At 62.6% G+C, this 57,671-nt stretch carries 47 protein-coding genes (2 of these 47 cut by a window edge); 32 read left to right on the top strand and 15 right to left on the bottom strand.

Annotated features, from left to right (window positions below):
- The 13 genes from O4H32_RS01360 to O4H32_RS01300 all read right to left on the bottom strand — a co-directional run.
- Positions 1-4,543 carry the 5' portion of a glutamate synthase-related protein gene (locus tag O4H32_RS01360; protein WP_269355987.1) on the bottom strand. It extends 191 nt beyond the left edge of the window, so only the first 4,543 of its 4,734 coding nucleotides appear in the window; its start codon is at positions 4,541-4,543; its stop codon lies off the left edge, out of view.
- A gap of 253 nt (positions 4,544-4,796) precedes the next feature.
- Positions 4,797-5,645 (bottom strand): 2,3-dihydro-2,3-dihydroxybenzoate dehydrogenase, encoded by an 849-nt coding sequence (locus tag O4H32_RS01355; protein ID WP_269355986.1) that lies wholly within the window; start codon positions 5,643-5,645, stop codon positions 4,797-4,799.
- A complete protein-coding gene (locus O4H32_RS01350) occupies positions 5,642-6,316 on the bottom strand; it encodes an isochorismatase family protein (protein WP_269355984.1) in 675 nt (224 codons plus the stop codon). Before O4H32_RS01350 ends, O4H32_RS01355 begins: the two co-directional genes overlap by 4 nt.
- Before the next feature lie 73 nt (positions 6,317-6,389).
- Complete coding sequence (locus O4H32_RS01345) at positions 6,390-7,592, bottom strand: isochorismate synthase (RefSeq protein WP_269355982.1); 1,203 nt, start codon at positions 7,590-7,592, stop codon at positions 6,390-6,392.
- A gap of 2 nt (positions 7,593-7,594) precedes the next feature.
- Positions 7,595-8,716, bottom strand: coding sequence for a YncE family protein (locus tag O4H32_RS01340; protein WP_269355980.1), 1,122 nt, complete (start codon positions 8,714-8,716; stop codon positions 7,595-7,597).
- Positions 8,713-12,699 carry an amino acid adenylation domain-containing protein gene (locus O4H32_RS01335; protein ID WP_269355978.1) on the bottom strand — a complete coding sequence of 1,329 codons (3,987 nt, stop codon included), beginning with the start codon at positions 12,697-12,699 and terminating at the stop codon, positions 8,713-8,715. Before O4H32_RS01335 ends, O4H32_RS01340 begins: the two co-directional genes overlap by 4 nt.
- Positions 12,696-12,938, bottom strand: a complete 243-nt coding sequence (locus O4H32_RS01330) for a phosphopantetheine-binding protein (RefSeq protein WP_269355976.1) — start codon at positions 12,936-12,938, stop codon at positions 12,696-12,698. The genes O4H32_RS01335 and O4H32_RS01330 overlap by 4 nt, the downstream gene beginning before the upstream one ends.
- Positions 12,939-12,976: 38 nt before the next feature.
- Positions 12,977-14,689: a (2,3-dihydroxybenzoyl)adenylate synthase gene (locus O4H32_RS01325; RefSeq protein ID WP_269355974.1), complete on the bottom strand. Its 1,713-nt coding sequence runs from the start codon at positions 14,687-14,689 to the stop codon at positions 12,977-12,979.
- Positions 14,690-14,777: 88 nt separating this feature from the next.
- Positions 14,778-15,548, bottom strand: a complete 771-nt coding sequence (locus O4H32_RS01320) for a 4'-phosphopantetheinyl transferase family protein (RefSeq protein ID WP_269355972.1) — start codon at positions 15,546-15,548, stop codon at positions 14,778-14,780.
- Positions 15,549-15,576: 28 nt separating this feature from the next.
- Positions 15,577-16,428 carry an alpha/beta hydrolase gene (locus O4H32_RS01315; RefSeq protein WP_269355971.1) on the bottom strand — a complete coding sequence of 284 codons (852 nt, stop codon included), beginning with the start codon at positions 16,426-16,428 and terminating at the stop codon, positions 15,577-15,579.
- Positions 16,425-17,585: an ABC transporter substrate-binding protein gene (locus O4H32_RS01310; protein WP_269355970.1), complete on the bottom strand. Its 1,161-nt coding sequence runs from the start codon at positions 17,583-17,585 to the stop codon at positions 16,425-16,427. Before O4H32_RS01310 ends, O4H32_RS01315 begins: the two co-directional genes overlap by 4 nt.
- A complete protein-coding gene (locus O4H32_RS01305; protein ID WP_269355968.1) occupies positions 17,582-18,379 on the bottom strand; it encodes an ABC transporter ATP-binding protein in 798 nt (265 codons plus the stop codon). The genes O4H32_RS01310 and O4H32_RS01305 overlap by 4 nt, the downstream gene beginning before the upstream one ends.
- 2 nt (positions 18,380-18,381) lie before the next feature.
- Positions 18,382-19,437, bottom strand: coding sequence for a FecCD family ABC transporter permease (locus O4H32_RS01300; protein WP_269355966.1), 1,056 nt, complete (start codon positions 19,435-19,437; stop codon positions 18,382-18,384).
- Between the two features lie 111 nt (positions 19,438-19,548).
- Here O4H32_RS01300 and O4H32_RS01295 point away from each other — a divergent pair, with 111 nt between their 5' ends.
- Both O4H32_RS01295 and O4H32_RS01290 read left to right on the top strand, forming a co-directional pair.
- Positions 19,549-20,424, top strand: a complete 876-nt coding sequence (locus O4H32_RS01295; RefSeq protein WP_269355965.1) for an alpha/beta hydrolase — start codon at positions 19,549-19,551, stop codon at positions 20,422-20,424.
- Between the two features lie 151 nt (positions 20,425-20,575).
- The gene (locus tag O4H32_RS01290) at positions 20,576-22,861 is read left to right on the top strand and encodes a TonB-dependent siderophore receptor (RefSeq protein WP_269355964.1); all 2,286 of its coding nucleotides are present in this window, start codon (positions 20,576-20,578) and stop codon (positions 22,859-22,861) included.
- Between the two features lie 20 nt (positions 22,862-22,881).
- On the opposite strand, the gene O4H32_RS01285 is transcribed toward O4H32_RS01290, so the two are convergent.
- Entirely contained in the window at positions 22,882-23,601 is a 720-nt protein-coding gene (locus tag O4H32_RS01285) for a hypothetical protein (RefSeq protein ID WP_269355962.1), read from the bottom strand.
- Positions 23,602-23,708: 107 nt separating this feature from the next.
- On the opposite strand from O4H32_RS01285, the gene O4H32_RS01280 reads away from it, so the two are divergent.
- From O4H32_RS01280 to nusG, 5 genes are all read left to right on the top strand, one after another.
- On the top strand, positions 23,709-26,132 hold the full coding sequence (locus O4H32_RS01280; RefSeq protein WP_269355960.1) for a 3-hydroxyacyl-CoA dehydrogenase/enoyl-CoA hydratase family protein: 2,424 nt from the start codon (positions 23,709-23,711) through the stop codon (positions 26,130-26,132).
- 11 nt (positions 26,133-26,143) lie between these two features.
- Positions 26,144-27,340 carry an acetyl-CoA C-acyltransferase gene (locus O4H32_RS01275; RefSeq protein WP_269355958.1) on the top strand — a complete coding sequence of 399 codons (1,197 nt, stop codon included), beginning with the start codon at positions 26,144-26,146 and terminating at the stop codon, positions 27,338-27,340.
- 119 nt (positions 27,341-27,459) lie between these two features.
- Positions 27,460-29,082, top strand: coding sequence for a glucose-6-phosphate isomerase (gene pgi, locus O4H32_RS01270; RefSeq protein WP_269355956.1), 1,623 nt, complete (start codon positions 27,460-27,462; stop codon positions 29,080-29,082).
- Between the two features lie 231 nt (positions 29,083-29,313).
- The gene (locus O4H32_RS01265) at positions 29,314-30,798 is read left to right on the top strand and encodes a nucleobase:cation symporter-2 family protein (RefSeq protein ID WP_269355954.1); all 1,485 of its coding nucleotides are present in this window, start codon (positions 29,314-29,316) and stop codon (positions 30,796-30,798) included.
- A gap of 142 nt (positions 30,799-30,940) precedes the next feature.
- Complete coding sequence (nusG, locus tag O4H32_RS01260) at positions 30,941-31,546, top strand: transcription termination/antitermination protein NusG (RefSeq protein ID WP_269355952.1); 606 nt, start codon at positions 30,941-30,943, stop codon at positions 31,544-31,546.
- Between the two features lie 19 nt (positions 31,547-31,565).
- Here the strand turns inward: nusG and O4H32_RS01255 are convergent, their stop codons facing one another.
- Positions 31,566-32,855: an O-antigen ligase family protein gene (locus O4H32_RS01255; protein ID WP_269355950.1), complete on the bottom strand. Its 1,290-nt coding sequence runs from the start codon at positions 32,853-32,855 to the stop codon at positions 31,566-31,568.
- 196 nt (positions 32,856-33,051) lie between these two features.
- Between O4H32_RS01255 and O4H32_RS01250 the strand changes: the two genes are divergently transcribed.
- The 25 genes from O4H32_RS01250 to asnB form a co-directional block, all read left to right on the top strand.
- The gene (locus O4H32_RS01250; RefSeq protein ID WP_269355948.1) at positions 33,052-35,163 is read left to right on the top strand and encodes an autotransporter outer membrane beta-barrel domain-containing protein; all 2,112 of its coding nucleotides are present in this window, start codon (positions 33,052-33,054) and stop codon (positions 35,161-35,163) included.
- A gap of 138 nt (positions 35,164-35,301) precedes the next feature.
- A complete protein-coding gene (gene wbpD / locus O4H32_RS01245) occupies positions 35,302-35,877 on the top strand; it encodes a UDP-2-acetamido-3-amino-2,3-dideoxy-D-glucuronate N-acetyltransferase (RefSeq protein WP_269355946.1) in 576 nt (191 codons plus the stop codon).
- A 25-nt stretch (positions 35,878-35,902) separates the two neighbouring features.
- The gene (locus tag O4H32_RS01240; RefSeq protein WP_269356939.1) at positions 35,903-36,994 is read left to right on the top strand and encodes a DegT/DnrJ/EryC1/StrS family aminotransferase; all 1,092 of its coding nucleotides are present in this window, start codon (positions 35,903-35,905) and stop codon (positions 36,992-36,994) included.
- A 37-nt stretch (positions 36,995-37,031) separates the two neighbouring features.
- Entirely contained in the window at positions 37,032-37,976 is a 945-nt protein-coding gene (locus tag O4H32_RS01235; RefSeq protein WP_269355944.1) for a Gfo/Idh/MocA family oxidoreductase, read from the top strand.
- Entirely contained in the window at positions 37,973-38,326 is a 354-nt protein-coding gene (locus O4H32_RS01230; protein WP_269355943.1) for a MarR family EPS-associated transcriptional regulator, read from the top strand. Before O4H32_RS01235 ends, O4H32_RS01230 begins: the two co-directional genes overlap by 4 nt.
- A gap of 198 nt (positions 38,327-38,524) precedes the next feature.
- A complete protein-coding gene (locus tag O4H32_RS01225; RefSeq protein WP_269355941.1) occupies positions 38,525-38,872 on the top strand; it encodes a hypothetical protein in 348 nt (115 codons plus the stop codon).
- 22 nt (positions 38,873-38,894) lie between these two features.
- Positions 38,895-39,527 carry an imidazole glycerol phosphate synthase subunit HisH gene (gene hisH, locus O4H32_RS01220; protein WP_269355939.1) on the top strand — a complete coding sequence of 211 codons (633 nt, stop codon included), beginning with the start codon at positions 38,895-38,897 and terminating at the stop codon, positions 39,525-39,527.
- Entirely contained in the window at positions 39,514-40,281 is a 768-nt protein-coding gene (locus O4H32_RS01215; protein ID WP_269355937.1) for an AglZ/HisF2 family acetamidino modification protein, read from the top strand. The genes hisH (O4H32_RS01220) and O4H32_RS01215 overlap by 14 nt, the downstream gene beginning before the upstream one ends.
- Positions 40,278-41,396 carry an N-acetyl sugar amidotransferase gene (locus tag O4H32_RS01210; protein WP_331284267.1) on the top strand — a complete coding sequence of 373 codons (1,119 nt, stop codon included), beginning with the start codon at positions 40,278-40,280 and terminating at the stop codon, positions 41,394-41,396. Before O4H32_RS01215 ends, O4H32_RS01210 begins: the two co-directional genes overlap by 4 nt.
- Positions 41,393-42,475: a non-hydrolyzing UDP-N-acetylglucosamine 2-epimerase gene (wecB, locus tag O4H32_RS01205; protein ID WP_269355935.1), complete on the top strand. Its 1,083-nt coding sequence runs from the start codon at positions 41,393-41,395 to the stop codon at positions 42,473-42,475. Before O4H32_RS01210 ends, wecB begins: the two co-directional genes overlap by 4 nt.
- 39 nt (positions 42,476-42,514) lie before the next feature.
- The gene (locus tag O4H32_RS01200; protein WP_269355933.1) at positions 42,515-43,777 is read left to right on the top strand and encodes a lipopolysaccharide biosynthesis protein; all 1,263 of its coding nucleotides are present in this window, start codon (positions 42,515-42,517) and stop codon (positions 43,775-43,777) included.
- The gene (locus O4H32_RS01195; protein WP_269355931.1) at positions 43,774-44,535 is read left to right on the top strand and encodes a hypothetical protein; all 762 of its coding nucleotides are present in this window, start codon (positions 43,774-43,776) and stop codon (positions 44,533-44,535) included. The genes O4H32_RS01200 and O4H32_RS01195 overlap by 4 nt, the downstream gene beginning before the upstream one ends.
- Before the next feature lie 21 nt (positions 44,536-44,556).
- On the top strand, positions 44,557-45,555 hold the full coding sequence (pseB, locus tag O4H32_RS01190) for a UDP-N-acetylglucosamine 4,6-dehydratase (inverting) (RefSeq protein WP_269355929.1): 999 nt from the start codon (positions 44,557-44,559) through the stop codon (positions 45,553-45,555).
- 6 nt (positions 45,556-45,561) lie between these two features.
- On the top strand, positions 45,562-46,719 hold the full coding sequence (pseC, locus tag O4H32_RS01185) for a UDP-4-amino-4,6-dideoxy-N-acetyl-beta-L-altrosamine transaminase (RefSeq protein WP_269355927.1): 1,158 nt from the start codon (positions 45,562-45,564) through the stop codon (positions 46,717-46,719).
- 54 nt (positions 46,720-46,773) lie between these two features.
- Positions 46,774-48,564, top strand: a complete 1,791-nt coding sequence (locus tag O4H32_RS01180) for a cytidylyltransferase domain-containing protein (RefSeq protein ID WP_269355925.1) — start codon at positions 46,774-46,776, stop codon at positions 48,562-48,564.
- Positions 48,565-48,629: 65 nt separating this feature from the next.
- Positions 48,630-49,256, top strand: a complete 627-nt coding sequence (locus O4H32_RS01175) for a pseudaminic acid biosynthesis-associated methylase (protein WP_269355924.1) — start codon at positions 48,630-48,632, stop codon at positions 49,254-49,256.
- Positions 49,257-49,269: 13 nt separating this feature from the next.
- Positions 49,270-50,427: an N-acetyl sugar amidotransferase gene (locus O4H32_RS01170; RefSeq protein ID WP_331284266.1), complete on the top strand. Its 1,158-nt coding sequence runs from the start codon at positions 49,270-49,272 to the stop codon at positions 50,425-50,427.
- A complete protein-coding gene (hisH, locus tag O4H32_RS01165) occupies positions 50,424-51,065 on the top strand; it encodes an imidazole glycerol phosphate synthase subunit HisH (RefSeq protein ID WP_269355922.1) in 642 nt (213 codons plus the stop codon). Before O4H32_RS01170 ends, hisH (O4H32_RS01165) begins: the two co-directional genes overlap by 4 nt.
- A complete protein-coding gene (gene hisF, locus O4H32_RS01160) occupies positions 51,059-51,844 on the top strand; it encodes an imidazole glycerol phosphate synthase subunit HisF (RefSeq protein ID WP_269355920.1) in 786 nt (261 codons plus the stop codon). The genes hisH (O4H32_RS01165) and hisF overlap by 7 nt, the downstream gene beginning before the upstream one ends.
- 3 nt (positions 51,845-51,847) lie before the next feature.
- Positions 51,848-52,960: a UDP-2,4-diacetamido-2,4,6-trideoxy-beta-L-altropyranose hydrolase gene (gene pseG, locus O4H32_RS01155; RefSeq protein WP_269355919.1), complete on the top strand. Its 1,113-nt coding sequence runs from the start codon at positions 51,848-51,850 to the stop codon at positions 52,958-52,960.
- Entirely contained in the window at positions 52,950-53,468 is a 519-nt protein-coding gene (gene pseH, locus O4H32_RS01150) for a UDP-4-amino-4,6-dideoxy-N-acetyl-beta-L-altrosamine N-acetyltransferase (RefSeq protein ID WP_269355917.1), read from the top strand. The genes pseG and pseH overlap by 11 nt, the downstream gene beginning before the upstream one ends.
- Positions 53,465-54,526, top strand: coding sequence for a pseudaminic acid synthase (gene pseI / locus O4H32_RS01145; protein WP_269355916.1), 1,062 nt, complete (start codon positions 53,465-53,467; stop codon positions 54,524-54,526). The genes pseH and pseI overlap by 4 nt, the downstream gene beginning before the upstream one ends.
- A complete protein-coding gene (locus O4H32_RS01140; RefSeq protein ID WP_269355915.1) occupies positions 54,523-55,764 on the top strand; it encodes a hypothetical protein in 1,242 nt (413 codons plus the stop codon). Before pseI ends, O4H32_RS01140 begins: the two co-directional genes overlap by 4 nt.
- Positions 55,765-55,970: 206 nt before the next feature.
- Positions 55,971-56,999, top strand: coding sequence for a glycosyltransferase family 4 protein (locus O4H32_RS01135; RefSeq protein WP_269355913.1), 1,029 nt, complete (start codon positions 55,971-55,973; stop codon positions 56,997-56,999).
- A gap of 19 nt (positions 57,000-57,018) precedes the next feature.
- A protein-coding gene (gene asnB, locus O4H32_RS01130; protein ID WP_269355911.1) for an asparagine synthase (glutamine-hydrolyzing) crosses the window boundary here: on the top strand, positions 57,019-57,671 show its 5' portion. 1,228 nt of this gene lie beyond the right edge of the window; the window shows 653 of its 1,881 coding nt (coding positions 1-653); the start codon lies at positions 57,019-57,021; its stop codon lies beyond the right edge, outside the window.

The raw sequence follows: 57,671 nt of genomic DNA, 5'->3' as shown, positions 1-57,671 counted from the left end.
CGCGCGGGCTGTTGCGGTCCAGGCTGTGCCAGAACTGCGGCTCGCCGGCCTGGCGCTGGACCTCGTCGGTCTCCATCGGATCCAGGCGCACCATGCCGGTATTGCAACGTCGCGCGAAGACCTGCTCCGGATCCCAGACGTAGGCGATGCCGCCGGACATGCCGGCTGCGAAATTGCGGCCCGTCTCGCCCAGCACCACCACGGTGCCGCCCGTCATGTATTCGCAGCCGTGGTCGCCCGTGCCTTCCACCACGGCGGCGGCGCCCGAGTTGCGCACCGCGAAACGTTCGCCGGCCACGCCGTTGAAGTAGGCTTCGCCGCCGGTGGCGCCGTACAGCACCGTGTTGCCGGCGATGATGTGGTCCGGGCCGAAGCCGCGGAAATCGTTGGGCGAGCGCAGGATCAGGCGGCCGCCCGACAGGCCCTTGCCGACGTAGTCGTTGCCCTCGCCCACCAGGTCCAGGGTCAGGCCGTGGGCCAGGAAGGCGCCGAAGCTCTGTCCCGCCGCGCCGTTGCACTGGATGTGGATGGTGTCGTCGGGCAGGCCCTCGTGGCCGTAGCGCCGCGCCACCTCGCCCGACAGCATCGCGCCGATGGTGCGGTTGCGGTTGCGCACCGGGGTGATGAAGGACACCTTCTCGCCGCGCTCCAGCGCGGACTTGCTGCGCTCGATCAACTGGTGGTCCAGTGCGTGCGACAGGCCGTGATCCTGCGCGTCGGTGTGATGCACGGGATCCTCGGTGGGCACCAGGTGGAAAATGCGGCTGAAGTCCAGCCCGCGCGCTTTCCAGTGATCGATGCCCTTGCGCATGTCGAGCAGGTCGGCGCGGCCGATCAGCTCGTCGAAAGTGCGGATGCCCAACTGCGCCATGATCTCGCGGACTTCCTCGGCGACGAAGAAGAAATAATTGACGACGTATTCGGGTTTGCCGCTGAATTTCTTGCGCAGCTCCGGATCCTGGGTGGCGACCCCCGTGGGGCAGGTGTTCAGGTGACACTTGCGCATCATGATGCAGCCTTCGACGATCAGCGGCGCCGTGGCGAAGCCGACCTCGTCGGCCCCCAGCATGGCGGCGATGGCCACGTCGCGGCCGGTCTTCATCTGGCCGTCGGCCTGCACGCGGATGCGGCTGCGCAGGCGGTTCAGCACCAGGGTCTGCTGCGTCTCGGCCAGGCCCAGTTCCCAGGGGATGCCCGCGTGCTTGATCGAGGACACGGGCGAGGCGCCCGTGCCGCCGTCATGGCCGGCGATGACCACGTGGTCGGCCTTGGCCTTGGCCACGCCGGTGGCCACTGTGCCCACACCGACCTCGGCCACCAGTTTCACCGAGATCGAGGCGCGCTCGTTGACGTTCTTCAGGTCGTGGATCAGTTGCGCCAGATCCTCGATCGAATAGATATCGTGGTGCGGCGGCGGCGAGATCAGGCCCACGCCCGGCACCGAGTAGCGCAGTTGCGCAATGTAGTCCGTGACCTTGTGGCCCGGCAGTTGACCGCCTTCGCCGGGTTTGGCGCCCTGGGCCATCTTGATCTGGATCTGGTCGGCGCTGCACAGGTATTCGGCGGTGACGCCGAAGCGCCCCGAGGCCACCTGCTTGATGCGCGAGCGCAGCGAATCGCCGGCCGCCAGCGGCACGTCGGCGGCGATGCGATCCGCACCCAGCACGGAGGCCAGGCTGTCGCCCTTGCGCACGGTGGGTTTGCCCGCGCGCATTTCCGCGCGGTAACGCAGCGCGTCTTCGCCGCCCTCGCCGGTGTTGGATTTGCCGCCGATGCGGTTCATGGCCACCGCCAGGGTCGCGTGCGCCTCGGTGGAGATCGAGCCCAGCGACATGGCGCCGGTGGCGAAGCGTTTGACGATTTCCTTGGCGGGCTCGACTTCCGACAGGGGGATGGCGCGGGCCGGATCGACGCGGAACTCGAACAGTCCGCGCAGCGTCATGTGGCGCCGCGACTGGTCGTTGATGAGCTGGGCGTATTCCTTGAAGGTCGAGTAATTGTTGGCGCGCGTGGCGTGCTGCAGCTTGGCGATCGAATCCGGGGTCCACAGGTGTTGTTCGCCGCGGATGCGGAAGGCGTAGTCGCCGCCCTCGTCCAGCGCGTTGGCCAGCACCGGGTCGGCGCTGAAGGCCGCCTGATGGGTGCGCAGGGCTTCTTCGGCCACCTGGAAGATGTCGATGCCCGAGATGTTGCTGGGCGTGCCGGTGAAGTATTTCTTCACCAGACTGTCGTGCAGGCCCACCGCTTCGAAGATCTGCGCGCCGGTGTAGGACATGTAGGTCGAGATGCCCATCTTGGACATGACCTTCTTCAGCCCCTTGCCGATCGCCTTGATGTAGTTCTCGGTGGCCTTGGCGGCATCGGTGAGCGCCGCCGGGGCGCCCGGCTCGGCGTGGGGGCCCACCCCGGCGGCCAGGGTTTCCAGCGCCAGCCAGGGATGTACGGCCTCGGCGCCGTAGCCGCCCAGCAGCGCGAAATGGTGGGTCTCGCGCGCCGAGCCGGTTTCCACGATCAGGCCGGTGCGGGTGCGCAGGCCCGCGCGGATCAGATGCTGGTGGATGGCCGAGGTCGCCAGCAGCGCGGGGATCGCGACGCGCTCCGCGTCCACGCGGCGGTCGCTGATCAGCAGGATGTTGTCGCCGCTCAGCACCGCGTCGGCCGCGGTCGCGCACAGCGACGCCAGGCAGGCCTCGATGCCTTCGCGTCCCCAGGACACCGGGTAGGTGATGTCCAGTTCGCAGCAGCGGAACTTGTCGTTGGTCTGGCGGCTGATGTGGCGCAGTTGCGCCATGGCCGCCCGGTCCAGCACCGGCTGGCTGATTTCCAGGCGCAGCGGCGGGTTGACGTTGTTGATGTCCAGCAGGTTGGGCTTGGGCCCGATGAAGGACACCAGCGACATGACCATCTGTTCGCGGATCGGATCGATCGGCGGGTTGGTCACCTGGGCGAACATCTGGCGGAAATAGTTGTAGAAGGGCTTGGGGCGGTCCGACAGCACGGTCAGCGGCGCGTCGTTGCCCATCGAGCCGATGGCCTCCTCGCCGTTTTTCGCCATGGGCTCCAGGATGAACTTGAAGTCCTCCTGGGTCCAGCCGAACGCCTGCTGGCGGTCCAGCAGACTGGCGGACGGCTCGGGCAGGTCGTCCGCCTTCAGGGCGGGCAGATCGTCCAGCTTCAGGCGCAGGCGCTCGATCCATTGCGGATAGGGATGCGCGTTGGCCAGCTGGGACTTGATTTCCTCGTCCTCGATGATGCGGCCCTGCTGCAGGTCGATCAGCAGCATGCGGCCGGGCTGCAGGCGCCATTTCTTGACGATGCGGTGTTCCGGGATCGGCAGCGTGCCGGCTTCGGAAGCCAGCATCACCATGTTGTCGTCGGTGATCAGGTAGCGTGCCGGACGCAGGCCGTTGCGATCCAGCGTGGCGCCGATCTGGCGGCCATCGGTGAAAGCCACGGCGGCCGGACCGTCCCAGGGCTCCATCAGGGCGGCGTGGTATTCATAGAAAGCGCGCCGCGACTCGTCCATGTCGGCATGTTGCTCCCAGGCCTCGGGGATCATGATCATCATGGCGTGGGCCAGGGAATAGCCCGACATGACCAGCAGTTCCAGGCAGTTGTCGAAGGTGGCGGTGTCGGACTGCCCTTCGTAGACGATGGGGTAGAGCTTGGCCAGGTCTTTGCCCAGCACGGCCGAGCTCATCGCGCCCTCGCGGGCGCGCAGCCAGTTGAAATTGCCCTTGACGGTGTTGATCTCGCCGTTGTGGGCGATCATGCGGTAGGGGTGCGCCAGCGGCCAGGCGGGGAAGGTGTTGGTGGAAAAGCGCTGGTGCACCAGCGCCAGGGCCGAGACGGCGCGGGTGTCGGCCAGGTCGCGATAGTAGAGTCCCACCTGATTGGCCAGCAGCAGGCCCTTGTAGACCACGGTGCGCACCGAGATCGAGGGCACGAAGTATTCCTGGCCGTGCGCGAGCTGCATGCGCTGGATGGCGTGGCTGGCGGTCTTGCGGATGACGTAGAGCTTGCGCTCCAGCGCGTCGGGCACCATGATGTCGTGTCCGCGGCCGATGAAGAGCTGGCGGATGACGGGTTCGCAGGCGCGCACGGCGGGCGACATTTTCATGTCGCGGTCGATGGGCACGTCGCGCCAGCCGAGCACGACCTGGCCTTCGTCGCGCACGGCGCGCTCCAGTTCGCGCTCACAGGCCAGGCGCGACGCGGTTTCCTTGGGCAGGAACACCATGGCCACGCCGTAGTCGTCCGGCTGCGGCAGGATGACGCCTTGAGCGGCCATTTCCTCGCGGTAGAGCTGATCGGGAATCTGGATGAGGATCCCCGCGCCGTCGCCCATCAGTTCATCGGCGCCGACGGCGCCCCGGTGATCCAGGTTTTCCAGGATCTTCAGGGCCTGCTGGATGACGGAATGGCTCTTGTGACCCTTGATGTGGGCGACGAAGCCGACGCCGCAGGCATCGTGTTCTTGTTCGGGGCGGTAGAGACCCTGGGCGGCCGGCAGGCCGGGAGGACAGGAGACAGGCTGGGTCATGATGGGACTCGCGAGGCGGGATACGGATGCCGTTTCGAACGGCAGAAGATGGAAATTACAGCCCCAAGTCCTTGCTGACAATAGGATTTTTGTTGATGTGTCCCCAATTATGAGTCTTTACTCATGCGGTTTATTTATATGGGGACGCATCGATACGGATGAAAACAATACATTGTTGCAGACGGTTTGTTTTCAGGATCCAGTGCGGGCCCAGGCGTAAGGGCGATGGGTTTTTGTCGCCGCCGCGCCCAGGTCATTGATCCAGCGTTGCGCCGCCGTCCACGCGCAGGTCGTGCAGGGTGATGTGACTGGCCTGGTCGGAAAGCAGGAACAGAACGGCCCGGGCGATTTCGTCGGGTGTGGCGATCTTGGCCAGCGGAATGCCCAGACGCCAGCGGGCGGGATCTCCTGCGATGACGGCCTCGCGCGAACTGCCGAGCGCCCACATGGCCCGCTGCATGGCGGTGTCGGTGGAGCCGGGCGAGACGATGTTCACGCGGATGCCGTGCGGTGCCAGTTCCAGTCCCAGGCAGCGGGTGAACTGGGTGGCGGCGGCTTTCGATGCGGCATAGGCGGCCATGCCGGCGCGTGGTGTGGTGGCGGCGTTGGAACTGACGACGGCGATGGCCCCGGCGCGGCGTTCGCGCAGGCGGCGGGCGACGGAACGGCAGATGTGAAAGACGCCGGAGGCGTTGATGTCAAAGCAGCGCGCCCATTGGGCGTCCTCCAGGTCGACGACGTCGCCCATTTCGAGAACACCGGCGACACTGGCCAGGCCGTGGAGCGGCCCCAGGGCGGCCTCGGCCCGGGCGACGACCTGTTCGACCCGGGCGGCGTCGCGCACGTCGAGGGGCGCGGTCCACAGGCGTGTGGACAGATCGGCGACGTGGGCGGCGGCGTCCGCCGCGAGCGCCCGCAGGCTCTGCAGGGCGGCTTCGTCGAGATCGACGGCGGATACGCGGGCGCCCCGGTCGAGCAGTTGGCGGACGACGGCGGCACCGATGCCGCTGGCGGCTCCGGTGACGAGGACATGACGGTCCGGGAAGTCGTCCGGGTGGTGCGCGGCGGGGCCGGCGCCGTGGGGGGCGGGCAGGGTGTTCATGCGCGGGTCTCCCGGGTGGCGGGGGCGGTGGCGTCCTGCGCCAGGGCCTCGAAGATTTCATCCAGGGTCAGGCTCACGCCGCAGCGGCGCGCGACATGGGTGATGGCCATCCGATGGTCTTCCAGGCTGAAGTCGGCGCAGGCGTCGATGGTCAGGAAAGGCTGGATGTCCTGCATGAAGGCTTCCAGCGCGGTCGCCAGGCAGCCGATGTGGGCGTAGACGCCGGTGATGATCAGTTGATCGCGGCCCTGCGCGCGCAGCCGCTCCCGCAGGTCGGATCGCTGGAAGGCGCTGTAGCGCCATTTGGTCAGCACGGTGTCCTCGGGACGCGGGCTCAGGGCCGCGACGATGCGCGCGCCGTCCCGGTGTTCCGGCGCGGTCAGGCCCGGGCCCCAGAAGTCGTTGAGCAGCGCCCGGTCGGCCTCGGGCTGCACGGGCGGCTGGGCGGTGTAGAACACGGGAATGCCCAGGTCGCGGCAGCGGTCGCGCAGGTGGGCGATGGCGCTGATCAGGTCGGGGATCGGTGCCCGCTTCACATCGAACTTGCCCACGAAATAGTCCTGCATGTCGTGGATCAGCAGGGCGGCGCGGTGCGCCTCGGGCCGCCAGCCCACGCGGTTGCGAACGGGATCGCGTGGCATGGTGTAGGACGGCAGGAAGGGAATGCTCATGATGCGGGGCTCCGGAATGGGGGACAACGCGGCGGACGGCTCGAGGCCGCGGATGCATGCGACGGCGGCGTACTCAGTGCAACCCCAGCGCATCCAGGATGGTGCGCAGCTTGTTGCCGGTTTCCTGGTACTCAAGCTCGGGGACCGAGCCGGGTACGATGCCCGCGCCGGCCGACAAGGTCAGCCGGCGGCCACTGGCATGGGCGCAACGGATGGCGACCGCCCAGGCGCCGTCGCCGGCGGCGTCGCACCAGCCCGCGGTGCCGGCGAAATAACCGCGTTCGAAGGGTTCGAGCGCCGCGATGGCGCGCCGGGCGTCCGCCGTGGGCAAGCCGCAGACGGCGGGGGTGGGGTGCAGGGCGATGGCCAGGTCCAGGGCGCTGATGGCGGCGTCGGCCAGTTCGCCTTCGATCAGGGTACCCAGGTGCCAGAGCCGGGCGGTCGAAGTCAGGCCGGGGCGGCTCGGGATGTCCAGCGTGCGGCACAGCGGCCGCAGCGCGGCCTCGATGGCTTCGACTACGACGGCGTGTTCCAGCAGATCCTTGGGCGAGTCCAGCAACGCCCGCGCGATGCGGGCGTCCTCGGTGGCGTCGGCGTGTCGCGCGGCCGTGCCGGCCAGGGGATGCACCCGTACGCGGCGGCCCTCCCGTCGCACCAGCAGTTCCGGGCTGGCGCCCAGGAAATAATCCGGGCCGTCTTCCGATACGGGCAGCGCGTAGGTGTGGCCGTGCGGGCTGGCCCGCCACAGCCGCGCCAGGACCTCGGGCAGGTCCAGCGGGTGCTCCAGTTCCAGTTCCAGGGTGCGGGACAGCACCAGCTTGCGCAGACCGTCGGCCCGGGCGATTCGTTCGAGCGCCGCGCTCACGCCGCGCTCGTAGCCGGCCTGGTCGGGGTGTTCCCGGCGCTGGCGGATGGCGCCGCCGCGCGCGGGCGGCAGGACGCGCGGCGCGTCGATGCGCCGCAGCGACCGGGGTACGCGCAGCAGGGCCGGCGCCGGGCCGGCGGGATCGTAGGGCAGCAGGCCCAGCAGCAGGGGGCGGGCGGCGCTCGCGTCGGCTGCGGCCGGCTCCGATGTGTCCGCTTCGGCGCGCAGTTCGTCCGCCTGCGCGAGCAGGCGGGCGGCGCAGGCCCCCACGTCCTCGCGGGGGGCGGCCCGCAGCAGGCAGCCCCTGCCATGGAACCCCAGGCCCTGCGCGGTGAACAGGCTGTCACCCGGCTGGAAACCGGCCAGGTCGCCGGCGCGCGGGTCCGGGTGCGTGCGGGCAAGCATGTCCATGATCAGCGGCGGGCCTCGATGCGCACCAGGCGGTCGCCACGCGGGTCGTCCTTGCTCTTCTTCACCATCACCCAGGCGTTGCCCCTTGGGTCCAGTGCGATGTGGTTCGGGGCGGATCCGGTGTCGACCTGGGCCTGGATCGTGCCGTGTTCGTCCACGACGGTGACGGTGCCCGCGCCTCGGTTGGCGACGTAGGCAAGGCGGTGGACCGGATCGAAGGCGACGTTCAGTGCGCCGGCCCCGGTCGCCAGGTGCCGCAGGACCTGGCCGTTCCGGGCGTCCAGCACCGTCAGATCGCCCGATTTCTGGGCCGCGACGTAGATCTGTTGCGTCTGGCTGTCGACGGCGATGCCGGAGGCGCCCTGGACACCAGGCACCGTGTGGCGCGCGACCTGGCGGCCGGTGGCCGTGTCGATCGCGAAGACTTCGGCCGTGTTCAGGCTGACGGTGTACAGACGCTGGTGGTCGGCGTCCAGCGCCAGGCTCATGGGCTTGGGCGCCTCGCCCGCGCCGGTCAGCGTGATGCCGGGCAGCGGCTGCAGCGTGGCACTGTCGAACACGTGGATGACGTTGGAGGCGGGCGAGGAGACATAGGCGCGGTGATGCGAGGCGTCGACCAGGACGTCGCGCGCGTGCGGCGTCACATTGTCGGGGAACTGCCTGACCAGGGACAGGTCGGCTTCCCGGTAGACGGCGACCGAGCCGCTGCGGGTGTTCGTGGTCCAGATCTGACTGCGCGCGTCGTCCACCGTCAAGCCGTAGACGGCCTGCACCTGGCCGTCCGCGCGGCTGGCCTGAGGGGCCGGAACGACGGAGGCGACGACGCGCAGGCTGGCCGGATCGATGGCGAGCAGGCGCGATGCCTTCACCGGCGGACGGCCGATGGCCGAGGTCGCATAGAGGCGCAGCGCTCGCTCGCTGTAGGCGCCCTGGTAGACGCCCGCGGGCAGGTCGACGGATTGCGCCGCGACGGACCAGACCGGCGCGGCGGCCACCGGAGACACGGATCGACGCGCGTCCGGACTTGTGGCCGCGCAGCCGGCGGCCAGGGCCAGGGCGGCGCCGGCCAGCAGCATGCGGGCGCCGCGCCGCAGCGCCGGTTGGGAGATGATGGGTGTGTTCATGCGGGTTCCTCGTATGACCGATAGGGTTGAAAGGGGGATTGGGCGGCTGCGCATGCCGCGCGGTCGGCCGCCCGCAAGCGGGCGTCCAGCACGGGGGCGATCCGGGCCGTCGCGGCGGCGCCCGGCAGGCCGGCGTGGGTGCTGTGCACGGTGTGACAGGCCAGCGTGCCGATGTGCGGTTGCCACAGGCTCGGGTCCAGTCCGGAATCGGCGTGCTCCAGGGCGGCCTGGAAATGCAGTGCCGGGCCGTCGTAGCGCGCATGCCGGTGGCCGCGCACCAGGCGGTTGGTGTGGCTGACGGTCTCGAAGACCGCGTCCAGCCGCGCGTCGGACAGTTCGCCCAGCGGGTGGCCCTGGGCGCGCAGGAATTCGATGACGCCGCCGCGGCTCAGGCGTTCCGGCGGCAGGGCGTCCGGGTCGGCGCCGGCGATGTGCAGCAGCGCTTTGTACAGATCTTCGGCGGCGGGTTCCGGGCGGTTGCGCCAGGCTTCGCAGGGATAGGCGTCCAGCAGGGCGACGACGCCCACGGCGCGGCCGCGCACCTGGAGTTCGGCGGCCACGGCCTGCGCCAGGATGCCGCCTACGGACCAACCCGCCAGATGGTAGGGGCCTTCGGCCTGGAGCGAAAGCACCCGATCGGCGTAGGCGCGTGCCAGGGCGTCCAGGCTGGTGGCGGGTGGCTGCCCGTCCAGGGCCAGGGCGGACGCCTGCAGGCCATGGACCGTGCGGGGCGTGGGCAGGGCGCGTGCCAGGGCGCCATAGCACCAGGAAAGGCCGCCGGCCGGGTGGATGCAAAACAGCGCCGGCCGGCCGGCGGCCTCGCGCAGGGTGACGACGGGGCCGAAACCGGCCTGTGCGGCGCCGGCCGTGCGCGCGCCCTCGTCTTCCAGGTGGGCGGCCAGGCGCGCCACGGTGGGGTATTGGAAGACCGTGCCCAGCGACACATCGCGTTTGTCGCGCAGCGCCAGGGCCAGGCGCGCCGCCAGCAGCGAATGCCCGCCCAGGGAGAAGAAATCGTCGTCCGCGCCCGGCAGGTCCGGCAGCCCCAGCACGGCGCGGAAGGCTTCGGCCACCCGGCGCTCGACGGCGCCGCGGGGGGGGCGGGACGCGTCCTGGCCGTGCAGGTCGGGGGCGGGCAGCGCCTTGCGGTCGAGCTTGCCGTTGACCGTGACGGGCAGTGTTGCCAACGATACCCAGGCGGTGGGCACCATGTAGTCCGGTAGCCGGTCGGCTGCATGGGCCGCCAGGGCGTCATGATCGAAGCGTCGGCCAGGCCCGGGCACCACGTAGGCCGCCAGCAGCGTCTGGCCGGGCCGGTCCTCGCGGGCCAGGACGGCCGCCTGGGCGACGTCCGGGTGGGCGGCCAGCACGGCTTCGATCTCGCCCAGTTCGATGCGCTGGCCGCGCAGCTTGACCTGATGGTCCAGCCGGCCCAGATAAACCACGGCGCCGTCCTCGCGGCGCGTGGCCAGGTCGCCGGTGGCGTACAGGCGGTCGTCCGGCAGGTCCGCCGGGGCCTGGACAAAGCGCTCGGCCGTCAGATCGGGCCGGCCCAGGTAGCCGCTCGCCAGTTGGCGACCGCCCAGGTACAGCTGGCCGGGCGTGCCGGGCGGGACGGGACGCAGCCGTTCATCCAGCACGTGCAGCCGGGTGTTCCAGACCGGCCGGCCGATGGGGACGGGCCGGCTGTGGTCATCCGCGCCGGCCGGCCAGTACGACACGTCCACGGCGGCCTCGGTCGGGCCGTACAGATTGTGCAGTTCCGCCCGGATCGTGCGGTGGAAGCGGTCGCGCAGGGCGGCGGGCAGGGCCTCGCCGCTGCAGAACACCAGTCGGGCCTCCAGGCCGCTCGCGGCGGGCTCGTCCAGCACGGCGGCCAGCATGGACGGCACGAAATGCAGCACGGTGATGCGACGTTCGCGCACCAGGCGGCACAGCCAGGCCGGGTCGCGGTGCGCGTCGGGCGGGGCGACCACCAGGCGGGCGCCGCTCAGGAAGGGCAGGAACAATTCCCAGACGGACACATCGAAGGTCGCCGGGGTTTTCTGCAGGATGCGGTCCGCCGGCCCGATGGCATAGTGCGCACGCATCCATTCCAGCCGGTTGACGATGGCCGCGTGGGGCACGATCACGCCCTTGGGCGCGCCGGTGGAGCCCGAGGTGTAGATCACGTAGGCGGGATCCTCGGGACTGGCGTCGGCGTGGGGCGTGTCATCCGCTTCGTCCGTCGCCGCCGGGCCGCCCAGCATGTCCGCCGCCAGCGCCCGTCCGCCCAGGCCTTCGCACAGATCGGCGGGGCCGATCAGGACGCGGGCGCGGGCATCGTCCAGGATGCCGCGCAGGCGCGCGGCCGGCTGGCGCGGATCCAGCGGCAGGTAGGCTGCGCCGCTGCGCAGGATCGCCAGCAGGCACAGCACGCGCCGCGCCGAGCGCGGCAGGGCCACGGCCACCAGGGCGCCGGGGCCCGCGCCCAGCGCGCGCAGGCGCCTGGCCGCTCGCGCCGTCCAGGCGTCGATGTCGGCATAGGTCCAGGCGCCGGCGTCGTCCTCCAGGCCGATATGGCCGGGCTCGGTGCGCAGCCGGTCGTGGATGCGCGCCCAGAGCGTACCGGCGGGTACGGGGTGTTCGGTGCGGTTGGGCGCCAGCGCCCAGCGTTCGTACTCGTCCGCCGTCAGGGTGGGGACGTCGGCCAGGCGGGGCGCGGCCAGGGCGGCCATCAGAAAGGCTTCCAGGCGCCGCAGGTGGGCCTGGGCCTGCGCCTCGGTGTACTGGGCGGGATTGGCCTCGATTTCGAGGCGCAGGCCGCCGCCGTCGGGCGCCGCCCGGAAACCGAGGGTCAGGTCCTCGACCGGTCCGGTGCACAGCACGGTCTGCGAGGCGTCCAGGCCGGCGGCCTCGTAGGGCGCGTCGAAGGGCAGGACGTTCAGGATCGGTCCGTGCAGCCGCGGCAGACCGCCCGGCAGCGCCAGGTCGCGGCGCAGGTGCTCGGCACGGTAGCGGCTGTGGCGTCTCAGGTCGCGCAGCGACCGGGCGGCGTTCCGCAGCGCGTCGGCCAGCGGGGCGTCCTCGTCCGGGGACCAGGCCCAGGGCAGCACGTTCATGATGGTCGCCACGGCCCGGGCGCTCCTGCTGCCCAGGCGGCCCATGACGGGCACGCCCGTCACGCATGCGGACGGTCCCAGGTGGCGCGCCACGTAGGCGGCGCCCAGGGCGGTGAGCATATCGGGCCAGCCGACCTCGGTGGCGGCTTCCAGGGCCCGCAGCGACTCGACCAGTGCGGCGGGCGCGTCGCGCTCCATGCGCAGGCAGTCGTGGGCGCTCAGGGCCGATCCGGCGGCCAGGCTGGCGGCGGGCACGTGGCCCGCGCATTGGGCCAGCCAGCGCTCGCGGGCCTGCGCGCGCTTCGGATCGGCGCGCCAGGCGCGATCTTCTTCCCAGACGGGCGCCAGCGGCGCCAGCGGCGGCTCCCGGTCGGCGGTGCCCTCTTTCAGCGCCCGGTACAGGCCGATGGCGCGGCTTTCGATCAAGGCCATGCCGTAGCCGTCGGCGGCCAGATGGTGCACGCGCTGGTACCAGAGCGCCAGGGCCGGGCCGCACAGGAACAGGACCTGGCGCGACAGGGGATCGCGCACGGGATCGACCGGGCGCCGCAGGTCTGCCCGGATCCAGTCGTTCGCCTGTCCGTGCGCTCGCGTTTCCGGCAGGTGGCGCAGGTCGCGGATGTCCAGGCGCGGCGCGCGCGCGGGATCGAGGCGCTGCGCCGGGCCGTCGGGGCGGTCCTCGAAGCGCAGGGACAGGGACTCGGCCTCGGACAGCGCCTGGTTCACGGCCCGCTCGAAGCGCGGCACATCCAGAGGCCCGCGCAGCGTGGTGCGGTGCGCCGGATTGAAGATCGGATTGGCCGGGTCCAGGCGCTGGGCATACCACAGGCCCTCCTGGGCCTCGGTCAGCGGCGCCCAGGCCGGATCAGCGAATCCGTTCACGCGGCGCCCGCCTGGCCACGCGTCGCGACCGCCCACCAGTGCGCCAGCGTGGCATCGGCGGCGAGATCGGAGAATTCCAGCCGCGCGCCGGCTTCGCGCCATTGCGCGGCGAGCTTCATCAGGCGCATGGAATCCAGGCCCAGGTCCATCAGGTTGTCGTCGTCCAGGATGTCTTCGGGCGATTCGTGCAGCATGCGCGCGATGTCGGCGCGCATGGATTCGAGGCTGAGGGTGCTCATGTCGGTGCTTCGTATCGATGAAGGGTCGTGCGCTGCGATCAATGCGTGGCGCCTGCCTGCGGTTCCTGTTCCAGCAGCCGGGCGCGCAACTGGGCGCGCAGGGTCTTGCGGCTGACCTTCAGGGCGGCGGTGGACGCGAATGCGTCCACGAACAGGATCTGGTCGGGGATCTTGAAGTCGGCGATGCCGCGCGCGCGGATCCAGCGTTTCAGTTCGGCCGGGCGCGGGCGCGCGCCCTTGGGGATGACGAAAGCGCAACTGCGCTCGCCCAGGAATTCGTCGGGCACCGACACCACGGCGGCGTCGAAGACCCGGGGATGCGACAGCAGGTGGTCCTCGATTTCCTCGGCCGAGATTTTTTCCCCGGCGCGGTTGATGTGGTCGCCCGCGCGGCCCTGGACCTCCAGGTAACCCTCGGGCGTCATGCGCACTACGTCGCCGGTGCGGTAGTAGCCGTCGTCGGTGAAGGCGCGCGCGTTGGCCGACGGATTGTCGTGATAGGCGCGGATCGTGTAAGGGCCGCGCGTCAGCAGGTGGCCCGCCTGGCCTGGTTCGACCGGCCGGCCCTCGTCGTCGAGGATCAGGATCTCGTCGTCCGGGCTGATGGGACGGCCCTGGGTGTGGATGATCAGTTCGTCAGGATCGTCCAGGCGGGTGTAGTTCACCAGCCCCTCGGCCATGCCGAAGACCTGCTGCAGCGTGGCGCCCAGCGTCGGGCGTACGCGGCGGGCGATCTCGGCCGAGAGCTTGGCGCCGCCTACCTGGATGGCGCGCAGGCTGCCCAGGTCGCGTCCCGAGGCGGGCGCGCGGTCCAGCCATTGCAGCAGCAACGGCGGCACCAGGCTGGTGACCGTGACGCGTTCGCGTTCGACCAGGGCGAAGCACGATTCCGGGTCGGGCGAGGGGGCGAGCACCACGCGGCCGCCCGCGTACAGCGTGCCCAGGAAGCCGGGAGAACTCATCGGGAAGTTGTGCGCGATCGGCAGCGCGCCCAGGAACACGGCGTCCGCATCCAGCCCGCAGATGCGGGCGGATTCGCGCAGGGTGTAGATGTAGTCGTCGTGCGTGCGCGGGATCAGTTTGGACAGCCCCGTGCTGCCGCCGGAAATCTGTAGAAAGGCCACATCCGAACCTCGCGAAACGCTGGCCGGGACGGCGGCGCCCATGTCGTAGAGCGCGGCCAGGCGCGGGAACGGATCGGCCGGCGCCGATCCGGCGGATGCGCCGGACGGGGCGTCGGGTTCGGCGATCCAGACATGTTCGACGCGCGGCTGGTGTTCCTGGAGTGCGCGCGCCAGCATCGTGTAATCGAAGCCGGCATGCGCGGCGGCGGCCACGTAGGCGCGCGCGCCCGAACCCCGGGCGAAGTGCCCGATTTCCGTGATGCGGTGCGCGGGCAGGGCGTAGACCGGGATTAGGCCGGCGCGGAACAGTCCCATCGCCACGGCGATGAAATCGGGCATGTTGGGCATATGCACCAGCACGCGGTCGCCCTGTCGCAGGCCGGCATTCAGGAACCCGGCCGCCAGGGCGCTGGCGCGTTGGTCCAGTTCGGCGTAGGTCCAGCGCTGGTCGCCGCCGATCACGGCCAGGCGGTCCGGGTGGGTCTCGGCGCGTTCGCGCAGCCAGGCGCCGAAGGTCTCGCCGCGCCAATGGCCGGCCGCACGATAGCGGGCGGCGAATGCGTCGGGCCAGGACTGGACGGGGTGAGGTGGTTCGGTAGAGGCGGGGACGGTGGGTGCCGTGGTCATGGTTCAGGCAATAACAAACTGAGCATGATAATGAGAATGATTATAATCTATGAACATGCGGAAGCCAGTCCTTCGTCGCGGCGCGCGGTCAGCTTTCCAGGGCGGTGCCCCCGTCGCCCAGGTCGTCGAGCCAGTCGGACAGTGCCAGTGTCTTCAGCGGCCAGTCGTCCGGGGGGGACGCCGTTGCCCGCAGGCACAGAGCGGCACAGTGTGTCGGAGACGACCGCAGCAGACGCACCCACAAGCCTTCGACCTCGGGCCTGCCAGAGACCATCGTCCATTCCCCGTCCGCAGTGTCCGCCAGCCGCAATGCCCCCGGCTCGGCCGCCAGTCCCAGCCCGCAAGCCTTGAGGACGGCCTCGCGGCGGACCCACTGGGCGCAGAACATCCGGGGATCGGGCGCGGCGACTGACCCGCGAGGGGCTGGCAGCGGCAGGCCGGTGACCTGCCGCCACAAGTCCGCATCCACCCGTTCCGGGCAATGCTCCACGTCTACGCCCAGCGGCCCGGGGCCGACGCCGACCAGGACGAGGCCGCCGCTGTGCGCGATATTGAAGTGCCCGATGTGCCGCGATCCGGACGGCGCGTCGGGATCGCCGGCCGCGAGTACCGGCTTGCCGCGCGGCTCCGCGACCAGAGGGATCGCGTCGGGTGCCAGACCCAGGCACCGGCCCAGCAATCGGCGGACCAGGGCGCGACCGACCAGGCTGCGCAGGCGGTCTTCGTGGCGCCGCAAGCGGGTGATCCAACGCCATTCGGACTCGGGCAGATCCCGCCGCAAGCGCAAGACACCGGCCGCATCCGGCAGTCCACGGGACAGAATCAGCCCGTAGGGCGCGGGGTCGTTCGGTGCGGGCATGGCGTCGGCGCGGGCGGCGGGCGGGCCTTCAGGCGGCGGCGATCGTCAACGCGCGCTGTGCGCCGGCTCGCAGCGCGTCGCCGTGCTGGATGCCATCGAGAAGCTCCAGGTCGCAGTCCAGCCAGGGAATGTCCGACAGCCGGCGGCGCAGCGCCTCCAGCCGGGGCAGGGTGGGGATGCCATCGTCGTGGCGGCGTGGATGCGCGAGGTCGAGCGGCCGGGCATGCCAGCGCTCATCCGGGCCGGCCATGAGCGTCAGCCGGGGCGAGGCGCCGGCGGTGTTTGTGTCGGGCGGCAGCGTGCGCGGCAGGGTGTCGAGCAAGGACTCGATCCTGCCGTCGCGCCACCAGAGCGAGGGGCTGGCGCAGATCGTGCGGGCGAATCGTCCGGGGTGGCGGGCCAGCGCGTAGAGCGCACACAGGCCGCCGTAGGAATGGCCGTACAGGCTCTGGCGGGCCGGGTCCAGGGGCGCCTGGGCGTCCGCCCAGGCCAGCATCGGGCCCCGCAGCGCGTCCAGGAACGAGTCCGCGCCGCCGCACCGCCATTCGGGCCGGCGCGGATCGGGCCAGCGGCCACCGTCCGGCGCCGGCGGCGTGAAATCCAGCGCGCGCCGCGCCAGCGTCCGCGAGGTGGCCGGGTGTGATCCGGTCCGGCCGCCCGGCAGAGGTATGAAAGGGCCGCGCATGTCGCCGTGACCGGGGATCAGCACGGCGCAGGCCGCGCTGTCTCCGGGTGGCGCATCCAGGGGCCAGACCCAGTCCCCGTCCAGCAGGATCAGCAGCGGCCAGCCGTTGTCGGGCGGCATGCCGTCCGGGACATGCAGGCGCAGACGGCGCGCCTCCGGGGTGCGTGCCGCGAGCGTGGTTTCCCGCAGACTCATTGCGGGAGCCCGGACCCGGACGTCAAGTCCACCAGATAAGTGCCTTCCAGCGGGACGGCCAGGAACCGTTCGTTGATCTCGCGCAGCGTCGCGGCCGGGTCCACGTCGGCGTAGCGTTGCGGGTGTATCCAGCGGGCCAGGGCCTCGATGAACACCACGTGCAGCGGCGAATCGTTGAAAGCGTGCCAGATGCCGTGGCTATTGCCCGAGCGCACCGCCGGCAGCGCGCCGAGGCGGTTGGATGCGATCAGGCCGGCCAGGCTGTCGCGCGCCTCGGCCTCGGCGACCCCGGCGCCGATCGCCAGGCCCGTGCCTTTGCGCGAGCCGGTGCCCGTGGCGATGTAGACCTGGGGGGCGCGCGCGTTGATGTACTCGAAATTCAGCTTGCCCGTGGCCGCCTTGAGCACGTCGGCGCCGATGTTGTGGCCGCCCGCATAGGCCACCATGTCGTTGAAAGTGCCCGTGCCCGGCGAACTGCAGCAGTCCGTGCTGCCCGCATGGGCATGGACGAAGACCGGCGGACGCCGGTCGGAGGGCAGGCCGGCCAGCCGTTCGGCGACGGCGCGCATGTGTCGCTGGTAGAAGTCGATGAAGGCCTCGGCGCGCGCCGGCTGGCCGATGGCCTGGCCCAGGGCGCGCAGGCTGGGCACGGTGTTTTCCATGGGCCGCAGAAAGAAATCAATCACGATCACCGGCACGCCGGCGGCTTCCAGGCGGCCCACCAGCGGCGAGTCGCCGGCTGGCTGGCCGGGCGCCAGGCCGGCGAACGAGGCGGTCATCACCACCAGGTCGGGCCGCAGGGCCAGCGTGCGTTCCACCGAAAACGAATCCGGTGTGTGGCGCCCCACGACCGGCACCTGCGCCAGGGCGGGAAAGCGCTTCAGGGCGGCCTGGTAGTCCGGCGCGAACGAGGTCCGCAGTTCGTCGGACCAGCCCGCCAGCAGGGCGGCCGGGTCCGGCGCCAGCAGGGACAGCGCCTGGAAATGCCGGGCCTGCGCCAGCACCACGCGGTGCGCGGGGCCGGGCAGCGTGACCTGGCGGCCCAGGATGTCGGTGACCTGGATGGGGGCGGCCTTCGCGGCGCCGGCCAGGCAGGCCAGGATCAGCGGCAGGACGCGCAGGAAATCCAGGAAGCGGGACAGGGTCCGTTTTTTCATGAAACCGCCGATGAGGCCGGTGCGCGCAATCCGTCGATCAGCACGTGGGACAGCCCGCGCGAGCAGGTCTCCACCCGGGCGTCGACCTGGTAGACGTCGGCCAGGGACTCGGCCGTGACGACCTGGTCCGGCCGGCCGTGGCCGACCAGTGCGCCTTCGCGGATCAGCAAGGCCTCGTCGCTGCGCTGCAGGGCGATGTTCAGGTCGTGCAGCACGATCAGCGTGGTCAGGCCGTGTTCGCGGGTCTCCTGGGTCAGCAGATCCATCACGTGACACTGGTAGTTCAGGTCCAGGGCCGACAAGGGTTCGTCCAGCAGCAGCAGGCGCGGCGTGCGGATCAGTGCCTGGGCCAGCCCCACCAGTTGCTTCTGGCCGCCGGACAGCTGGTCCAGGTAGTGCATGGCCAGGTGCTCGATGCCCAGGCGCCCGAGCACGTCCAGGATGCGCTCGGGGCTCGCGTCCTGGGCATGCGGGTCCAGGTCCGAGGCGCGCGCGGCCACCATCACGGACTCGAAGACCCGCAGGTGCACGGCCGCCGGCAGGGACTGCGGCAGGTAGACCACGCGCTGCGCGCGGCGTTCGAACGACAGCCTGGTCAGGTCCTGGCCGTCCAGTACCACCTGGCCGCTCGTGACCTTCAGCAGGCCGGCCAGAGCCTTGAGCAGTGTGGACTTGCCGCTGCCGTTGGGGCCCAGCAGAGACACCACCCGGCCGGGCAGCAGCGGCCCGGCGGTCAGCTCGCGGATGATGGGGCGGCGGCCATAGGCGACCGACAGGTCCTGGATCTGCAGCATGGTTATTTGATTTGGCGGCGCAGCACGACCGCCAGGAAAAACGGCACCCCGACCAGCGAGGTGACGATGCCCACCGGCACGATGATGCCCGGCACGATGTTCTTGGAGGCGATCGAGGCCAGCGACAGGATCGTGCCGCCCACCAGGGCGCTGCCCGGCAGGTAGAAGCGGTGATCCTCGCCGAACAGGCGGCGCGCGATGTGCGGGGCGATCAGCCCGACGAAACCGATGGTGCCGACGAAGGACACGGCCAGCGCGGCCAGCACGCTGATGCGCACCAGCGCCGTCAACCGCAGGCGCGGCACGTCGATGCCGAAGCTCGCGGCGCGGTCCTCGCCCAGGCGCAGCGCCGTCAGCTTCCAGGTGTCGCGCAGCGACAGCGGCAGCAGCACGGCGAAGACCAGCAGCAGGATGCCGACTTTGGGCCAGGACGAGCGCGCCAGGCTGCCCATGGTCCAGAATACCAGGCCCTGCAGCGCCTCGGCGCTGGCGACGAACTGCACCAGGGACACCGCCGCGTTGAAGGAGAACACCAGCGCGATGCCGAACAGCACCAGCCCGGACGTGCTCATCGAGCCCCAGCGCGCCACCGCGTCCAGCAGCAGCGCCGAGATCAGCGCGAAGACGAAGGCATTGGCGGCGATCGTCCAGGATGGCGGAACGCCCGGCAACGACAGGTCCAGCACGATGGCCAGCGATGCGCCGAACGCGGCTGCCGAAGAAATGCCCAGCGTGAAGGGGCTGGCCAGCGGATTGTTCAGGATGGTCTGCATTTCTCCGCCCGCCAGGCCCAGGGACAGGCCCACCGCCACCGCCATCAGGGCGTAGGGCAGGCGGATGTCCCAGACGATGACGCGGGTGGTCGGATCGGCCTGCCCGGGATGGAACAGCGCGTGGCTCAGGTCCGGCCAGCCCAGCCCGGACGGCCCCAGCATGAAGTCCGCCAGGATCGAGGCCAGGATGACGACCGACAGCAGCGCGACCAGCAGCCAGCGGCGGCGCAGCATGCGCCGGTAGTCCATCAGAACCGGGGCGGAATTCGTCAGCGTGGCGTCCATGAGGAAAAGGCGGCGGTCCGCAGCGTGGGGCGGCGGGCGCGGAACCTGGTGTGGTGGATGAGCGAGTGTATAGAATGAGAACTGTTTACGACTTCGCCAGTATAGTGGAACATGATCCCGCCTGCCTTCGATCAGATCCTGGAGGACGGCCGCTCGTGCGCCGTGCGCGTCGTCGTGCCGCCCGGCCTCATGCCGGCGCACGGCTGGTCCGTGGCCTATGTGCTGGATCTCAAGCAGTTCGACATGATGCGCGCCGATCCCGGCGGCCTGCCCGGTCTGCTGGTGGGCCTGGAGCCGGGCGTGCCCGAGGACCGCCGCTGGGACTACGTGCCGGCGGGGATGAGTCCGGACATGGGGCAGTCCCTGCGGACTGCTCCGTGCCAGACGAATCCGAACCGCTTGCAAGCGGTGAGGTGGGCGGACGGGCGCGGAGCCGATGACGCCGGTGAAGTCCCGCCCGGTCTGCGATCGGGCGCCGCCCGCTGGCTGCGCGTCCTGGATCGCGTGCGTGCGCGGATCGCCGGCGACTGGCGCCTGGACCCGCGGCGCCAGATCCTGTGCGGCCACTCCCTGGGCGCCCTGTTCGCCCTGTATGTCCTGACCCACCGGCCGTGCGCTTTCGACGGCTACGTGCTGTCCAGCCCTTCCGTCTGGTGGGGCGGCCGCTATGCCGGCCGTCTGCTGCGCCGCCGCCGGCCGTGGCTGTGCGCCCGTGGGGTGCCGGCGCTCGGCGTCCGGCTGACCGTGGGGGAATACGAGCAGGGCCTGGCGCCCGAGGAATGTGGCCTCGGCCTCGACGAGGCGCGGCGCGCCCGTCTCCTGGCCGTGCGCCGATCGCGCGCCATGGTGGATGGCATGCGGGAACTGGCCGGGGAACTGGTGCGGTGCCCCGACCTGCGTCTGGACGCCGCCGTGCTGCCGGGGCATACCCACCGGACCGCGCCGCTGGCGGCGCTGATGCCGGGCTGGCGCTGGCTGCTGGCCTAGTCCGGCGCGACGCGGACGGGGTGTGGGCCCGGCTGCGGGAAACAAAGCCAGAGGGAGGTGGATCCTTGGATTCCTCGGTTTGTAAATAGAAACGATTATCGTTTATATTTACAAGGATTTTTCAAATCCAACCGTAACCCAAGGAAACCGTATGTCCGTCTCCCAGGTCCAGGGCCGTGCCGTCCTGACGCCGATCGGCCTGTTCATTGCCCTGGGCCTGGCCGCCACCACGGCGGACGCGCAATCGTCGGGCGGTGTCGCCCAGCTCGACCGCGTCGTCGTCAAGGCTGAGCAGGCACTCAAGCAAACGCCGGGCGCATCCACCATCACGGCCGAGGACATCCGGAAATCCCCACCCGCCACCGACGTGTCGGAGATCATCCGCACCATGCCGGGCGTGAACCTGACCGGCAACTCCTCCAGCGGCCAGCGCGGCAACAACCGCCAGATCGACATCCGCGGCATGGGCCCGGAAAACACCCTGATCCTGATCGATGGCAAACCCGTATCCTCGCGCGGGTCGGTGCGCTTCGGCTGGCGCGGCGAACGCGACACGCGCGGCGACACCAACTGGGTGCCGCCCGAGCAGATCGAACGCATCGAAGTCCTGCGCGGCCCCGCCGCCGCGCGCTACGGCAACGGCGCGGCCGGCGGGGTGGTCAACATCATCACCAAGCCCGCCTCGGACAGGCTGACCGGTTCCGTGTCGCTGTACGCGAACGCGCCCGAGCACAGCGACGAAGGTTCGACCTCCCGTACCACCTTCAGCCTGGCCGGCCCGGTCTCCGACAGCCTGGATTTCCGCCTGTGGGGCGGCGCGGCGAATTTCCAAGGGGATGCGTACGATATCAACCAGGGGCATGAGTCGGCGCGCGGCGGCAGCAACCAGGGCACGTTCCCCGCCGGCCGCGAGGGCTTCAAGAACCGTGACGTCAACGGCGTACTGAGCTGGAAACCCGCCGCCGGCCACACGATCGACTTCGAGGCCGGCTACGGACGCCAGGGCAACCTCTACGTCGGCGACACGCAGAACACCAATACCAACGACATGGTGAAGCGCGAACTGGGCGGCGAGACCAACCGTGTCTATCGGCAGACCTATTCCATCACCCACCAGGGCGACTGGAACGCCGACACCCACACCCTCGGCTACCTGCAGTACGAGCAGACGCGCAACACCCGCTTGCTGGAAGGCCTGGCCGGAGGCACCGAAGGCGCGTTCAATGACCCGACCAATCCCAAGGTCGATGACGGCGGCTATGGCGACATCAACCTGCGCACGCTGACGGCCCATACCGAGCTGAGCCGTCGCCTGAACTGGGGCGGCATCGACCAGATGGGCACCTTCGGCCTGGAGTGGGTGCGTCAGGATCTGGAGGACTATTCCTCCGACCTGAAGAAACGCAACATCCAGGCGCAGGTGCCGGCGCCCCTGGTCGCCTATCAGCCCAAGGCGCATGCGAACATCTACTCGGTGTTCGCCGAGGACAATCTGTACATTGGCGATCACTGGACCGTGACCCCGGGCCTGCGCTTCGATCATCACAGCCTCCAGGGCAACAACTGGAGCCCTTCGCTGAACCTGTCCTACATGGTCAACGACCAATGGACGGTCAAGGCCGGCATCGCCCGGGCCTACAAGGCGCCCAACCTGTATCAGAGCAATGCCGGCTATGCGCTCTACAGCGCGGGCAACGGCTGCTGGGGCAACCCGCCGGGCGGCGGCAACGGCTGCTTTCTGATGGGCAACCCGGACCTGAAGGCGGAAACCAGCCTCAACAAGGAACTGGGGATCGAATTCCGCGGCCCGGACGGCCTGGGCGCCAGCCTGACCTATTTCCACAACGACTACCGTGACAAGATCGAGGCCGGGCGTTCTCCCGTGTCGTCCTTCGTGGCCGGCGGCAAGACCCAGAACGTCTTCCAGTGGGAAAACATTCCCCGCGCCGTCGTTCAGGGCATCGAAGGCAATCTGACCTGGCCTTTATCGCGGGACTGGCTGTGGTCGACCAATTTCACCTACATGATCGAATCGAAGAACAAGGAAACCGGCGAACACCTGTCCACCATTCCCGAGTACACGATCAACAGCATCCTGGACTGGCAGGCGACGCCGGCCTGGTCGCTGCGCGCCAAGGCCACCGTCTATGGCGAACAGGAAGGACCGAAGTACGACTACTACGGCCAGCCGCTGACAGGCAGCGCCGCCGACAAGATCCCGCCCTACGCCCTGTTCGGCCTGAGCACGCAATACAAGGTCAACAAGCATCTGCGCGTGACGGCGGGCGTGGACAACGTGTTCGACAAGCGCATCTTCCGCGCGGGCAACGCCATCGGCGTGAACCTGACCACGGCGAACTATATCCACGGCGCGGGCGCCTACACCTACAACCAGCCGGGCCGCACCTTCTTCATGGAAGTGACCAGCTCGTTCTGATCGATCCGCCGCTGCGACCCCTAACCCGCCTTTCTCGGCCGCCCGCGCGGTGCCGGGCTGACGCGCCGGGACGCCAGGCGCCCCAGGTGCGCCAGGAAGATCCTTTCCCCCAGCGCCCATTGCCCCGAGAGCGCCGCCTCGATCGGCCGGCTCTGCGATTCGCCCAGGCCGGCGGCCAGGCGGTTGCGCCAGACGGCCTGGCGGGCGAAGGGCGTGTCGCCTTCGCGCCAGTAGTCGGGGTGATCGGTCAGGACCGGGCGGGCGCCCGCCGCGCTCCCCAGGCCCAGCCCCGCATGTTCCGCCGCCGACGACCAGGGCCATTGCGTTGCCGCGCCGACCTGGCCGGTCGAGACGGGCAGCGATTCCAGCCAGATCATGGCCGGAAGCACCCAGCGCCCCGGCTCCAGCAGGGCATTGCGATAGCGGCCCGCGTAGACCCGGGTGCGCATCAGGCCCGAGCCCATGCGCCGTCCCAACGCCTGCATCAGACGCGACAGCGCGGCCTCGTCCCCCGGCGTGGCCAGCAGCGTGATGCGGTCCGGCAGGACGGCCCAGCCGTGCAGGGCCACGGCACCGGGTTCGCCCGCCGCCGCGCGCCCGATCTCCTCCGCCAGCCAGTTGCGGATCCGGTCCAGCGCCGCCGCCGGGGCAGGGCTGTCCGCCGGCGCCAGCGGACGCGCGAAGCGCGCCTCGACCAATTGGGGAATGCGAGGAGCGTAGAGACGGGGCAATCGAGCCATGGTGAAAGGGACGTTTTCGAATTCAAACGATCGTTTGAATTTTCGGCACAAATCAGCGACAATCGAAAAATCGGGCAACTCATTAAAACCAGCGAGGACACAATATCATGCAAACCAGCCAGTCCGCCCCCCTGTTCATCCGCCGCGTGGCGGTGTGCGGCGCCGGGGTCATGGGCGCGCAGATCGCCGCCCACTGCGTCAACGCCGGCGTGCCGGTCGTGCTGTTCGATCTGGCCAAGGACGACGGCCAGGGCGGCAAGAACGGCATCGTCCAGCGCGCCATCGCCCAATTGAAAAAGCTCAACCCCGCGCCCCTGGGCGTCGGCGCCCTGGCCGACCTGATCACGCCGGCCAACTACGACGAGGACCTGGCGCTGCTGGCCGATTGCGACGTCGTCATCGAGGCCATCGCCGAACGCCTGGACTGGAAGCGCGACCTGTACCACAAGCTGGCGCCAGCCCTGAACCCGCACGCCATCGTCGCCAGCAACACCTCGGGCCTGTCCATCACGTCCCTGTCCGAAGCGCTGCCCGAGACCCTGCGCCATCGCTTCTGCGGCGTGCACTTCTTCAACCCGCCGCGCTACATGCCGCTGGTCGAGCTGATCCCCACCGCCGCCACCGAGCCGGCCCTGCTGGACCACCTGGAAACCTTCCTGGTGTCGCAACTGGGCAAGGGCGTAGTGCGCGCCAAGGACACGCCGAACTTCATCGGCAACCGCATCGGCGTGTTCGGCATCCTGTCGGTCTTCCACCACACTCAGGCCTTCGGCCTGCCCTACGAACTGGTCGACGACCTGACCGGCACCCGCCTGGGCCGGGCCAAGTCCGGCACCTATCGCACCGCCGACGTGGTCGGCCTGGACACGCTGGCGCACGTCATCGACACGATGCGCAACCAGTTGCCCGACGATCCCTTCCGCGCGCATTTCGGTGTGCCGCCCGTGCTGGCCGCCCTGATCGAAAAAGGCGCCCTGGGCCAGAAAACCAAGGCCGGCTTCTTCAAGAAGGAAGGCAAGCAGATCCTGCGCCTGGACCCCGCCGCGGGCCAGTACGTGCCCTCCGGCGAAAAAGCCGACGACGAAGTCAAAGACATCCTGAAGGAGCGCGATCCCGCCAAACGCCTGAAGGCGCTGCACGACTCCGCGCATCCCCAGGCGCAGTTCCTCTGGGCCGTGCTGCGCGACACCTTCCATTACAGCGCCGTGCACCTGGGCGACATCGCCGACAGCGCGCGCGAACTGGACCAGGCCATGAAGTGGGGCTTCGGCCACAGCTTCGGCCCCTTCGAGATCTGGCAGGCCGCCGGCTGGCGCCAGGTCGCCGAATGGATCAATGAGGACATCGCCGCCGGCAAGACCCTGTCGGATGCGCCGCTGCCCGCCTGGGCCACCAGCGGTACCGTCTGGGACACGCAGGCCGTGCACACGCCGGAAGGCTCCTTCAGCCCGGCCGCGAACGCCTACGTGCCGCGCAGCGCGCTGCCCGTCTACCGGCGCCAGATCGGCGCCCCGCGCCTGGTCGGCGAAGGCCCGGCCCTGCAACCGAACATCGTCCACGAGGACGACGCCGTGCTGTGCTGGACGCTGCCCGCCCCGCATCCCCAGGATGTGCTGCTGGTGTCGTTCAAGACCAAGATGCACACCCTCAGCCCGGACGTGGTGCGCGGCGTGGTCCACGCCGTGGACCTGGCCGAACGGAACTACAAGGCCCTGGTCGTCGCTCAGCTGGACGATCCGTTTTCCGCGGGCGCCGACCTGAAGGCCATGCTGCCGGCCTTCATGTCCGGCGGCGTCAAGGCCGTCGAGCCGATCCAGAGGGAAATGCAGGACATGGTCATGCGCCTGCGCTACGCCCAGGTGCCCGTGGTCGCGGCCGTGGCCGGCCTGGCGCTGGGCGGCGGTTGCGAACTGTCCGTGCACTGCGCGCGCCGCGTCGCCCACCTGGAAAGCTACATCGGCCTGGTGGAAGTCGGCATCGGCCTGGTGCCGGGCGCCGGCGGCATCACGTTCAGCGCCCGCCGCGCGGCCGAGATCCAGGCGCAGTCCGCGCCGGACGCGCCGCTGCTGGCCTACGTCAAGGACTTCGTCCTGGCCGTGGCCACCGCGCGCGTGTCCAAATCCGCCCTGGAGGCACGCCAGATCGGTTATCTGCGCGATTCCGACCCCATCGTCATGAACCGCCACGAACTGCTGTACGTGGCCGTGCGCGAAGCCGCCAACCTGGCCGAACAGGGCTGGCGTCCGCCGCTGGCCGCGCGCTTCCCCGTGGCCGGCCGCGACGCCATCGCCACCTTGAAGGCGCAACTGGTGAACATGCGCGTGGGCGGCTACATCTCTGACTACGACTTCCACATCGCCGAACAGGTCGCCACGGCCATCTGCGGCGGCGACGTCGATCCGGGCAGCCTGGTCGACGAAGCCTGGATGCTGCGGCTGGAGCGCGAGGCCTTCCTGGGCCTGCTCGCCAACCCCAAGACACAAGAGCGCATTGCCGGTCTCCTGCAAACCGGCAAGCCCGTCCGCAACTGAGGAGACCCGCAATGACCGCCCTTCAACAAGCCTACATCGTCGCCGCGACGCGCACGCCCATCGGCAAAGCCCCGCGCGGCATGTATTCCCACACCCGGCCCGACGAACTGCTGGCCAAGGCGATTCAGGGCGTGATGGCCCAGGCGCCCGGCCTGGACCCCGCCGCGATCGAGGACGCCATCGTCGGCTGCGCCATCCCCGAAGGCCCGCAGGGCCTGAACGTCGCGCGCGTCGGCGTGCTGCTGGCCGGCCTGCCGCAGTCGGTCGGCGGGGTCACCGTCAACCGCTTCTGCGCGTCCGGCCTGACCGCCGTCGCCATGGCGGCCGACCGCATCCGCGTGGGCGAGGCCGACGTGATGCTGGCCTGCGGCACTGAATCCATGAGCCTCGTGCCCACCATGGGCATCAATACCTCCTTCAGCCCCGACGTCTACCTGAAGGAAGAAAACATCGGCATCGCCTACGGCATGGGTTCCACCGCCGAGCAGGTCGCCCAGCGCTGGAAGATCTCCCGCGAGGACCAGGACGCCTTCGCCCTGCGTTCGCACCAGCGCGCCCTGGCCGCCCAGCAGTCGGGCGAATTCGCCGACGAGATGCTGCCGGTGGAAATCGTGCGTCGCGTCCCCGACCTGACCGCCGGCGAAGTCCGCGAGACCCGCCACACCGTCAGCCTGGACGAAGGCCCGCGCGCCGACACCAGTCTGGAGGCCCTGGCCCGCCTGCGCCCCGTGTTCGCCGCCAAGGGCAGCGTCACCGCCGGCAACAGCTCGCAGACCTCCGACGGCGCCGGCGCCCTGCTGGTCGTGTCCGAACGCGCCCTGAAGGAACACAATCTGACGCCACTGGCGCGCTTCGTGTCCTTCGCCGTGCGCGGCGTGCCGCCCGACATCATGGGCATCGGTCCGAAGGAAGCCATCCCGGCCGCCCTGAAGAAGGCCGGCCTGACGCTGGACCAGATGGGCTGGATCGAACTGAACGAAGCCTTCGCCGCTCAGTCCCTGGCCGTCATCCGCGACCTGGGCCTGAACGAGGACGTGGTCAATCCCATGGGCGGCGCCATCGCCCTGGGCCACCCCCTGGGCGCCACCGGCGCGATCCGTGCCGCCACCACCGTCCACGCCCTGCGCCGCCGCAACCTGCAGTACGGCATGGTCACCATGTGCGTGGGGACGGGCATGGGGGCCGCGGGGATCTTCGAACGCTGCTGATCGTCTTCCCGCAGGCCCGAACGCCCCGGCGCTCCCCTCCGAAAGGGAGAGCGCCGGGGCGTTTCACATGGCCCCATGACATAATGACCGGCGATTCCGCCGACCCCGATCCCGCCGCCATGTCCGATCGTCCCCTTGCCGCCGACACGCCCGCACCGCTCATCGATCTGCCCGAATGGAAACGCTTCGCGCTGGCGGCGCAGACCTGCGCGCCGCGTCCCGACGCCCTGGACCTGATCGAAGCGCCCGGCCTGGCGCTGGATTCCAGCGGCCAGCGCCATTCGTCCGATCTCATGGCCGCGGGCGAAGCCCTGCTGCGCGCGCGGGACTTCGACACGCAGCGCGCCCGCCTGCTGGCGGGCGAGCCCGTCAACGTCACGGAAGGCCGTGCGGCCTGGCATACCGTACTGCGCGCGCCGGAGGCGCCGGCCGAGGTGCGGGCGGAACGCGAGCGCATGGACGCCTGGGTGCGGCGCGCCGACGCCGGACGGCGCTGGCGCCACGTCGTGCATGTGGGCATCGGGGGTTCCGACTGGGGCGTGCGCCTGGCCGTCACCGCCTTCGGCTACGCCGGTACCTGGCGCGACGTGCGTTTCGTCGCCAACATCGACGGCCACGCCATCGAGGGCGGGCTCGCGGGGCTGGACCCGCGCGAAACCCTGGTCGTGCTGGTCTCCAAATCCTTCACCACCGCCGAAACCCTGGAAAACGGCGCCCGTGCCCGTGAATGGCTGACCGGCGCCGGCCTGGATCCGGCCGCTCATCTGGCCGCGGTCACCGCCCGGCCCGACCGCGCCCGCGCCTGGGGCGTGCCCGATGATCAGATCTTCAGGCTGTGGGACTGGGTCGGGGGGCGGTTTTCGCTCTGGTCGGCGGTCAGCCTGAGCACCACGCTGGCCGTGGGCGTCGACGTGCTGGAGGGCCTGCGCGCGGGCGCCGCCGCCATGGACGCGCATTTCACCCAGGCGCCCCTGGCGGAAAACGCCCCGGTGCGCATGGCGCTGGCGGGCGTCGCCAACCGCAGCGTGCTGGGCCAGGGATCCCTGAACATCGCGCCCTATGACTCGCGCCTGGCGAACCTGGTGCCTTACATCCAGCAATTGGACATGGAATCCCTGGGCAAGTCGGTGGACGCCGCCGGCCGGCCCGTGGGCGTGCCCACCGGCCCCGCCGTGTGGGGGATGCCGGGAACCGACGCGCAACATACGTTCTTCCAGTGGATGCACCAGGGCAGCGACGGCGCGCCCGTGGACTTCATCCTGTGCCGCGAGGCCGACCACCACTGGCCGGCGCACCACCGCCAATTGCTGGCCAATTGCCTGGCCCAGCGCGAGGCCCTGATGCGCGGCAAGACCCTGGCTCAGGCGCGCGCCGAATGCCTGGCCGAAGGCATGGACGCCGCCCGTGCGGACTGGCTGGCCCCGCATCGCGTCCATCCCGGCGGCCGGCCCAACCATCTGATCGCCTTGCCGCGCCTGTCGCCTTATTCCCTGGGCGCGCTGCTGGCCCTGTACGAACACCGCGTCTTCACCCAGGGCGTGATCTGGGGCATCGATCCCTTCGACCAGTGGGGCGTGGAATACGGCAAGGTCCTGGCGCGCGGCATCGTCGCCGAACTGGACCCCTCGTCGGGCCAGGCGTCGCGCGCGGACACGGCCGCCGCTTCCGGGGCGGCCGACGCCCGGCACGACGCTTCCACCCGGCACTGGATCGAACGCCTGCGGCGGGGGGGATCCCCCTAGGGACTTTCCCTGCCATCCCCGCCCGGGTCATGCGGATTCACTGAAAAACCCCAGGGTTTACCCGGGATTATGTGTCCGACCGAAAAGCCCTTATCGTGGTTTGCGCATGGTGGCCCGCGAAGCCCTCCGGTAGAGTGGCCGCAAGACGCCGGAAAGGCGCTTTCAGACTTCCAATTTAAGACATGAGGGGGCCCCGGTCACGGAGTTGTCCCGCTTCCTTGGAGACAAGACATGAGCAAAACCGTCGCTCCGGTGGATGAAATCCTGCCGATGAGCCAGCTGACGGCCCTGGGTTTGCAGCACGTGCTGGTGATGTACGCCGGCGCCGTGGCCGTCCCCCTGATCATCGGCCGGGCGCTCGGCCTGGACTCGCACGAAGTGTCCCTGCTGATCGCCGCCGACCTGTTCGCCTGCGGTATCGCCACCATCATCCAGTCCCTGGGCGCCACCCAGTGGTTCGGGATCAAGCTGCCCGTCATCATGGGCGTCAGCTTCGCCCCGGTCGGCCCCATGATCCACATCGCCCAGTCCACTCCGGGACACGAAGGCGCGCAATTGCTGTTCGGCACCATCATCGCGGCGGGGATCGTCACCATCCTCATCGCGCCCTGGATCAGCCGGCTGCTGCGTTTCTTCCCCCCGGTCGTGACCGGCACCATCATCGCCATCATCGGCATCACCCTGATGCGCGTGGGCATCAACTGGATCTTCGGCAACCCCTTCGGGCCCACCGCGCCGTCCCTGGTCGATCCCAACTACGTGGAATGGCTCAACAGCATCCGGGCCGCCTCGGGCGCGCCGGGTTCGCCGCTGCCCGCCGTGCCCCAGGGCCTGTCCATCATGCCCACCGTGCCCAACCCCCGGTACGCCAACCTCACCGGCGTGGGCGTCGCCGCCATCGTGCTGGTGTCGATCCTGGTCATCGCCAAGTTCTGCAAGGGCTTCCTGGCCAACATCGCCGTGCTGCTGGGCATCGTCATCGGCGCCGTCATCACGGCCGCCATGGGCATCATGACCTTCGAGAAAGTCGGCAAGGCCCAATGGGTCGACGTCGTCCTGCCTTTCCATTTCGGCATGCCGAAGTTCGACTTCTGGATGATCCTGACCATGGTGTTGGTCATGATCGTGATCCTGATCGAATCCACCGGCATGTTCCTGGCCCTGGGCGACATGACCGGCAAGAAGATCGGCCAGAAGGACCTGGCGCGCGGCCTGCGCACCGACGGCCTGGGCACGCTGATCGGCGGCATCTTCAATACCTTCCCGTATTCCAGTTTCTCCCAGAATGTCGGCCTGGTCGCCGTCACCGGGGTGCGCAGCCGCTACGTCTGCGTGGCCAGCGGCGTCATCCTGCTGGTCCTGGGCCTGCTGCCGAAACTGGCGGCGCTGGTCGAATCCCTGCCCACCGTGGTGCTGGGCGGCGCGGGCATTGTGATGTTCGGCATGGTCACCGCCACCGGCATCCGCATCCTGGGCGGCGTGGACTTCGTCAAGAACCGCAACAACGCCATGATCGTGGCCATCTCCATCGGCATGGGCATGATCCCCGTGGTCGCGCCGAACTTCCGCCAGTGGATGCCGCACGCCATCCACCCGCTGATCGAGTCGGGCATTCTGCTGACCTCGCTGTCGGCCGTGCTGCTGAACCTGTTCTTCAACGGCGCCCCGCACGACACCGACGCCGCCGTGGAGGCCGCCAAGCACGCGGAGGCCTGATCTTCGGGCGATCCGGATGGCTGGCTTGGCCATCCGGTTCCGCTGCCGCGCGTCATGCATCGGGCGCCTTCCTTGAAAGAGGAAGGCGCCCGAATTGTGATCGGCGTCTACAATAAAAAGCCATATTCCCGATAGCCCCGCCATGGCTGCTGAACCTATCCGCTCCGCCGACATGGTCGACAGGCCCGCCGCCTGGTACGTCGCCCACACCAAGCCCCGCCAGGAACGCACCGCCGCCGAACAGCTGCTGCGCCAGGATTTCGAGGTCTACCTGCCGCTGTTCAAGGTCTTCCGGGAACGGGGGCGGCGCCATCGCGCGTCCGCTGCGCCGCTGCCGTCAGACCCGGCTGGTGCAGCCGCGATCACAGCCGATCCCGCGCTGATCGCCCACGAACCCATGTTTCCCCGCTATCTGTTCCTGCGGCCCACCCGGACCACGCAGTCGCTGTCCGTAGTGCGTTCCACGGTGGGCGTCAGCCGGCTGGTCATGTTCGGCCACCAGCCCGCCACACTGGCGGATGGTGCGGTCCAGACCATCCGACGGGCAGAGGAATTGCGTGAAACCGCCGGTCCAGCCGATCTGAGCCCCTACCAGCCTGGCATGGCCGTGCGCCTGCGGGATCCCGTGCTGGGCGGCGTCCAGGCGCTGGTCCAGTCGGTCTCGGCCGATCGCGTCACCCTGCTGCTGGAGATCCTGGGTCGCCCGCAGACCGTGCAGGTGGAGTTCGGGCGGATCGCGCCGCTATAGCCGGACCGGGAGGGGCGGATCAGGCGGCGGCCTGCGCCGCATCCCGTTCCGCCTGCCGCAGCGCGGCCCACAGCACCGCCAGGGATACCAGGAAGAACATCACCCCGTTGTTGCGGCCCAGGATCACCTGGGTCAGGCCGTAGGCGGCGAAGGCGGCCGGCAACGCCGCCCCGCAACAGGCCAGCACCCGCACCGCCGGTTCGGGCGCGCGCAGGCGGCGGCAGAAATACCAGAAACTGGCGATCAGCAGCGCCAGGCACGCGATCAGTCCCAGGCTGCCCTGGTGCAGCCAGATCTCGATGAACTGGTTGTGCGTGTTCGCCAGCGTACCCACGATGGGCGCCACGCGCCCGGCGCCGATCAGTTCCCGCAGATGGGCATCGTACTGCGCGTGCCCCCAGCCCAGCAGGGGGCGTTCCGGGATACTGATCAGCGCGGCCTTCCAGGCCTCCAGGCGGGAACCGACATTGTTCGTGGCATCGCCCCGCTGGCTGTAGGCGTGCCATTCGTCCAGCGCGGCGCCGTAGCGGCTTTCGGCGATGTGGCCGGCGGGCAGGACGGACAGCGCGATCGCCGCGGCCGCCGCCAGGATGGCCACGCCCGCCAGCAAGGGGCGCAGATGCGTACGGCGCAGCAGCGCGACCGCCGCCAGCACCAGCAGGATCGGCAACGCCACCAGGCTGCCGCGCGAGGCGGAGGCGATCATGGCGTAGATCCCCGCCAGCGACCCGGCCAGCAGCAGCGCGGCCCCGCACCAGCGCCGCCGGATCGCCGCCAGGGCGGCGCCCATCAAGGACCAGAACCCCATTGTCAGGGACATGTCGCCGAACGGGATGGCGCTGGTCACAAAGCCCGAGGCGCGGCCATATACCTGCCCCTGGGTCTGCCACGCGGCGACCCCCGCCGTGGCGAACAGCCCCAGCGCCAGTCCCAGCGCCAGCCAGTCCAGGCGCAGCCGCACGCGCCGCAGTCCCGCCAGGATGGGCACGGCCAGCAGGTAACGGGCGCCCTGGTCCAGGTATTTGCCGGAGTCCCCGTGCCACAGCACGGCCAGCGCGTTGATGGCGAACACGGCCAGCAGCAGCGCGCACAGCGTGCGGTCCTCGGCTGTCCAGGGCGCGGCGTCCGGCGCCATCGACCGGGAAGCTTGTCGTCCCGTCCACCAGACCCCCAGGCCGCCCAGCAGCAGCAGGCCGCCGCCCACGGAATAGCCCGAGGGCACCGACAGCATCAGCAGGAAGGACAGCGCGGCACTGGCCGACATCCAGGTCGACAGCCAGGCGGGGGGAGCAGCCGGGGTTGGGGGCATGGGCGCATTGATGACAAAATGTGATGATGGATTGTAGCGGGAGGCGGTATCGGAGGGGGGCCAGGGTGGGCCTGCCCGCATCCTGCGTTTTTTGATCCATCTTAATTCCATCGCAATCCAATTTCCCGCGCTACCCAGTCTCCTGTAAAACCGGGTTGTCACATTCAGTGACATATAAATCCGACAGGAGACAAAAATGTCCATCTTCAAGACCCGCCACCTCCGCGCCGTCCTGGCGCTGTGCTGCATGGGCGTGCCGCCGCCGGGCCTGACGCAGGCATCGCCCGAGGCGCCGTGGGATGATTCCCCGGCGCCTTTTGTTTTGCACGGCGAGTCCTTCGACGTCACCGAAGACCGGCGCATCGCGCGAGGGTTGCAGCTGGAAAGCGCCAGCGGGTTGCGGATCGCCGAGGGACGGACCGTGCGGATGCAAGGCCCCATCCTGGGACATCCCGCCGATCCCCTGATGCCCATCCCCTTCTGGAAACTGGGCCGCGGGCACCTGGAACTGGCCGGCGCCAGCGTCACCACCGGCCAGATCGTCCTGGGCGAAGGCAGCCTGGGCCTGGCCCATGACGATGCCTTGGGTGCGCCGGGCAACAGCCTGGAAATGGCGGCCGGTACCCGTCTGGAACTGCGCCCCGGCGTGCGCGTCGGGCAGATTGTGCAGGTCCGTTCCGCCGCCACCGCCCAGACGCCGCCGGCGCACTGGGGCCTGGCGCCGGTCACCGGCCTGGGCGCCGACGCCGTGTGGCGCGTCGCCTTCGGCGAAGCCACGCTGGCGGGCCACATCCAGATCGACACGCCCATCGTCAAGGATGGCGCCGGTACCTTGCGCCTGGCGGGCGCCGGTTTCAGTCCCGGCCGGGCGCTCTTGACGGTGGCGCAGGGCGGCCTGCGGGTCGATCAACTATGGTGGGGGCCGGTGCTGACGCGCCCCGGCACCGTGCTGTCCGGCGTCGGCCAAGTGGACGAGGCTCGCGTGGCTGGCCAGTTGCGGCCGGGGGCGCCGGATCGGACCGGCACCCTGCTGATCGGTCAGCGCCTGGCGCTATTGCCGGACTCACAAACCCGCATCCGCATCGATGCCGGCGGTCAGGCCGACCGCATCTGGTCATTCGGCACGGCGCGCCTGGGCGGCGGGCTGGTGATCGAGCCTGCGCCCGGCTCATGGACGCCCGATCGCCGCTGGAATATCGTCCAGGCCGATGGCGGCCTGGAATACGGGGCGGACGGCGGTGGCGACCCCGTGCCCGGCGACGGCCGATACACCCGGGTCGTCAGTGCCTTGCGCTACCTGGATCCCGTCCTGGAGTATGGCGCCAACACGGTCACCCTGGGCCTGCGATACAACGCACAGGGCTTGAGCACAGCCGACGCCGCCTGGCGCGGCGCCTTGCTGGGCGACAGCCGTTTTGCGCGGGATGCCGCCCTGGCGCACGGCGCCCACGGCCAGGCCTGGGTCCATACCTGGGCCGCCAACACCGAACGGTCCGGTGGCCGGGGCCTGCCGGGCGACGACCGGGACACCGGCGGCCTGCAGGTCGGCGTCAGCCGGCCCGTAGGGACGGGCGGCTTTCTGTCGGTTTTCATGGGCACCCAGGAAACCCGCCTGACGACCTTGGAGTCGACCGCGTCCGCACACGCCCAGGCGGGCAGCCTGTATCGCGTGCGTGATCGGTCCGCGCACCTGGGCCTGGGTGGCAGCCTGGCACGGCATGGCTGGCGCCTGAGCCTGGGCGCCGCACAGTCCTGGCATCGGGCCGACATCAGCCGCCAGGCCGACCCGGCCGACGCCACGCTGCGCAGCCGTCCCGCCGCGCGGCTGTTTCAGGCCTGGCTGCAGGTCCAGCCGGAGAGGCCGTTTCCCCTGGGCTCGTGGCAACTGGCGCCCTATGCCCAGGTGGTCTGGCTGCGCCTGCATCGTCCCGCTGCGGAAGAAAGCGGGGGATTGGCCGCCGTCACCCTGGGCGCCGGCACGGATCGCCGCTGGATGGGGCAACTGGGTGTTCAGATCCGGCGTCCCTGGGCCGCGCGGCATGGCGACGCACTGATGACGCTGGATCTGGGCGTGCGCCGCCTATGGGGCGGATCCCCCCTGGCCAGTCATCAGGCCTATCGGGCCGATCCGGGGCGGCGCTTCGAAGTCGAAGGCCCGCCCCTGCCGCGTCATGTCCTGCGCCTGGATCTGGGCGTGCAGGCGCCCGTCGCCCGCCGTGTCCAGGTCGCATTAGCCTATACCGGGCAACACGGGGACGGGCAGATGCAGCACGGGTTGTGGCTGGGGGTGAAGGGCGGTTTCCGATAGATCCTGTGGCTATTTCACGGTTTTAGTGCCTGGTCAGGTGATGTATGATCGCGTTCACTCGATGAACATCACCTGGCGCTTGCTGACCGTGTCACAGCACGGCGGTAGCGTGCCCGACACACCGGAATCCTTGTCCCGATGACTCATTACCAACACGAAACCGCCATCGTCGATCCCGGCGCGCAGATTGGCGAAGGTTCCCGCGTCTGGCATTTCGTCCACGTCTGCGGCGGTGCCCGCATCGGCGCGGGTGTTTCCCTGGGCCAGAACGTCTTCGTCGGCAATAAAGTCGTCATCGGCGACCGCTGCAAGATCCAGAACAACGTCTCCGTTTATGACAACGTCACCCTGGAAGAGGGCGTGTTCTGCGGGCCCAGCATGGTATTCACCAACGTCTACAACCCCCGCTCGCTGATCGAGCGCAAGGATGAATACCGCGACACGCTGGTCAAGAAGGGCGCCACCCTGGGCGCCAACTGCACCGTCGTCTGCGGCGTCACCATCGGCGAATACGCCTTCATCGGCGCGGGCGCCGTCGTCAACAAGGACGTCAAGCCCTACGCCCTGATGGTCGGTGTGCCGGCGCGCCAGATCGGCTGGATGAGCGAGCATGGCGAACAGCTGGACCTGCCCCTGAGCGGTCAGGGTGAAACCATCTGTTCCCATACCGGCGCCATCTACCGGCTGACCGACGGTCAGTGCGCGCGTTCCTGATCTCTATCCAAAAAGAACCATGACCATGCAATTCGTCGATCTGCAAGCCCAGTACCAGCGTCTTAAATCCGAAATCGACGCCGGCATCCAGCGCGTGCTGGCCCACGGCCAGTTCATCCTGGGGCCGGAGGTTGCCCAACTGGAAGAGCGCCTGGCCGACTACACCGGCGCCAAGCACTGCATCACGGTGGCCAATGGCACCGACGCGCTGCAGATCGCCCAGATGGCCCTGGGCATCGGCCCGGGCGACGAGGTCATCACCCCGGGTTTCACCTACATCGCCACGGCCGAGACCGTCGCCCTGCTGGGCGCCCGGCCCGTCTACGTCGACATCGACCCTCGCACCTACACCCTGGATCCGGCCAGGCTGGAAGCCGCCATCACGCCCCGGACCCGCGCCATCATCCCGGTGTCCCTGTATGGCCAGTGCGCCGACATGGACACCATCAATGCCATTGCCGAAAAGCACGGACTGACAGTCATCGAGGACGCGGCCCAGAGCCTGGGCGGCAGCTACAAAGGCCGCAAGAGCGGCAATCTGTCCACGATCTCGTGTACCAGTTTCTTTCCCAGCAAGCCCTTGGGTTGCTACGGGGACGGCGGCGCGATCTTCACCAACGACGATGCCTTGGCCACCATCCTGCGACAGATCGCCCGTCACGGACAGGACCGCCGTTACCACCATATCCGTGTCGGCGTGAACAGCCGCCTGGACACCCTGCAGGCCGCCATCCTGTTGCCGAAGCTGGCTGTGCTGGATGACGAGATTGCCGCCCGCCAGCGCGGGGCGGACACTTACACGCGGCTGCTCAGTGCCGCGGGCATCCAGGCGACGCCGGTCATCGAGGCCCACAATGTCTGCGCCTGGGCGCAATACACCGTGCAGGTCGATGGGCGCGACGCCATGCAAGGCGCGTTGAAGGCCGCCGGCATCCCCACCGCCGTGCATTACCCCATTCCCCTGAACCGTCAGCCCGCCGTGGCGGATGACGGCGTTTCGCTGCCCGTCGGCGACGCCGTGGCCGGGCGGGTGATGAGTTTGCCGATGCATCCGTATATGGATGAGGTGGCGATCAGCCGCGTCGTCGAAGCCGTGGCGGAATGCCAGCCAGCCTGAGCCAGGATTCCCTTTTTATCCAAACCGGACGAAAGACATGAAGAACTTCGCCCTGATCGGCGCCGCAGGCTACATCGCCCCGCGCCATATGAAAGCCATCAAGGACACTGGCAACCGGCTGGTGGCCGCTCTGGATCCCAATGATTCCGTGGGCATCATCGACAGCCATTTCCCGGATGCGGAGTTCTTCACCGAGTTTGAACGGTTTGACCGTCACGTGGACAAGATGCGGCGCGTGGGCGATGACAAGCGTATCGACTATGTGTCCATCTGTTCGCCCAACTATCTGCACGATTCGCACATGCGTTTCGCTCTGCGATCCGGCGCGGACGCCATCTGTGAAAAACCGCTGGTACTGAACCCCTGGAACATCGATGGCCTGCAGGAGATCGAGCGCGACACCGGACGCAAGGCCAACACCATCCTGCAACTACGCGTGCATCCCGCCATCATCGCGTTGCGCGACCAGGTGGCGGCGCAAAACAAAGACGGCAAGCACGAGGTGGACCTGACTTACATCACATCCCGAGGCCATTGGTATCTGCAGTCCTGGAAGGGCGATGTGAAGAAATCCGGCGGTATCGCCACCAATATCGGCGTGCATTTCTTCGATATGCTGCACTATATCTTCGGTGCGCTGCAGGCCAACGTGGTGCATGCCAATGCGGAAACCCGCGCGAGCGGTTACCTGGAATACGAACGGGCGCGGGTGCGCTGGTTCCTGTCCGTGGACTACAACGATGTCCCCGAGGCGCAACAGGCCGTTGGCCAGCGTACCTACCGATCTATTACTGTGGACGGCCAGGAAATCGAGTTTTCCGGCGGTTTCACTGATCTGCACACGCGCAGCTATGAGGAAATTCTGGCGGGCCGTGGTTTTGGCCTAGAAGAAAACCGTGTGGCTATCGAGACTGTGTCTACCATCCGTAATGCGTCTTTGGCGTCATTGACGGGAGACTATCATCCGTTCCTGAAAAAATGACTGACGGTGTTTACGAAGAAAGCCATCTGAAAGTCCTGCGTCTGCTGGAAGCAGACCCGGGGCTGAGCCAGCGCGACCTATCCCAGGCGCTGGGTATCAGTCTGGGCAAGACCAATTACTGCATGCGCGCTTTGCTGGACAAGGGACTGATCAAGATGCAGAACTTTCGGCATAGCGAAAACAAACTGGGCTATGTCTATCTGCTGACCCCCGCGGGGATCGCTGCTAAAGCCGAACTTACGCGCAGTTTTTTGAAAATCAAATTGCGGGAATATGAAGCTCTGAGGCGGGAGATCGAAGAGTTGCAACGAGAAAATCAGGTACAAACAGGCTATGACACGGACCGTTGATCATGCTGGGTGTTGTCCAAAACGAGTAGATGGTGTGAGTCACGATGCGTATAGACGCCTGTGTGCCTATTGGCAGCTGGGGGCCTGGTCTTTGGAACCCGCCCTGTCCCAGACGCTCCCGATTGCCGGTTCGCTGCTGATCGCCGGCTGTATGTGCCTGCGGAGTTTAGTTTGTTCGCCGCCTAGTATGGGGTATAGATGGTTTTCAGCCTGTTCCTGACCACTCACCTGGATGCCAGTCAGGTTTCGGATAGTGCCGTACGCGGGCGGCTGGCCGGCGTAATGGCCATATGGTTGGTTCCATTGCCCGCACTGCGTTTCATCGTCCGACCGCTGAGTGACACCTTCTTTCTGGTTCAAAAGCGGAAGGTGGGCCTGATTTGTCAGAGTGCTTTGCTGGGCATGGTGGTCATGATTCCGTACGGTTTCGACTCCTACAGCGCTGCACTGATTGTCAATTGCGCTGCTTATGTGGAAATTTATTTGTTGTATCTGATGCTGTTCAGGCAATACGCCTGCAGGTCGGCAGCGGTTGCTCGGGTCTGAAAGAACACAGGTCACACTGATCGTGAAAATCATTTCTGTGCTTGATTATGGTTGCGGCAACATCCGTTCCGTCATCCGCATGTTGGAGAAGGCCGGTGCTGCGGCCAATCGCGTATCGACGCCGGAAGAGGTGCGTGGGGCGCAAGCGCTTGTGCTGCCTGGGGTCGGTGCCTTCGATCATGGGATGGGCGCGTTGATGGAGCGAGGTCTGGGCCGTGCTCTGGATGATGCCGTCAACAGCCACGCTGTGCCTGTGCTGGGCATTTGCCTGGGGATGCAACTGATGTGCCGTGGCAGTGAAGAAGGGCAACTGCCGGGGCTGGGTTGGTTCGATGCCCAGGCCACGCGGTTTCCCGATCCTGGACTCATCCGGCTGCCGGTGCCGCACATGGGCTGGAATACCTTGCGCATCGCAAAGGACAATCCCCTGCTGCCGGCTGATGAGCCCGAGTCGCGCTTCTATTTCGTGCACTCGTACCGCATCCAGTGCCGCGACCCGGAGAATGTGGTGGCCACATGTGATTACGGCGGAGACTTTGTCGCCGCGTTTTCAAAGGCCAATCTGTTCGGTGCGCAGTTCCACCCGGAAAAAAGCCATCGCTTCGGTCTGGCCATGATGCGTCGTTTCGTGGAGTGGGTCAATGTTGCGGCATAGGGTCATCCCCGCCCTGCTGCTGCGTCAAGGCGGGCTGGTCAAGACGCGGCGCTTTAAGGATTCTGTCTACGTGGGCGATCCTATCAATGCCATCCGCATCTTCAATGAAAAAGAAGTCGATGAACTGATGGTGCTGGACATCGAAGCGACCCGGTCAGGAAAAGGTCCTGATTTCGGTACGATTGAGTTGTTTGCGGGGGAATGCTTCATGCCCCTGGCCTACGGCGGCGGTATCCAGACCATGGACCAGGCCGCCCGAATATTCGACTTGGGTGTGGAAAAGGTCTGTCTGCAGACCGCCGCTCTGTCGGATGACGATCTGGTGACCCGCATTGCCCGCCGCTATGGCAGCCAGAGCGTCATCGCCTCAATCGATATCCAGCGTGACTGGCGCAAGCGGCCACACTTATATAGCAGCAGCACGGGAAAGCGTTTATCCCTGGACTGGCTGGGTCATGCGCGTCGCATGGTCGAGGCTGGCGCGGGCGAAATCCTGCTGAACGATGCGGATCGCGACGGCATGATGACGGGCTATGACACGGGCTTGATCCGGCAGCTCACGCAGTCCGTGTCCGTCCCTGTGATTGCCTTGGGCGGCGCCGGCAACCTGGATAATTTCCGTGATGCCGTCCTGGCGGGCGCATCCGCAGTTGCCGCCGGATCGATGTTCGTCTTTCATGGCCCGCATCGGGCCGTTTTGATTACCTACCCGCGCTACCAGGATCTGGAGCGCCTTCTGGACGTTTCAGCATGAGCAGACCTTATCAGATGTGTACCCGCTGTGTCATGGACACCAGCGCCGGTGACATCCAGTTCGACGCGCAGGGCGTGTGCAATTACTGCACGACATTCCTGCAGCATTCCGGCCACATCATTCATGCCGAGCCCGCAGAGCGGCAGAGTCAGTTGAATGCCTTCGTCGAACGAGTCAAGCGCGATGGCCAAGGCAAGCGATATGACTGCGTTGTCGGTGTTTCCGGCGGGGTGGACAGTTCCTGGGTGCTGGTGCGCGCGGTAGAACTCGGTCTGCGGCCGCTGGCCGTCCACATGGACAACGGCTGGAACTCTGAATTAGCCCAGAACAACATCGCCAACCTGGTGCAGGGCCTGGGGGTGGATCTGCATACCCACGTGATCGACTGGCCTGAATACCGGGCGTTGATGCAGGCATTCTTCGATGCCGACGTGATCGACGTCGAACTGCTGTACGACAATGCCATGCTGGCGGTGAACTACCAGCAGGCGACACAGCATGGTGTGAAATGGATTCTGTCCGGATCGAACCAGGCAACCGAAGGCCTCAGCATTCCCAAGACCTGGAACTGGTTCAAGCACGATCAGCGCAACATCCGGGCCATTGCCAAAGCGCATGGAAATGTGAAGATCCGGACATTGCCGACCTTCGGTACCCTGCAGTATGTGTGGGCTGAATTTGTCCGGCGGATCAAATGGACCCAGATCCTGAACCTGATGGAATACAACAAGTTCGACGCTATGCGGGCCTTGCAGGAATCCCATGGCTACAAGCCGTATCCCTATAAGCACTATGAATCGATCTTTACCCGGTTTTATCAGGGCTATCTGCTGCCGCAGAAATTCGGTGCGGACAAGCGTCGGGTGCATTTTTCGACCCTGATCGTGGCTGGACAGATGACGCGTGAAGAAGCGATCAGGGATCTGGAAAACATTCCCTATCCCAGCCAGGCCGAGCTGGATGATGATCGCCAGTATTTCCTGAAGAAGATGGGCTGGACCGAGGCCCAACTGCAGGACTACCTGAACCGGCCCGAGCGCCCCCATACGGCTTATCCCAGTGAAATCAAATTGTGGAACCTGCTGAAAGACATCTATCTGAGGTTTCGTCGATGAAGCTGATGACCGTGATCGGGGCGCGCCCGCAGTTCATCAAGGCTGCCACGGTATCCCGCGTCCTGGCTGCGCAGTATCCAGCCGCGCGTGAGATTCTGGTCCATACCGGCCAGCATTACGACGCCAATATGTCCGACGTGTTCTTCGATGAACTCGACATTCCCCGCCCGGATCATCATCTGGGGGTGGGTGGCGGGTCTCACGGACAGAATACCGGCCGCATGCTGGAAAAGCTGGATGCGCTGATCATCCAGGAAAAACCCGACTGGGTCCTGGTTTATGGTGATACCGACAGTACACTGGCCGGTGCGCTGGCCGCCGCCAAGCTGCATGTCCCGGTCGCCCACGTCGAGGCAGGGCTCAGGTTTTTCAATCGCCGGATGCCCGGGGAGATCAATCGGGTTCTGACGGATCATGTGGCCGACCTGTTGTTCGCTCCGACTCGGGTCGCGCAGCACAATTTGCAGAAAGAAGGCGTTGTGGATTCAAAGATCCACGTGGTGGGCGATGTCATGTATGACGCGTCTTTGTACTACAAAGCACTGGCCAGAAAGCCAGAATGGTTCGATGCGCTGGGGATCGAAGACTTTGTCTTGTGCACCATCCATCGGGCCGAAAACACGGATGACGCCCATCGGATGCAAGGCATCCTGTCCGGACTGGCAGAATCCAGTCTGCCTGTCGTGTTGCCCTTGCACCCCCGGACCCGGAAACAGTTGGCGCAGTTTCGTCTGAGCTTGCCGGATACGATCCGTGTGGTGGAGCCCGTCGGGTATCTGGAGATGGTGTGGCTGGAGTCGCATTGCCGCCTGGTCGTCACGGATTCTGGCGGGGTGCAGAAGGAAGCCTATTTCTATGGGAAACCCTGTGTCACCTTGGGAGATGAGACGGAGTGGGTGGAGTTGGTGGATGTGGGGGTGAATGTGCTGGTTGGGGCAGATCGGAAGCGCATTGTGGCAGGCATTTCCCAAGTTGATTTGGCTGAATTTGAGGCGAACGGATTATATGGACGGGGAGACAGCGTGCAGCGGATCCTTGAGCGGCTATTCGTGCGAGCATCATCATGTGCAGCCGTGTGACTGATGGTTTGCCTCTGCGTGAATTTTCGAGGAGGCGGTGTGCATATTAAAAACCAGGTTTTAGGTAATGCGCTTATATATCTGGTTGCTAATGTTTTTAATGCGGCTATTCCCTTTATTCTGCTTCCGATTTTGACACGGGTTCTATCGCCGTCAGACTATGGCGTAGTGTCGATGTTCCTGGTAATGCTCAGCATTTTTAGTGCTGTGGTAGGTTTGAGCATGAATGGAGTCATTAGCATACGCTACTTCCAGTTAGGCCGTGCTCAACTTGCAGAGTACATTAGTACGATCACAATCATGTTGGTGTTTACTACCTTCGTGGCAATTACTGCGGTCATCCTGGCGGGTGACTGGATGGCTTACACCACAGGTGTTCCAGTTGGCTGGCTAATTGTGGCTGTGGTCGTTGCGGGGGTTCAGTTCGTTGTCAATATCAAGCTTACGCTTCTGCAGGTAGAAGGAAAGGCGAAGAAATTTGGGGTTCTTCAGGTTTCCCAAAGTTCTATCAATGCGATAGCCTCTTTATGGCTGGTTTTGATCGCTGGAATGGCTTGGCAGGGCAGGTTGCTTGGGCATGCGCTATCGGTAGGCTTGCTCGGGCTCGTCGTCATTTTATGGATGTCCCGGGACGAACTGTTCGTGAAGCCGCACGCATGGAGGGAGCATGGCAAGGATGCATTGCGTTTCGGGTTGCCTTTGATTCCCCATGCAATTGGCGGCTGGCTGTTGATTGCGGGCGATAGATTCATAGTCAAGGAAAATCTTGGACTGGCCGATACGGGAATCTATATGGCCGCCATGCAGGTTGGCATGGGGCTCCATATGGCGTATGAAGCATTTTTCAGATCATGGCATCCAGCAATAACAAAGAGCGTCACAAAAGATGAAGTGAAAAATCGGAAGCTGTTGGTTTTGTCAGTTTATAAAGTCATGAGTGGCGCGTTTCTTGCCCTGAGCATTTACTGTCTGCTTATCTGGCTGGTCTATCCTTGGTTGGTAGGGGAAAGATTTTCTGCAGGAATATGGATAGCCCTGGTATTTGCAGTCAGCGCATTCTTTGGTGCGTGTTATTACTCAACAGCTATATTCATGCATATCCAGAACCGGAATGAACTGCTGGCGATCAATACATTCGTGAGTGGTGGGATCGGATTACTCCTTTCTTTTATCTTGTGTCAGGATTTTGGTCTGGTGGGTGTGGCTGTAGGGATGCTGATTGGAAAAATCTTGGCATTCATATTTTGCTGGATTTCGGCCAATCATGTGTTCCCAATGCCGTGGCTGAGGCCTTTTTCGTGAAAAAATTATTGATTGTGGGTGACTCCCTCTCGATGTCACGTCATCGCGAGGGGGTTGTTTATGAACAGATGTATTCGACATTGCTTGCGTGTAATCTCAAGAACTGGCTCGTGATCAACGGATCTGTGCGTGCCAATACATCAAGGCAGATAATATCTGAAATTTATCAGGAAGAGTATGTTTTGCCCTTGCTTCCCGATGTGGTGGTATTGCAGGTAGGAGTTGTGGATTGTCTGCCGCGCTTGATGTCGAAATACGAACGCCGTATTCTGTGGGTTCTTTCTAGAATCCAAGGCCTCCGTCGCTTAGCGAGATTCTATATCTCCTTTAAGTCAAAGAGAAGGTTATATTTCACTAAAAAAAAACAGATCTCTTTCGTTGGGCCGTCCGAATTCGAGAGCAATATGATGCAGTTTCGTAATCTAATGAGTGGTATTGGCTGCAAAGTGATTGCAATCAATATTCCGCATCCCGGACCGGGCCTGTCAGAACGGACTTTTGGTGTTGGCGAGGCCGTATCCAGATACAATAGTATCATTGATCAGGTTTTTTCAAATTCGGCGCATGCTGTTGTTGATTTGTACAACATGACAAAATCAAACCCATCCTTACTCCAGGATGATGGTTATCATATTCGATGGGAGTGTCATGAACTGCTCTATAAAGCAATATTTGAAAATGACCTTATTCGTGCTTCGATGGAAAATAAATGTCAGATGATTCTGAAGGATGTTTCAGTCTTGTCGGAACCGCATTAAATATTAGGATATTTCAAATAAATGTTTAATGATAAAACCATTCTTGTAACCGGGGGAACCGGTTCTTTCGGGCATGTTTTCGTGCCAATGACTTTGGCTCGCCGCAAGCCAAAAAAGATCATCATCCTTTCGAGGGATGAAATGAAACAATGGGAGATGGCAAAGATTTACAAGTCAGACTCCAGAGTGCGTTTCTTTATTGGCGATGTCCGGGACAAAGATCGGTTATATCGTGCATTGGATGGGGTCGATTATGTAGTTCATGCGGCCGCAACGAAGATCGTTCCAACTGCGGAATACAACCCTTTCGAGTGCATCAAGACGAATGTCATTGGTGCGATGAATCTGATTGATGCTTGCATCGATCAAGGTGTAAAACGCGTTGTGGCGCTTTCCACTGACAAGGCCAGTAGCCCAGTTAATCTTTATGGTGCTTCCAAATTGGCGTCCGACAAACTATTTGTCGCTGGAAATGCCTATTCCGGAGAGCATGGAACAAGATTTTCCGTGGTGCGCTACGGCAACGTCATGGGGTCGCGTGGCTCTGTAATACCTTTCTTCATGTCTCTTCGCGAAAGTGGAGAGGTGCCGATTACGGATGTTCGTATGACTCGTTTCATGATTTCCCTGGAGCAGGGCGTGGAACTGGTATGGCATGCCTTTGATGATATGGTGGGCGGTGAAATTTATGTCAAGAAGATTCCCTCGATGAAAGTCGTGGATCTTGCTCGCGTGATAGCGCCGGATGCGGAACATAAAATAATTGGCATACGCCCGGGCGAAAAACTACATGAGCAAATGATCAGTGCGGAGGATTCTCTTTATACTTATGAATACCCGGAGCATTATAAAATATTGCCTGCCATCAATGGTTGGAGCGATTCTCCGGAGCGAATAAAGGGCGGAAAGATTGTGCCGGAGGGATTTACCTATGCAAGTGATACGAATCCAGAGTGGATGCAGCCAGAGGCATTGCACGCATGGGTTGGGAAAAATCTGAATAAGATAGGTAAGGTGTAGATCATCATGATTCCATATGGACGTCAGGATATCACCCAGGCGGATATAGACGCTGTAGTGGATGTGCTCCAGTCCGATTTCCTTACGCAAGGGCCCAGGGTGCCGGCCTTTGAGCAGGCGATAGCTGCAAAGGTCAGGGCGAAATACGCGGTAGCTTCCAATAGCGCAACGTCTGCGCTGCATCTCGCTTGCTTGGCGCTTGGGCTAGGTCCCGGAGATCTGTTATGGACATCGCCCATTACATTTGTGGCGTCAGCGAATTGCGCCCTGTACTGCGGAGCTCAAGTCGATTTTGTCGATATTGATCCGCTTACCTACAACATGGATGTCGGTGCGCTTGAGTCCAAACTGATCGAAGCCGATCGAATTGGCCGTCTTCCTAAGATCGTGGTGCCAGTGCATCTATCAGGGCAATCGTGTGACATGGAGGCTATTCATGTCCTGGCTGATCGGTATGGCTTCAAAATTATCGAGGATGCTTCACATGCCATCGGTGGAAAATATCAGGAGCAGTATGTTGGGGTTTGTCAGCATAGCGATATCACTGTATTCAGTTTTCATCCCGTTAAGATAATCACTACAGCCGAAGGTGGTATGGCGACCACCAATAGTGAGACCCTGGCAGATCAGATGAAGCTGTTGCGTAGCCATGGAGTTACCAGAGATCCTTCCTTGATGACGCATAAACCTGATGGTCCCTGGTACTATCAGCAGATCGCGCTTGGATTGAATTACAGAATGACAGAGTTACAGGCTGCACTGGGTATAAGTCAACTCGAGCGCCTTGATCAATACGTCACTAAACGCCATGAAGTAGCCCGACGCTATGATCTGGCTTTCGAGGGCCTTCCTATAACTATTCCCGTGCAGCATTCAGGATGTTATTCAGCATATCATCTGTATGTGATTCGATTGCACTTGAAGGACATAAAGATGGCACATGGTGACGTATTTGAAAAATTGCGAGGTCAGGGCATCGGTGTGAATCTGCATTATATTCCGGTGCATATTCAGCCTTACTATAGAAACATGGGTTTCCGTATCGGACAATTTCCGGAGGCTGAAAAATATTACCGGGAGGCAATCAGTTTGCCGATGTATGCGACTTTGTCCCATGATGAGCAGTTGGTTATTCAGAATGCTGTGAAATCAATCATTCAATAAATCAAAAAATTAGGCGTGATTTATAAGACATCATTGCCAGTGAGGTCATAGTAAATGAATAAGAGATACGTTCCTCCTTATGTCATTTTCGAAGTCGCCAACGTTCATGCGGGAGACATTAATTATCTGAGGCGGATGATTGACGCGTTTTCTCGTGTTGAATACGAAAACAAAGGTATAAAATTTCAAATATTCTCACCAGACGGTATAGCGTTGCCGGATTTTGAATGGTATCCGGTTTACAAGGAGCTTTGTTTCGACCGATCGGTGTGGAAAAATATGATCAATGAGGCCGCGAAATGTGGTGATGCCTGGGTTGACATATTTGATTGCTATGGCGCTATTGTTCTGCAGGAAAATATAGATCATATCGCGGGTATCAAGCTGCAGGCCTCCGTGTTGGAAAACCATGAGATACGCACTGCTCTGGAGCAGGTCGAGTTTGGGTGCCGACGATTGATCATCAACGTATCAGGATTGGCGCTGGATGAAGTTCATGCGGCATATGATTATTTCTCTGGTATAGCAGAAAATGTCATATTGCAAATAGGCTATCAGAGTTATCCCACAAAAATATCCAGTACAGGATTGCAGAAAATCCCAGTTTTACACGCTGCTTTTCCGGGAGTTCCCCTCTGCATGGCCGATCATGCGGATGCCAATGAAAGCTTCGCGCTGGAGGTCCCAGTTTATGCCGTAGCGCTTGGGTGTTCGTATATAGAGAAACATTTTTGCCTTGATCGTAAAATGGCAAAGTATGATGGGTTTTCCTCATTGGAGCCAGATCAAATGCGATCTCTATGTGCGTCTTTGAGGAACGCGAGCTTGGCGTCTCATGGGTTATTTATCAGTGAGGATGAAAAGGAATATCTCAGAAAGTCCATTCAGATTCCGATAGCACGTCATGCCATGAGTCCTGGCGATCTGATTTCCAAGTCTGACATAATTTTCCGCAGAACAAAGCAAAACGGTTTGAATTTCCGTGAAATTCAAGATATTCAGAACCGGAAGTATCTTTTGGCCATGAGCCCAGCAGCCAGTGCATCCTTCCACCGAAAGGATTTTCGGCCTGCAAATATTGCAGTTATCGCTGCATGCCGTATGAAGTCTTCCCGGCTGCAGCAGAAGGCACTGCTACCGATTGTTGGTGTTCCTTCGGTTGATCGCTGCTTGTCTCAGTGTCTGGCGATTCCGGCCGTCCATAGGGTGGTGCTGGCCACGTCTGATCTAGAGGCTGATGCTGTCCTGCGTGACCATACCTTTAACGGAGCGGTCGACTTCTGGCAAGGAGAGCCAGATGATGTAATCAGCAGATATCTTGGAGCTTGTGACCACTTTAATATCGATGTGGTCGTGCGGGTGACGGCGGATTGTCCTTTAATACTTCCGGAGATTATTACTTATCTTTTGGAGCAACATTTTATCTATGGCGCTGATTATACGGCAGCCAGGAATGCTGCTGTTGGGACTACTGGAGAAATCATTAATGTCTGTGCCCTTAAAAAGGTGCGGGATTATTTTGGTACTGCCGAATATTCTGAATATATGACGTGGTATTTTCAAAATAATCCAGATCATTTCAAAATAAATCTGGTGCAATTGCCTCCAAATCTGGTGCGGAATTACAGGATGACACTGGACTACCAGGAAGATCTTTCAATGTTCAATTGCCTCTACGAAAAATTAAATAATGAAAAGAGGTTTCATTCTGCTGATGAGGTATTTGCAGTGTTGGATAGAAATCCGGAAATATCAAAAATAAACGGACATCTTACATTAAAATATAAAACAGACAAGAATTTGATAGAAACATTAAATCGGGAAACCAGAATGAAGGCGATATAAGGATGGCCGTTGGCATAGTGTGTGTCGTTGATTAAAACGGATTAAGATATTTTGATGAGATTTTAATGAAAAAATTCAAGACTGAACAAGAGGATTTTTGGGCAGGAGATTTCGGTGTTGAGTACATCAACCGGAATCAGGGGAAGGAGCTGCTGGCAGCAAATCTAAAATTCTTCTCCAGGGCCCTTAAGAGCGCGGGTGGTTTGCGCTCTTGTATCGAATTCGGCGCAAATATCGGAATGAATGCAAGAGCATTACAGCTGCTGTATCCGTCTCTGGATGTTCACGGGATTGAGATCAATTCACAGGCAGCCGACCAACTGAGCGTTGTTTTGGGCGAGAATCGTGTGCATAGAACTTCGATTCTGGAGTTTCAGCCAGAGCGTAAGTGGGACTTAGTGCTAATTAAAGGTGTTCTCATACATATCGCTCCCGACTCATTGGCAGAAGTCTATGACAAATTGGTGGAGTCCTCCAAACGATACGTGCTGGTGGCAGAGTACTACAATCCGGTCCCAGTGGCTATTTCGTATCGAGGGCATGAAAATCGACTTTTCAAGCGGGATTTCGCTGGTGAGATCATGAGCCGGTATCCGCAATTACAGCTTATTGATTACGGTTTTGCCTATCATCTGGATCCGAGCTTTCCTCAAGATGATATCACTTGGTTCCTGATGGGAAAAAACGGCTGATTTTTGGGGGGCTATGATGATTAGATATTGTACGCATTGTGTTATGCCGGATACCAAGCCGGACTTGCGGCTTGATGAGCAGGGGGTTTGCAATGCCTGCCGCAGTTATGAAATGCGCAATGAGGTAGATTGGGATAGCCGCTATAAGTCGTTGCTGGACATCCTGGATAAATATCGCAACAAGGGCGGAACCAACTGGGATTGCATCGTTCCGGTCAGTGGTGGAAAGGATAGTACTTACCAAGTTGTCAGGATGCTGCAGCTTGGTTTGAATCCACTATGCGTGACATCTACAACGTGCGATCTGACAGAGATCGGTCGGAAGAATATTGAAAATATAAAGCAGTTGGGTGTCGATTATATCGAAGTCAGTCCTAATCCAGTCGTTAGAACCAAAATGAATAGGATCGGCCTGATGCAGGTGGGTGACATCTCTTGGCCGGAGCATGTTGGAATATTCACAATCCCTGTGCGCGCAGCAGTGCAATTTAATGTACCGTTGATCGTATGGGGTGAAAATTCCCAGAATGAGTATGGTGGGCCGGCTGCCGCTGCTGAGAATAACGTGCTTGACCGGCGATGGCTGGAGGAGTTTGGTGGCTTGTTGGGGATGCGTGTTACAGATCTTTTGGGCATGGAAGGGATAGAGCAGAAACATCTCATCAATTACAGCTATCCTACCGATGCCGAACTTACACGCGTTGGGGTAACTGGGTTGTTCCTTGGGCACTATATACCATGGGACGGGCTTTCAAATACCTTGATTGCACAAGCCAATGGCTTCACGACCTATCATAAGACGGTGGAAGGATCCATGGTCAGCTATGAGAATCTCGACAACTATCAGACAGGCATTCACGATTATTTTAAATTTTTGAAATTTGGTTTTGGTCGTGCTACTGATCTTGCTTGTCTGCATATCCGTCGCGGTCGCCTCAGCAGGTTGGATGGTTTGGATGCTGTGAAACGCCTGGACGGCATGTTCCCCTGGGAGTATTTAGGGAAAAGCCTAGAAGATATCCTGGAGCCATTGGACGTCACTGTCGATGAATTTATAAAAATCTGTGACAGATTTACGAACAAAAAACTGTTTCAGCGTGACCCTGCAGGCGGCTTGTTGAAAGATCGGCACGGCAACCTGAAGAAAATCAATGATGATAATATCCCATGATCATCGGCATAATAGATTATGGGGTTGGTAATCTAGGTTCTCTGGCCCACTCCTTACAGGGGCATGGTGAGGTTCGGTTGTTGGCTAATCCTCTGGATGCAACCCTGGCAGACCGGTTGATTCTTCCGGGTGTTGGGAATTTTTCAGATTGTGCATTACGCTTACATGCGACAGGCTGGTGGAGTGCACTGCTTGATGCGGTATTGAGGAGATATCAACCTTTGCTCGGAATTTGCGTGGGTATGCAATTGCTTGCGGATTTGGGGCACGAGGGGGCTGAAGGCTCCGATGATGTAGGTGTCTCTGGTCTTGGATTGATCCACGGTGAGGTCCGGCATCTTTCCAGTTTCGGGTGCGAGCTTCGAATTCCCCATGTCGGCTGGAATTCAGTAGAGCTTCTTTCTGGATCGACTGGATTATTTCAGGAGATTCCAAATGGCACGGATTTTTATTTTGTGCATAGTTATGCCTTCGATGTGGTGGATCGAGAAGATATAGTTGCTACCACAGATTATGGTGCGCTTTTACCTGTGGCGATCCGTAAGGGGCTTGTGTGGGGTGTTCAGTTCCATCCGGAAAAAAGTTCCAAGGCCGGACAAATGCTTTTGAAGAATTTCGTAACGACTGAGGTATGTTGAAAGTACGGGTGATCCCTACGCTGTTATGGAAACAGTTCGGGCTTGTAAAAGGTGTCGGTTTTGACAGCTGGCGCCGAGTGGGTTCGGTATTGCCTGCTATGCGGGTGTATGCGGCTCGTGAGGTTGATGAGCTTATTCTCGTTGATATTACAGCGCATCAAGCAGGTAATGATTTGGATTTTGACTCAATCGAAGATTTTAGCCAGGATTGCCACGTTCCTCTGACTATTGGAGGGGGGGTGCGGCATCTCGATCAGGTTGCCGCACTTTTACGTGTGGGTGCAGATAAGATAAGCATTAATACTGCGGCATATGATTACCCTCAGTTGATTTCTCAAATCGCGCGCCGACATGGTGTGCAATGTATCGTGGCAAGTATTGATGTCCGTGTTGATAGTGGTGGAGATTGGAAGTGCTTTAGCCACGCGGGCACTCAACCAACGGGTCTGTGTGCTGTTAAATGGGCTCGCCAGCTGGAAGCCATGGGGGCTGGTGAGATACTGATTACCTCTATTGATCGGGATGGCACGATGGCGGGCTATGATCTTGGCCTGATTGAGGCCATAGCGAGTTCGGTCAATATCCCGATAATCGCTTCCGGTGGGGCTGGTTCGTATCAACATATGGTCGATGCGGTGATACAAGGCGGTGCGGCAGCAGTCGCTGCCGCCAGTATGTTTCATTTTACCGAGCAAACTCCAGCCGGTGCCAAGAGAGCGCTGGCGGAAGCTGGCATTCCTGTGCGTTGGCCATTGGATGTGATTGACAGTACGGGTTGAATCATGCGAAACGCGGTCTTCCGGACTGATGCATCAGTGCAAATTGGGACCGGTCATGTGATGCGTTGCTTGACGTTGGCTGATGCTCTCCGCCGTAAGGGCATCGATTCGACATTTATTTGCCGTGATCATCCAGGCCATTTGGCGACTGTGATCAAGGAGCGCGGTTATGCTGTAAATATGTTACCGGCGCATTCAGGATGGCAAGAGAACGCTGCGCCAGGGCACCTTGCTCATTCTGCATGGTTGGGGTCTACTCAGTCGATGGATTCTGCGGCATGTCGTCCTCTGCTTGAGAGCCTGCGTCCCTATTGGCTAATTGTGGATCATTATGCGCTGGATGAATGCTGGGAGATGTCGCTGCGAGACTGTTACACCCGCCTTCTTGTCATCGATGATTTGGCCGATAGGCGCCATCAGTGCGAAGTGTTGTTGGATCAGAATCTTGGGCATACGGAAGCAGATTATCTATATTTAACCCCAACGCAGTGCAGAAGATTGATTGGACCTCAATATGCACTCTTGCGGCCCGAGTTCTCCGCTACACGAGACTATAGCGTGCTTCGCCGCAGATCTGCGTCTCTAAAGTACTGGTTAATCACGATGGGAGGAGTGGATTCGAAGAATATAACTGGGAAGATTCTGGATGCGCTTGCAGGTATCCAATTGCCTAAGGAGGGCAGAATTACTGTGATCATGGGGGCTAAGGCCCCACATTTGGCTGTTGTGCAGCGGCAAGCTGCAAAAATTGGAGTCCCTGCCGAAGTACTTTGTGGTGTAAATGATATGGCTCGGCATATGGCTGAAAATGATCTGTGCATCGGTGCAGCGGGCGGTACTGCGTGGGAGAGGTGCTGTTTAGGTGTGCCAACATTGCTAGTGGTGTTGGCAGAGAATCAAGTATCAGGAGCGAATGCGATAGTGAGGGCTGGAGCTGCGGAATTTCTTGCTCTTGATCGGATCGGACTTGATTTGCCGCAGTGGATTCGTGTATTTCAAGAGGACCCAGAACGCCTTGAGCGCATGAGCCAAGCGGGGCTTGCAATGACTGCAGGGACCGGTGCGGAGGATGTGGCTACCTTCCTCGTATCAGGAGAGTATGCCAATGGCCGATAGACGAATTCGAGCAATGATTGAGTCGGATCTTGAGCAAGTCCTAAGTTGGCGTAATCATCCAGATATTCGGGAGCGTATGTTTACGCGTCAGGAGATAAGTCAACTGGAGCATCAGGCATGGTTCGCTGGGCTTCAGCGAGATCCTCTGAGGTGTGCCTTATTGTACGAGGAGGATGGGTTGTCCCTTGGTGTCATAACGTTAAGGCGTCTGCAGGGGATGTCTGTGGCGGAGTGGGGGTTCTATCGAGATCCGTCTGCTCCGAAAGGAACAGGGTTTTCTATGGGTGTTTTGGCTCTTAATCATGCATTCAAATCTCTCAGATTGCATAAGGTGTATGGGGAAGTCATTGGTAGTAATGCTGCATCCATAGGGTTTCATAGGAAGCTAGGCTTTTGTCAGGAAGGATTGCTACGGGATCATTTCGAAACGGATGGTTGTTATGAGGATGTTCTCTGTTTCGGAATGCTGGCAGAGGAATGGGAATCCATCAAGGAGCAAAATCTATGAATAAACGCGCGTCATTCCTGATAGACGGGCGCATGGTCGGGCAGGATCATCCACCTTATATTATCGCTGAGGTTTCTGCTAATCATAACGGAAGTCTTGAAAGAGCCATGCATATTATTGAGCAGGCCAAGATAGCAGGGGCAGATGCCGTTAAATTACAGACCTACACGGCCGATACGATCACTCTAAACTGTGATAATGAAGAATTTCAGATTCATGGTGGCCTTTGGGACGGTAAGACGCTCTATCAGCTCTATCAAGAGGCGCATATGCCGTGGGAATGGCATCGACCGCTGTTTGATAGGGCGGGAAAGCTGGGAATTACAATATTCAGCAGCCCATTTGATAAAAGCGCGGTGGATTTATTGGAAAATCTGGGTGCGCCAGCATACAAGATTGCGTCATTCGAGATGGTGGATTTGCCTCTAATTAAGTATGTGGCAAGTACTGGGAAGCCGATGATAATCTCTACAGGCCTGGCGGACATGGCCGAGATCCAGGAAGCTATCGATACCGCTTACGAAAGCGGTTGTAAGGATGTGGCGATTTTACATTGTGTCAGCGGATATCCCGCACCTGCTTCAGATTACAATTTAAATACGATATCTGATATGACGCGGCGTTATGGGGTGGTAACGGGGTTGTCAGATCATACCCTGGACAATGCTACTGCCATCACGAGCATTGCGCTGGGAGCCTCTATTATCGAGAAGCATTTTACCCTTGATAGGATGGGGGGCGGTGCTGATGATAGTTTCTCCTTGGAGCCGCAAGAGTTCGCCGCACTATGCCGAGATTCCAGGACTGCTTGGTCCGCTCTGGGAAGTATTGATTACGGGCGGAAGTCCAGCGAAGAAAATAATGCCAAATTTCGTCGCTCACTATACTTTGTTCGAGCATTGAGGGCTGGGGAGATTGTTACGGAGCAGTGCGTTAGAAGTGTTCGGCCTGGCTACGGCTTGGAGCCGAAGTTTCTAAGTGAGGTAATTGGCCGACGTGTCTGCCGTGATGTGGAGCGATGTCATCCTGTCACTTGGGACGACTTGGATGGTCAATGATGGTTAGTGCGGTTTCACTTAAAATCTTGTTGAGGACTCTTGGTTGCCCCGGCGTTAAGGCGCTTCCATCCAAGGTTGATGTTCTGTTGGTTCGGCATGATCTGGATTGTGGGTATTCATATAATGGGTATGCGTATTCCCATATACTGGATAGTATTTCAGATGTTCTGGGGAAACTCGGGAAGACTCGCTGCACGGTCGCAACGCCGTATAGTTCTCTGGTAGGCGAAAAAGCGTATGGAAGCCCTTTCTGCATAAATAGAGCATATGCATTAGCTACCATCGCTGCCAAGTTAAAATTTTGCGGTGATCGAACAAGACAAAATATATATGCGAAGAAAAATGTATGGCGAACAGTAATTAAGGCTGTGTCGCCGAAGGTGATCATTGGAATCGCACCTGGGCCTGAACTTTGTTGGGCGGCAAATGAAATGGCTGTTCCCGTGTATGATATTCAACATGGAGTCATCAATGATGGACATGCCGTATACAAATATGTGCTGCGAGATGGTCCAGATGAGTATGTGCCCACTGGTTTCTTGTGTTGGGATAGCACAGCAGCAGATACCCTTGAGTGGGCTCGTGCACGAGGAAAAGAAGTGCATGTGGTGGGGAATCCGTGGTTTCAACGATTTATTCATCGAAAAGGAAATGACACACTCGTTGAAGATGCATTGTCTGGAGACATGTTGGATGTGATCGAGAAAAAGACTATTCTTGTAACGATGCAATGGGGGTTACGTGAATTCTTCAAAGATTCTAATTACTATGAATTTCTCCCGGAACCCCTGATTCAGGCAATAAATAAATCTAAGAATAAATATAACTGGTTGCTGAGGCTCCATCCAGTGCAAGTTCGAAGTGGGATTAAGGGAAAAGTGGTGTCCTTTTTAGAGCGCTCTTTTGGAAGGGAGGGAAATGTTTTCTGGGAGTGGCCAACATCCCAGCCACTGCCGCAGGTTCTGGCAAAATGCGATTTGCATATTACAGACTGCGGGTCGACAACAATCGAAGCGTCGTGGTATGGGATTCCTACTGCTTTATTGAATAACCGCTATGTGAGTGGTGAGGTTCTTGCGGATTATTTTGTGCCAGAGAGGGCGTGTGGATTAGCAGTTTGTGTGCCACAAGAAACATCTCGTATTTTGGAGTGGGTTAGTACCCATGAGCGTGTTGAAGCCGGTACCTGGGTGTGCGGGAACTTGCATGACATCTTGTTTGATATTGTGTCAGATTAGTATGTTGGTTGAATTCTGTTGGCAGTAGATTGTTGAGAAAGAAGTCAGGGCAATTGATTTTCAAAGGCTTGTTTTGAGAATAATAGATTGGTAGTGTGAGTGGGTTTCCTGGGGTTTATATGTTGGCAATGGGTCTGGTTCCAAAAAATAGATGCAGGGTGCCTGGAATTGCGTTCTTTCTATTTGGTGGGAGGAAGTTTGGTGGTATGGAGCGTCGCTACGTACGGCTCGCTGAGGCTCTTCATCAGCAAGGTGTAAGCGTCACTGTACTCTGCACGCATGATGCTTTACTTGGTATGCGTGATTTAAATATTTTTTTTCCCCTTCAATCTGTTAAGGTGGTTGATTTTAAATGGCGGTCAATGCCTGCTGTTTTTCGCAAGATAAATAGAGTCTGGGGTGTTTCAAGGGCACTATTTTTGATGAGATCTGCTCAATATAAGCAGGTTCATATTATTTCCAACCCTGGAGTCATCGTTTATCTATATGCGGCTTTGGGGAAATTTTTACCGTTATTTTCATTTTCTGTTGTTGATTCCAGATTGGGATTTAACCCTAATTGGGTGCGGCGTGCTGTCAAAGCGGCTTGTTCTGTTGACTGTTTGTCTGATTCTATAGGTGAAGAGATACGGGGAGCATGTAAAAATGAAGTGGATCGAGGAAAGGTTCATGTTTCTCCGTGCAGTTTCACTGACTTTTCAGGCGTTAAGTTGCGAGAAAGCAGAGACATCGATGTGGTTATGATGGCTCGTTTCTCTCCGGAGAAAGGCTATAGTCTTTTTCTTGAGGCTGTTACTAAACTCCCCGATGGTTTGGAGATGCATTTGTGTGGTTTTGGTGCGAATCCGCCCAGTACAGAGCGTGCTAGGGTGTATGAATGCCAAAATCCTTTTGAAGTTTTAGCCCGATCCAAGATTTTCTTATCCTTGCAAGATAAGGAGAACTACCCATCTCAGGCACTGTTGGAGGCTATGGCATCTGGATGTGCTGTGATTGCTACTGATGTCGGGGAAACGAGGCGCCTACTTGATGAATCTTGTGCGATACTAATAAGACCAGATGCCGATGATCTGGTATTGTCTATTAAGTACCTGCTTGAAAACCCAATTGAGTCTCGCAGGCTTGGCTTGGCGGCCAGGGCGCGTGTCCTGAATAGCCATACGCTAGAGCGATTTTCGGAGTACTTTAAGAAAGAAATTCTGCATGATGGCGGTTGCGCGTCAGCGGATAAGTAATCTCTGGAGAGCGCTTTAAATGTGCGGACTTGCCGGGTTTTTCGGACCTTTCCGACGTGCTGCGGATGATTCAGCCGAAATTTTACGTAAGCAGGGTTTGTCCATAGCGCTTCGTGGTCCCGATAGTGATGGAATCTGGCACGATGACGCGGTGGGTTTCGGAGTGACGCATAGGCGTCTTTCCATTTCCGATCTTTCTCTGGCCGGTCATCAACCTATGGCATCGCATTGTGGCCGCTACATTCTGGCATTCAATGGCGAAATATATAACCATAGAGAGTTACGGAGTCGCTTAGAGCAAGAAGAGCAGGGCAATACCTGGCGGGGCCATTCCGATACCGAAGTCTTGCTGACTTGTCTTGCGCGATGGGGCCTTGATCGGACTTTGCAGGCGTGTGTCGGCATGTTCGCTTTTGCCTTATGGGATCGGCAGGACCGCACCTTGACTCTGGCCAGGGACCGCATGGGGGAAAAGCCACTGTACTGGGGATGGCAAGGCCAGACCTTGTTGTTTGGTTCCGAGTTGAAAGCATTGCGGGCGCATCCTGATTTTCAGGGAATGATCGACCGTGATGCGTTGACCCTGCTGTTGCGATACAACTATATTCCCGCACCGTATAGTATCTATCGCGGTATCCGAAAACTGCCGGCTGGACATTATGTCGTCATTGG

Source organism: Castellaniella denitrificans (assembly GCF_027214045.1).
GTDB lineage: Bacteria > Pseudomonadota > Gammaproteobacteria > Burkholderiales > Burkholderiaceae_B > Castellaniella > Castellaniella denitrificans_A.
Note: the sequence above shows the minus strand (reverse complement) of the source record. Positions and strands in the feature narration are given on the sequence as shown.

Excerpts from the sequence above, each read along its gene's own strand:
- nusG (WP_269355952.1), top strand. The coding sequence starts at position 30,941 with ATGGCTGCTGAACCTATCCGCTCCGCCGACATGGTCGACAGGCCCGCC.
- O4H32_RS01210 (WP_331284267.1), top strand. The coding sequence starts at position 40,278 with ATGAGCAGACCTTATCAGATGTGTACCCGCTGTGTCATGGACACCAGC.
- O4H32_RS01290 (WP_269355964.1), top strand. The coding sequence starts at position 20,576 with ATGTCCGTCTCCCAGGTCCAGGGCCGTGCCGTCCTGACGCCGATCGGC.
- pseH (WP_269355917.1), top strand. The coding sequence starts at position 52,950 with ATGGCCGATAGACGAATTCGAGCAATGATTGAGTCGGATCTTGAGCAA.
- O4H32_RS01250 (WP_269355948.1), top strand. The coding sequence starts at position 33,052 with ATGTCCATCTTCAAGACCCGCCACCTCCGCGCCGTCCTGGCGCTGTGC.
- O4H32_RS01175 (WP_269355924.1), top strand. The coding sequence starts at position 48,630 with ATGAAAAAATTCAAGACTGAACAAGAGGATTTTTGGGCAGGAGATTTC.
- wecB (WP_269355935.1), top strand. The coding sequence starts at position 41,393 with ATGAAGCTGATGACCGTGATCGGGGCGCGCCCGCAGTTCATCAAGGCT.
- hisH (WP_269355922.1), top strand. The coding sequence starts at position 50,424 with ATGATCATCGGCATAATAGATTATGGGGTTGGTAATCTAGGTTCTCTG.
- O4H32_RS01230 (WP_269355943.1), top strand. The coding sequence starts at position 37,973 with ATGACTGACGGTGTTTACGAAGAAAGCCATCTGAAAGTCCTGCGTCTG.
- O4H32_RS01225 (WP_269355941.1), top strand. The coding sequence starts at position 38,525 with ATGGTTTTCAGCCTGTTCCTGACCACTCACCTGGATGCCAGTCAGGTT.
- O4H32_RS01330 (WP_269355976.1), bottom strand. The coding sequence starts at position 12,938 with ATGAGCACCCTCAGCCTCGAATCCATGCGCGCCGACATCGCGCGCATG.
- O4H32_RS01310 (WP_269355970.1), bottom strand. The coding sequence starts at position 17,585 with ATGAAAAAACGGACCCTGTCCCGCTTCCTGGATTTCCTGCGCGTCCTG.
- O4H32_RS01235 (WP_269355944.1), top strand. The coding sequence starts at position 37,032 with ATGAAGAACTTCGCCCTGATCGGCGCCGCAGGCTACATCGCCCCGCGC.
- O4H32_RS01180 (WP_269355925.1), top strand. The coding sequence starts at position 46,774 with ATGAATAAGAGATACGTTCCTCCTTATGTCATTTTCGAAGTCGCCAAC.
- O4H32_RS01275 (WP_269355958.1), top strand. The coding sequence starts at position 26,144 with ATGACCGCCCTTCAACAAGCCTACATCGTCGCCGCGACGCGCACGCCC.
- O4H32_RS01315 (WP_269355971.1), bottom strand. The coding sequence starts at position 16,428 with ATGAGTCTGCGGGAAACCACGCTCGCGGCACGCACCCCGGAGGCGCGC.
- pseG (WP_269355919.1), top strand. The coding sequence starts at position 51,848 with ATGCGAAACGCGGTCTTCCGGACTGATGCATCAGTGCAAATTGGGACC.
- pseB (WP_269355929.1), top strand. The coding sequence starts at position 44,557 with ATGTTTAATGATAAAACCATTCTTGTAACCGGGGGAACCGGTTCTTTC.
- O4H32_RS01280 (WP_269355960.1), top strand. The coding sequence starts at position 23,709 with ATGCAAACCAGCCAGTCCGCCCCCCTGTTCATCCGCCGCGTGGCGGTG.
- O4H32_RS01170 (WP_331284266.1), top strand. The coding sequence starts at position 49,270 with ATGATGATTAGATATTGTACGCATTGTGTTATGCCGGATACCAAGCCG.
- O4H32_RS01135 (WP_269355913.1), top strand. The coding sequence starts at position 55,971 with ATGGAGCGTCGCTACGTACGGCTCGCTGAGGCTCTTCATCAGCAAGGT.
- O4H32_RS01300 (WP_269355966.1), bottom strand. The coding sequence starts at position 19,437 with ATGGACGCCACGCTGACGAATTCCGCCCCGGTTCTGATGGACTACCGG.
- O4H32_RS01240 (WP_269356939.1), top strand. The coding sequence starts at position 35,903 with ATGCAATTCGTCGATCTGCAAGCCCAGTACCAGCGTCTTAAATCCGAA.
- pseI (WP_269355916.1), top strand. The coding sequence starts at position 53,465 with ATGAATAAACGCGCGTCATTCCTGATAGACGGGCGCATGGTCGGGCAG.
- hisF (WP_269355920.1), top strand. The coding sequence starts at position 51,059 with ATGTTGAAAGTACGGGTGATCCCTACGCTGTTATGGAAACAGTTCGGG.
- O4H32_RS01340 (WP_269355980.1), bottom strand. The coding sequence starts at position 8,716 with ATGAACACACCCATCATCTCCCAACCGGCGCTGCGGCGCGGCGCCCGC.
- O4H32_RS01345 (WP_269355982.1), bottom strand. The coding sequence starts at position 7,592 with ATGGACATGCTTGCCCGCACGCACCCGGACCCGCGCGCCGGCGACCTG.
- wbpD (WP_269355946.1), top strand. The coding sequence starts at position 35,302 with ATGACTCATTACCAACACGAAACCGCCATCGTCGATCCCGGCGCGCAG.
- O4H32_RS01285 (WP_269355962.1), bottom strand. The coding sequence starts at position 23,601 with ATGGCTCGATTGCCCCGTCTCTACGCTCCTCGCATTCCCCAATTGGTC.
- O4H32_RS01265 (WP_269355954.1), top strand. The coding sequence starts at position 29,314 with ATGAGCAAAACCGTCGCTCCGGTGGATGAAATCCTGCCGATGAGCCAG.
- O4H32_RS01320 (WP_269355972.1), bottom strand. The coding sequence starts at position 15,548 with ATGCCCGCACCGAACGACCCCGCGCCCTACGGGCTGATTCTGTCCCGT.
- O4H32_RS01255 (WP_269355950.1), bottom strand. The coding sequence starts at position 32,855 with ATGCCCCCAACCCCGGCTGCTCCCCCCGCCTGGCTGTCGACCTGGATG.
- O4H32_RS01140 (WP_269355915.1), top strand. The coding sequence starts at position 54,523 with ATGATGGTTAGTGCGGTTTCACTTAAAATCTTGTTGAGGACTCTTGGT.
- pgi (WP_269355956.1), top strand. The coding sequence starts at position 27,460 with ATGTCCGATCGTCCCCTTGCCGCCGACACGCCCGCACCGCTCATCGAT.
- O4H32_RS01350 (WP_269355984.1), bottom strand. The coding sequence starts at position 6,316 with ATGAGCATTCCCTTCCTGCCGTCCTACACCATGCCACGCGATCCCGTT.
- O4H32_RS01215 (WP_269355937.1), top strand. The coding sequence starts at position 39,514 with ATGTTGCGGCATAGGGTCATCCCCGCCCTGCTGCTGCGTCAAGGCGGG.
- pseC (WP_269355927.1), top strand. The coding sequence starts at position 45,562 with ATGATTCCATATGGACGTCAGGATATCACCCAGGCGGATATAGACGCT.
- O4H32_RS01325 (WP_269355974.1), bottom strand. The coding sequence starts at position 14,689 with ATGACCACGGCACCCACCGTCCCCGCCTCTACCGAACCACCTCACCCC.
- O4H32_RS01355 (WP_269355986.1), bottom strand. The coding sequence starts at position 5,645 with ATGAACACCCTGCCCGCCCCCCACGGCGCCGGCCCCGCCGCGCACCAC.
- O4H32_RS01305 (WP_269355968.1), bottom strand. The coding sequence starts at position 18,379 with ATGCTGCAGATCCAGGACCTGTCGGTCGCCTATGGCCGCCGCCCCATC.
- O4H32_RS01295 (WP_269355965.1), top strand. The coding sequence starts at position 19,549 with ATGATCCCGCCTGCCTTCGATCAGATCCTGGAGGACGGCCGCTCGTGC.